This is a genomic window from Mycobacterium sp. P2_H7 (assembly GCF_056403275.1).
Genome location: NZ_JBFUFU010000018.1, coordinates 1 through 55,587 on the forward strand (window position 1 = coordinate 1; position 55,587 = coordinate 55,587).

The 55,587-nt window shown below is 68.3% G+C and carries 53 protein-coding genes (1 of these 53 only partly in view); 28 read left to right on the top strand and 25 right to left on the bottom strand.

What is annotated here, in order from left to right:
• Positions 1 to 406, top strand: a 406-nt coding sequence (locus tag AC1DY7_RS24870; RefSeq protein WP_477496408.1) for an HNH endonuclease signature motif containing protein, incomplete at its 5' end; no start/stop codon positions are given.
• On the opposite strand, the gene AC1DY7_RS24875 is transcribed toward AC1DY7_RS24870, so the two are convergent.
• Both AC1DY7_RS24875 and AC1DY7_RS24880 read right to left on the bottom strand, forming a co-directional pair.
• Positions 407 to 862 carry an SRPBCC family protein gene (locus tag AC1DY7_RS24875; RefSeq protein WP_477496409.1) on the bottom strand — a complete coding sequence of 152 codons (456 nt, stop codon included), beginning with the start codon at positions 860 to 862 and terminating at the stop codon, positions 407 to 409.
• Between the two features lie 9 nt (positions 863 to 871).
• Positions 872 to 1,360, bottom strand: a complete 489-nt coding sequence (locus tag AC1DY7_RS24880; protein WP_477496410.1) for a DNA-deoxyinosine glycosylase — start codon at positions 1,358 to 1,360, stop codon at positions 872 to 874.
• Between the two features lie 44 nt (positions 1,361 to 1,404).
• On the opposite strand from AC1DY7_RS24880, the gene AC1DY7_RS24885 reads away from it, so the two are divergent.
• Complete coding sequence (locus tag AC1DY7_RS24885) at positions 1,405 to 2,514, top strand: adenylate cyclase regulatory domain-containing protein (protein ID WP_477496411.1); 1,110 nt, start codon at positions 1,405 to 1,407, stop codon at positions 2,512 to 2,514.
• Here AC1DY7_RS24885 and AC1DY7_RS24890 read toward each other — a convergent pair.
• Positions 2,500 to 4,686: a heavy metal translocating P-type ATPase gene (locus AC1DY7_RS24890; RefSeq protein WP_477496412.1), complete on the bottom strand. Its 2,187-nt coding sequence runs from the start codon at positions 4,684 to 4,686 to the stop codon at positions 2,500 to 2,502. The genes AC1DY7_RS24885 and AC1DY7_RS24890 overlap by 15 nt on opposite strands.
• Entirely contained in the window at positions 4,683 to 4,877 is a 195-nt protein-coding gene (locus AC1DY7_RS24895; protein WP_477496413.1) for a cation transporter, read from the bottom strand. The genes AC1DY7_RS24890 and AC1DY7_RS24895 overlap by 4 nt, the downstream gene beginning before the upstream one ends.
• Positions 4,878 to 4,946: 69 nt before the next feature.
• Here AC1DY7_RS24895 and AC1DY7_RS24900 point away from each other — a divergent pair, with 69 nt between their 5' ends.
• A complete protein-coding gene (locus tag AC1DY7_RS24900) occupies positions 4,947 to 5,555 on the top strand; it encodes a DUF305 domain-containing protein (RefSeq protein ID WP_477496414.1) in 609 nt (202 codons plus the stop codon).
• Between the two features lies 1 nt (position 5,556).
• Here AC1DY7_RS24900 and AC1DY7_RS24905 read toward each other — a convergent pair whose 3' ends face one another.
• Positions 5,557 to 6,429: an AIM24 family protein gene (locus AC1DY7_RS24905; protein WP_477496415.1), complete on the bottom strand. Its 873-nt coding sequence runs from the start codon at positions 6,427 to 6,429 to the stop codon at positions 5,557 to 5,559.
• Between the two features lie 67 nt (positions 6,430 to 6,496).
• Between AC1DY7_RS24905 and AC1DY7_RS24910 the strand changes: the two genes are divergently transcribed.
• Both AC1DY7_RS24910 and AC1DY7_RS24915 read left to right on the top strand, forming a co-directional pair.
• Positions 6,497 to 6,700, top strand: a complete 204-nt coding sequence (locus AC1DY7_RS24910; protein WP_477496416.1) for a hypothetical protein — start codon at positions 6,497 to 6,499, stop codon at positions 6,698 to 6,700.
• A gap of 71 nt (positions 6,701 to 6,771) precedes the next feature.
• Entirely contained in the window at positions 6,772 to 7,296 is a 525-nt protein-coding gene (locus AC1DY7_RS24915) for a hypothetical protein (RefSeq protein WP_477496417.1), read from the top strand.
• Here the strand turns inward: AC1DY7_RS24915 and AC1DY7_RS24920 are convergent.
• Genes AC1DY7_RS24920 through AC1DY7_RS24930 form a run of 3 tightly spaced genes read right to left on the bottom strand, consistent with a single transcriptional unit; the run spans position 7,293 to position 13,159 of the window.
• The gene (locus AC1DY7_RS24920; RefSeq protein WP_477496418.1) at positions 7,293 to 9,539 is read right to left on the bottom strand and encodes a molybdopterin-containing oxidoreductase family protein; all 2,247 of its coding nucleotides are present in this window, start codon (positions 9,537 to 9,539) and stop codon (positions 7,293 to 7,295) included. The two genes, AC1DY7_RS24915 and AC1DY7_RS24920, sit on opposite strands and share 4 nt — an antisense overlap.
• Before the next feature lie 12 nt (positions 9,540 to 9,551).
• Positions 9,552 to 11,426 carry an ABC transporter ATP-binding protein gene (locus AC1DY7_RS24925; RefSeq protein WP_477496482.1) on the bottom strand — a complete coding sequence of 625 codons (1,875 nt, stop codon included), beginning with the start codon at positions 11,424 to 11,426 and terminating at the stop codon, positions 9,552 to 9,554.
• A gap of 8 nt (positions 11,427 to 11,434) precedes the next feature.
• Complete coding sequence (locus tag AC1DY7_RS24930; protein ID WP_477496419.1) at positions 11,435 to 13,159, bottom strand: ABC transporter ATP-binding protein; 1,725 nt, start codon at positions 13,157 to 13,159, stop codon at positions 11,435 to 11,437.
• Positions 13,160 to 13,264: 105 nt separating this feature from the next.
• Between AC1DY7_RS24930 and AC1DY7_RS24935 the strand changes: the two genes are divergently transcribed.
• Both AC1DY7_RS24935 and AC1DY7_RS24940 read left to right on the top strand, forming a co-directional pair.
• Entirely contained in the window at positions 13,265 to 13,846 is a 582-nt protein-coding gene (locus tag AC1DY7_RS24935) for a DUF3558 domain-containing protein (RefSeq protein WP_477496420.1), read from the top strand.
• The gene (locus tag AC1DY7_RS24940) at positions 13,843 to 14,379 is read left to right on the top strand and encodes a DUF3558 domain-containing protein (RefSeq protein ID WP_477496421.1); all 537 of its coding nucleotides are present in this window, start codon (positions 13,843 to 13,845) and stop codon (positions 14,377 to 14,379) included. Before AC1DY7_RS24935 ends, AC1DY7_RS24940 begins: the two co-directional genes overlap by 4 nt.
• Here the strand turns inward: AC1DY7_RS24940 and AC1DY7_RS24945 are convergent, their stop codons facing one another.
• Positions 14,380 to 14,871, bottom strand: coding sequence for a SixA phosphatase family protein (locus AC1DY7_RS24945; protein WP_477496422.1), 492 nt, complete (start codon positions 14,869 to 14,871; stop codon positions 14,380 to 14,382). It lies immediately after the preceding gene.
• A 78-nt stretch (positions 14,872 to 14,949) separates the two neighbouring features.
• Here AC1DY7_RS24945 and AC1DY7_RS24950 point away from each other — a divergent pair, with 78 nt between their 5' ends.
• Positions 14,950 to 16,107 carry a metallophosphoesterase family protein gene (locus AC1DY7_RS24950; RefSeq protein ID WP_477496423.1) on the top strand — a complete coding sequence of 386 codons (1,158 nt, stop codon included), beginning with the start codon at positions 14,950 to 14,952 and terminating at the stop codon, positions 16,105 to 16,107.
• Positions 16,104 to 18,713 carry an AAA family ATPase gene (locus AC1DY7_RS24955; protein ID WP_477496424.1) on the top strand — a complete coding sequence of 870 codons (2,610 nt, stop codon included), beginning with the start codon at positions 16,104 to 16,106 and terminating at the stop codon, positions 18,711 to 18,713. Before AC1DY7_RS24950 ends, AC1DY7_RS24955 begins: the two co-directional genes overlap by 4 nt.
• Positions 18,714 to 18,715: 2 nt before the next feature.
• Here AC1DY7_RS24955 and AC1DY7_RS24960 read toward each other — a convergent pair whose 3' ends face one another.
• Positions 18,716 to 19,405 (bottom strand): O-methyltransferase, encoded by a 690-nt coding sequence (locus tag AC1DY7_RS24960; protein ID WP_477496425.1) that lies wholly within the window; start codon positions 19,403 to 19,405, stop codon positions 18,716 to 18,718.
• Between the two features lie 67 nt (positions 19,406 to 19,472).
• Between AC1DY7_RS24960 and AC1DY7_RS24965 the strand changes: the two genes are divergently transcribed.
• Entirely contained in the window at positions 19,473 to 20,372 is a 900-nt protein-coding gene (locus tag AC1DY7_RS24965) for a LysR family transcriptional regulator (protein ID WP_477496426.1), read from the top strand.
• On the opposite strand, the gene AC1DY7_RS24970 is transcribed toward AC1DY7_RS24965, so the two are convergent.
• Together AC1DY7_RS24970 and AC1DY7_RS24975 are read right to left on the bottom strand one after the other, a co-directional pair.
• Positions 20,334 to 21,683 carry an LLM class flavin-dependent oxidoreductase gene (locus tag AC1DY7_RS24970; protein ID WP_477496427.1) on the bottom strand — a complete coding sequence of 450 codons (1,350 nt, stop codon included), beginning with the start codon at positions 21,681 to 21,683 and terminating at the stop codon, positions 20,334 to 20,336. The genes AC1DY7_RS24965 and AC1DY7_RS24970 overlap by 39 nt on opposite strands.
• A gap of 74 nt (positions 21,684 to 21,757) precedes the next feature.
• Positions 21,758 to 22,960: an acyl-CoA dehydrogenase family protein gene (locus tag AC1DY7_RS24975; RefSeq protein ID WP_477496428.1), complete on the bottom strand. Its 1,203-nt coding sequence runs from the start codon at positions 22,958 to 22,960 to the stop codon at positions 21,758 to 21,760.
• A gap of 90 nt (positions 22,961 to 23,050) precedes the next feature.
• On the opposite strand from AC1DY7_RS24975, the gene AC1DY7_RS24980 reads away from it, so the two are divergent.
• The gene (locus AC1DY7_RS24980; protein ID WP_477496429.1) at positions 23,051 to 24,292 is read left to right on the top strand and encodes an alpha/beta fold hydrolase; all 1,242 of its coding nucleotides are present in this window, start codon (positions 23,051 to 23,053) and stop codon (positions 24,290 to 24,292) included.
• Here AC1DY7_RS24980 and AC1DY7_RS24985 read toward each other — a convergent pair.
• Genes AC1DY7_RS24985 through AC1DY7_RS25000 form a run of 4 tightly spaced genes read right to left on the bottom strand, consistent with a single transcriptional unit; the run spans position 24,279 to position 29,683 of the window.
• On the bottom strand, positions 24,279 to 25,958 hold the full coding sequence (locus AC1DY7_RS24985) for an ABC transporter family substrate-binding protein (RefSeq protein WP_477496430.1): 1,680 nt from the start codon (positions 25,956 to 25,958) through the stop codon (positions 24,279 to 24,281). The genes AC1DY7_RS24980 and AC1DY7_RS24985 overlap by 14 nt on opposite strands.
• Entirely contained in the window at positions 25,945 to 27,795 is a 1,851-nt protein-coding gene (locus AC1DY7_RS24990) for a dipeptide ABC transporter ATP-binding protein (RefSeq protein ID WP_477496431.1), read from the bottom strand. Before AC1DY7_RS24990 ends, AC1DY7_RS24985 begins: the two co-directional genes overlap by 14 nt.
• A complete protein-coding gene (locus tag AC1DY7_RS24995; RefSeq protein WP_477496432.1) occupies positions 27,792 to 28,709 on the bottom strand; it encodes an ABC transporter permease in 918 nt (305 codons plus the stop codon). Before AC1DY7_RS24995 ends, AC1DY7_RS24990 begins: the two co-directional genes overlap by 4 nt.
• Positions 28,706 to 29,683 carry an ABC transporter permease gene (locus tag AC1DY7_RS25000; protein ID WP_477496433.1) on the bottom strand — a complete coding sequence of 326 codons (978 nt, stop codon included), beginning with the start codon at positions 29,681 to 29,683 and terminating at the stop codon, positions 28,706 to 28,708. Before AC1DY7_RS25000 ends, AC1DY7_RS24995 begins: the two co-directional genes overlap by 4 nt.
• Positions 29,684 to 29,798: 115 nt before the next feature.
• Between AC1DY7_RS25000 and AC1DY7_RS25005 the strand changes: the two genes are divergently transcribed.
• The 3 genes from AC1DY7_RS25005 to AC1DY7_RS25015 all read left to right on the top strand — a co-directional run bounded on the left by AC1DY7_RS25005 (position 29,799) and on the right by AC1DY7_RS25015 (position 30,751).
• Positions 29,799 to 30,020 carry a hypothetical protein gene (locus tag AC1DY7_RS25005; RefSeq protein ID WP_477496434.1) on the top strand — a complete coding sequence of 74 codons (222 nt, stop codon included), beginning with the start codon at positions 29,799 to 29,801 and terminating at the stop codon, positions 30,018 to 30,020.
• Positions 30,021 to 30,220: 200 nt separating this feature from the next.
• Positions 30,221 to 30,454 carry a hypothetical protein gene (locus AC1DY7_RS25010; protein ID WP_477496435.1) on the top strand — a complete coding sequence of 78 codons (234 nt, stop codon included), beginning with the start codon at positions 30,221 to 30,223 and terminating at the stop codon, positions 30,452 to 30,454.
• A gap of 45 nt (positions 30,455 to 30,499) precedes the next feature.
• Positions 30,500 to 30,751 carry a hypothetical protein gene (locus AC1DY7_RS25015; protein ID WP_477496436.1) on the top strand — a complete coding sequence of 84 codons (252 nt, stop codon included), beginning with the start codon at positions 30,500 to 30,502 and terminating at the stop codon, positions 30,749 to 30,751.
• On the opposite strand, the gene AC1DY7_RS25020 is transcribed toward AC1DY7_RS25015, so the two are convergent.
• A complete protein-coding gene (locus AC1DY7_RS25020) occupies positions 30,748 to 31,248 on the bottom strand; it encodes a hypothetical protein (RefSeq protein WP_477496437.1) in 501 nt (166 codons plus the stop codon). The genes AC1DY7_RS25015 and AC1DY7_RS25020 overlap by 4 nt on opposite strands.
• A 241-nt stretch (positions 31,249 to 31,489) precedes the next feature.
• On the opposite strand from AC1DY7_RS25020, the gene AC1DY7_RS25025 reads away from it, so the two are divergent.
• The 6 genes from AC1DY7_RS25025 to AC1DY7_RS25050 all read left to right on the top strand — a co-directional run bounded on the left by AC1DY7_RS25025 (position 31,490) and on the right by AC1DY7_RS25050 (position 39,487).
• Positions 31,490 to 32,194 (top strand): response regulator transcription factor, encoded by a 705-nt coding sequence (locus tag AC1DY7_RS25025; protein WP_477496483.1) that lies wholly within the window; start codon positions 31,490 to 31,492, stop codon positions 32,192 to 32,194.
• Positions 32,195 to 32,237: 43 nt separating this feature from the next.
• Complete coding sequence (locus AC1DY7_RS25030; protein WP_477496438.1) at positions 32,238 to 33,764, top strand: sensor histidine kinase; 1,527 nt, start codon at positions 32,238 to 32,240, stop codon at positions 33,762 to 33,764.
• A 23-nt stretch (positions 33,765 to 33,787) separates the two neighbouring features.
• Positions 33,788 to 35,617: an ArnT family glycosyltransferase gene (locus tag AC1DY7_RS25035; protein ID WP_477496439.1), complete on the top strand. Its 1,830-nt coding sequence runs from the start codon at positions 33,788 to 33,790 to the stop codon at positions 35,615 to 35,617.
• Positions 35,618 to 35,664: 47 nt separating this feature from the next.
• Positions 35,665 to 36,900: a bifunctional glycosyltransferase family 2/GtrA family protein gene (locus tag AC1DY7_RS25040; protein ID WP_477496440.1), complete on the top strand. Its 1,236-nt coding sequence runs from the start codon at positions 35,665 to 35,667 to the stop codon at positions 36,898 to 36,900.
• Positions 36,901 to 36,926: 26 nt separating this feature from the next.
• Positions 36,927 to 38,876: an ArnT family glycosyltransferase gene (locus tag AC1DY7_RS25045; protein ID WP_477496441.1), complete on the top strand. Its 1,950-nt coding sequence runs from the start codon at positions 36,927 to 36,929 to the stop codon at positions 38,874 to 38,876.
• 119 nt (positions 38,877 to 38,995) lie between these two features.
• On the top strand, positions 38,996 to 39,487 hold the full coding sequence (locus AC1DY7_RS25050; RefSeq protein ID WP_477496442.1) for a beta-class carbonic anhydrase: 492 nt from the start codon (positions 38,996 to 38,998) through the stop codon (positions 39,485 to 39,487).
• Positions 39,488 to 39,489: 2 nt separating this feature from the next.
• Here the strand turns inward: AC1DY7_RS25050 and AC1DY7_RS25055 are convergent, their stop codons facing one another.
• From AC1DY7_RS25055 to AC1DY7_RS25080, 6 genes are all read right to left on the bottom strand, one after another.
• On the bottom strand, positions 39,490 to 40,329 hold the full coding sequence (locus tag AC1DY7_RS25055; protein WP_477496443.1) for an ABC transporter permease: 840 nt from the start codon (positions 40,327 to 40,329) through the stop codon (positions 39,490 to 39,492).
• Complete coding sequence (locus AC1DY7_RS25060) at positions 40,322 to 41,146, bottom strand: ABC transporter ATP-binding protein (RefSeq protein WP_477496444.1); 825 nt, start codon at positions 41,144 to 41,146, stop codon at positions 40,322 to 40,324. Before AC1DY7_RS25060 ends, AC1DY7_RS25055 begins: the two co-directional genes overlap by 8 nt.
• On the bottom strand, positions 41,143 to 42,216 hold the full coding sequence (locus tag AC1DY7_RS25065) for an ABC transporter substrate-binding protein (RefSeq protein WP_477496445.1): 1,074 nt from the start codon (positions 42,214 to 42,216) through the stop codon (positions 41,143 to 41,145). The genes AC1DY7_RS25060 and AC1DY7_RS25065 overlap by 4 nt, the downstream gene beginning before the upstream one ends.
• Before the next feature lie 100 nt (positions 42,217 to 42,316).
• Entirely contained in the window at positions 42,317 to 43,261 is a 945-nt protein-coding gene (locus tag AC1DY7_RS25070) for a TauD/TfdA dioxygenase family protein (RefSeq protein ID WP_477496446.1), read from the bottom strand.
• Between the two features lie 63 nt (positions 43,262 to 43,324).
• Positions 43,325 to 44,038, bottom strand: a complete 714-nt coding sequence (locus AC1DY7_RS25075) for an IclR family transcriptional regulator (RefSeq protein ID WP_477496447.1) — start codon at positions 44,036 to 44,038, stop codon at positions 43,325 to 43,327.
• On the bottom strand, positions 44,016 to 45,074 hold the full coding sequence (locus AC1DY7_RS25080; protein ID WP_477496448.1) for an ABC transporter substrate-binding protein: 1,059 nt from the start codon (positions 45,072 to 45,074) through the stop codon (positions 44,016 to 44,018). Before AC1DY7_RS25080 ends, AC1DY7_RS25075 begins: the two co-directional genes overlap by 23 nt.
• Before the next feature lie 144 nt (positions 45,075 to 45,218).
• Here AC1DY7_RS25080 and AC1DY7_RS25085 point away from each other — a divergent pair, with 144 nt between their 5' ends.
• Together AC1DY7_RS25085 and AC1DY7_RS25090 are read left to right on the top strand one after the other, a co-directional pair.
• Positions 45,219 to 46,805: an FAD-binding protein gene (locus AC1DY7_RS25085; RefSeq protein ID WP_477496449.1), complete on the top strand. Its 1,587-nt coding sequence runs from the start codon at positions 45,219 to 45,221 to the stop codon at positions 46,803 to 46,805.
• Positions 46,802 to 47,140, top strand: a complete 339-nt coding sequence (locus AC1DY7_RS25090) for a 4Fe-4S binding protein (protein ID WP_477496450.1) — start codon at positions 46,802 to 46,804, stop codon at positions 47,138 to 47,140. Before AC1DY7_RS25085 ends, AC1DY7_RS25090 begins: the two co-directional genes overlap by 4 nt.
• Positions 47,141 to 47,149: 9 nt before the next feature.
• On the opposite strand, the gene AC1DY7_RS25095 is transcribed toward AC1DY7_RS25090, so the two are convergent.
• Positions 47,150 to 47,704: a TetR/AcrR family transcriptional regulator gene (locus AC1DY7_RS25095; RefSeq protein WP_477496451.1), complete on the bottom strand. Its 555-nt coding sequence runs from the start codon at positions 47,702 to 47,704 to the stop codon at positions 47,150 to 47,152.
• Positions 47,705 to 47,779: 75 nt separating this feature from the next.
• Between AC1DY7_RS25095 and AC1DY7_RS25100 the strand changes: the two genes are divergently transcribed.
• From AC1DY7_RS25100 to AC1DY7_RS25125, 6 genes are all read left to right on the top strand, one after another.
• A complete protein-coding gene (locus AC1DY7_RS25100; protein ID WP_477496452.1) occupies positions 47,780 to 48,910 on the top strand; it encodes an Rv3169 family protein in 1,131 nt (376 codons plus the stop codon).
• A complete protein-coding gene (locus AC1DY7_RS25105) occupies positions 48,904 to 49,920 on the top strand; it encodes a phosphotransferase family protein (RefSeq protein WP_477496453.1) in 1,017 nt (338 codons plus the stop codon). The genes AC1DY7_RS25100 and AC1DY7_RS25105 overlap by 7 nt, the downstream gene beginning before the upstream one ends.
• 54 nt (positions 49,921 to 49,974) lie before the next feature.
• Complete coding sequence (locus AC1DY7_RS25110; protein WP_477496484.1) at positions 49,975 to 51,306, top strand: MFS transporter; 1,332 nt, start codon at positions 49,975 to 49,977, stop codon at positions 51,304 to 51,306.
• Positions 51,307 to 51,397: 91 nt separating this feature from the next.
• A complete protein-coding gene (cysD, locus tag AC1DY7_RS25115; protein WP_477496454.1) occupies positions 51,398 to 52,327 on the top strand; it encodes a sulfate adenylyltransferase subunit CysD in 930 nt (309 codons plus the stop codon).
• On the top strand, positions 52,327 to 54,177 hold the full coding sequence (gene cysN / locus AC1DY7_RS25120) for a sulfate adenylyltransferase subunit CysN (protein ID WP_477496455.1): 1,851 nt from the start codon (positions 52,327 to 52,329) through the stop codon (positions 54,175 to 54,177). The genes cysD and cysN overlap by 1 nt, the downstream gene beginning before the upstream one ends.
• The gene (locus AC1DY7_RS25125; RefSeq protein WP_477496456.1) at positions 54,174 to 54,911 is read left to right on the top strand and encodes a 3'(2'),5'-bisphosphate nucleotidase CysQ; all 738 of its coding nucleotides are present in this window, start codon (positions 54,174 to 54,176) and stop codon (positions 54,909 to 54,911) included. The genes cysN and AC1DY7_RS25125 overlap by 4 nt, the downstream gene beginning before the upstream one ends.
• On the opposite strand, the gene AC1DY7_RS25130 is transcribed toward AC1DY7_RS25125, so the two are convergent.
• On the bottom strand, positions 54,908 to 55,587 hold the 3' portion of the coding sequence (locus AC1DY7_RS25130) for a mycofactocin-coupled SDR family oxidoreductase (RefSeq protein ID WP_477496457.1). 139 nt of this gene lie beyond the right edge of the window; 680 of the gene's 819 nt are visible here — the last part of the coding sequence; the start codon falls outside the window, past its right edge; the stop codon is at positions 54,908 to 54,910. The two genes, AC1DY7_RS25125 and AC1DY7_RS25130, sit on opposite strands and share 4 nt — an antisense overlap.

Below are 55,587 nucleotides of genomic sequence, written 5' to 3' on the forward strand. Positions count from 1 at the left end.
CGACGACGTATCGGGTCAGCCGTTGCATTTTGGGCGGACCCGCCGTTGCGCGAGTCCGGATCAGCGCCTGGTGTTGATCTACAAGCATCGGGGCTGCACGTTTCCGGGGTGCCGGGTTCCGGCGTCGGGGTGTCAGGCACACCATGGGAGAAGCGATTTCGCCCAGGGCGGCAACACCGATATCGAGGAAATGGTGCCCGCCTGTGGCCCGCACAACCGCTACGTCACGGAGAAGGGTTGGAAAACGGTGATCCATGCCGACGGCACCGTGGAATGGATCCCCCCACCACTGCTGGACACCGGCCAAGCCCGCACCAACATCTACCACCACCCCGAACAGGTCATGGGCGACAAGAATCCCGGCAGGACGGCTAGACCGGATGCACCGCCGGGAGCTGCGGCGTGATCAGCTCGCCTCGACCTCAGCCTTGATCCGGTTGAGGGTGGTGGTCATGTCCCGGATATTGCGGCGGGTGCGCAGCTGGCCGCCGAAGATGCCGAAGATGGTGTCGAGCAGGCCGGGCGTCATCCGGAACGACTCGGTGACTTCGGTGCCGCTACCGGAAGGCGCCAGCGCGTAGTGCCAGTTGTTCACCGCCTTGTCCCCGGCGAGCACCTCGAAGCCGAACTCACGACCCGGCTCGCAGGCGGTGACGCGGCACGTCGTCCAGTAGATCGGCCCGATCTCGTTGCGCTTGACGTGCCCACGGAACCGCGCACCCAGGGCGGGCCCGGTCGCGCCGCCCAGCCACTCGGACTCGAACACCTCCGGCGAGTACCTGGGGGTATTGCGGATGTCGGCGATCAGATCCCAGATCTGGTCGGCCGGCGCGTTCATGTGTACCGTCGCTGAACCCTTCATGGCGCGATCCTAATCGGCCAGCTCGCCGCGCCATACGGCCAGCTTGTCGGCGAACCGCATGGTCTGCGCCGGGCTCGTCGACGGCAACCGCGACGCGGGAACCGGGGGCGCTCCCACCAGGCGGCGGTAATTCGTCTCGGCCGCCGCCCCGTTGAACACCACCCGCTCGATCGTGGGATGAGCCGCGAAAAACCCGGCAAAGTCGTTGGGCACCATGCTGTCGCGCTGCACCGCGGAATCCAGGCTGCCCTCGCGAACGCACGACCGCAGCACATCCCACACCGCGACCCCGTGGGTCAGCAGCGCCTCGACCCGCTCGGCGTAAGGCGCGTCCGCGGCGAAGCCGAACACCTCCCCGGCGATCCGCCAGAACGCGTTGCGTGGATTGCCGTAGTACTCGGCCGCGGCCAGGGACAGCACGCTCGGCATGTTGCCGCAGATCAGCAATCGGGCACCGGGGCCGACGAGCGGCGCCAACCCGTGCAGCACGTCCGTCATCCCATGACGATCGCATACGGCCGGCATACGGCTAGGTTGGCGTCGTGGACTCTCCCGACTTTGCCGACCTGCTCGACGGGCTGGACGGTGACGCCCGCGCCGAACGTGCCGAGCTCATCCGGTGGCTGCTCGACGAGGGGATCACCACCGACCAGATCCGCGAGGCGTACTCGCCGCTGCTGCTGGCCTCGCGACGCGTGCTCGGCGACGACGGCACGCTCGTCTCGGCGCGCGAGATCAGCGACAAGACAGGTATCGACCTGGCCCTGCTGCGGCAGATTCAGCGCGCCATCGGGCTACCTCAATCCGACGACCCGGACGCGAAGATCCACCCCGCGATCGATGGCGACATCACCTCGTACGTCGTCAAATTCATGGAGTTGGGGTTCGACGAGGATCGCATCGTCGGGGTTATCCGGGTCATCGCCGACGGCCTGGCCAAAACGGCCGAAGCCATCCGGTACACCGCCCTGTCGGCGATGATGGCCGCCGGATCCACCGAACTCGAGATCGCCAAGGCATCCGAAGCGATGCTGCGCCAAGCTGATCCACTGCTCGGGCCGATGATCCAGGACATGCTGCGGCTGCAGTTGCGCCACACCATGGAAACCGAGGCGGTCACCGCGGGGGAGCGCGCCAAGGGGCTGCCGCTGCCCGGCGCCCGGCCGGTGGCGGTGGGGTTCGCCGACCTGGTCGGCTTCACCCGTCTCGGCGAAGCGGTGCCGCCGGAGGAGTTGGAGGACCTCGCGCGCCGCTTGGTGGACCTGACCCACGGCGTGGTCGACCCGCCAGTGCGCTTCATCAAGTCGATCGGCGATGCCGTCATGCTGGTCAGTCCCGAACCGGCGCCCCTGCTGACGACGATGCTGGCGCTGGTCGACGCGACGGAGGCCGGCGACGACTTCCTGCGGCTGCGCGCCGGGGTGACCACCGGCCTGGCCGTCAGCCGGGGTGGGGACTGGTTTGGCAGCCCGGTGAACCTGGCCAGCCGGATCACCGGCGTCGCGCGGCCGGGCTCGGTGCTGGTCTCCGAGGCCGCCCGCGAGGCGATCGGGGAGGAGGCCGGCTTCGAGTGGTCCTTCGCCGGCGCGCGGCGCCTCAAGGGCATCAAAGACGACACAAAGCTGTTCCGGGCGCGGCTAGCGGACGGGTGAAAACCCGCGCAGCCGAAGGCTGTTCGTCACCACGAACACGGAACTGAACGCCATCGCCGCACCGGCGATCAACGGATTCAGCAGCCCCAGCGCGGCCAACGGCAGCGCGGCGACGTTGTAGGCGAACGCCCAGAACAGATTGCCCTTGATGGTGCGCAGGGTGGCCCGCGACAATCGGATCGCGTCCGCCGCCGCCCGCAGATCCCCGCGCACCAGCGTCAGGTCGGACGCCTCGATCGCGACATCGGTGCCGGTGCCCATCGCCAGGCCCAGGTCGGCCTGCGCCAGCGCGGCGGCGTCGTTCACCCCGTCGCCGACCATCGCCACGACGGCGCCGCCGGCCTGCAGCCGCTTGACCTCGGCAACCTTGTCGGCGGGTAGCACCTCGGCCACCACGCGTTCGATACCCAGTTGCGCCGCAACGGCTTCCGCCGCGCCCCGGTTGTCACCGGTCAACAACACCGGTGTCAGGCCGAGCTCACGGAACTGGGCGATCGCGTCGGCCGCGGTGTCTTTGATGGTGTCGGAGACGATGATGACCGCGCGGATGCGGCCGTCGGCGGCAAACCAGACCGGCGTCCGGCCTTCGGCTTCGGCCAGTTCGGCCGCGGTACGCAATGAGGGGGGCGCATCGAGCGCCAGCCAGGACAGCCGGCCAGCGGCCACGGCGCGGCCGTCGACGACACCGGTCACCCCGAGCCCTCCGTGGTTCTCGAAGTCGGTCACCGCAGGCAATCCGGGACCGGCATGGTCGGCGATGGCGCGGGCGATCGGGTGCTCGGAGGCATGCTCCAAAGCGCCTGCCAGTCGGACAATTTCGGCCTCGGGATCACCGTCGGCCACATGGACCGCGACCACCGACATCTGTCCGGTCGTGACGGTGCCGGTCTTGTCCAGCACCACGGTGTCCACCCGGCGCGTCGACTCCAGCACCTGCGGTCCCTTGATCAGGATGCCCAGTTGGGCGCCCCGGCCGGTGCCGACCAGCAGGGCTGTCGGCGTGGCCAAACCCAGCGCGCAGGGGCAGGCGATGATCAGCACCGCGACGGCGGCGGTGAACGCGGCGGCCACCGAGCTGCCGATCAGCAACCAGCCTGCCAGCGTCAGCAGTGCCAGTCCGATCACGATCGGTACGAAGATCGCCGACACCCGGTCGGCGAGCCGCTGGACGTCGGCCTTGCCGCTCTGCGCTTCGGAGACCAGTCGGGCCATCTGCGCCAGTTGGGTGTCCGACCCGATGTGCGTGGCCCGCACCTCGAGCCGCCCGCCGACGTTGACGGTCGCCCCGACCACGCCGTCACCCGGACCGACCTCGACGGGCACCGGTTCGCCGGTCAGCATCGACGCGTCGACGGCGGACGTGCCCGTGGTGACGGTGCCGTCGGTGGCGATCTTCTCGCCGGGGCGCACGACGAACACGTCGCCGACGGCCAGCTGGGCGATCGGGATGCGTGTTTCGGCGCCGTGGCGCACGACGGCCACGTCCTTGGCGCCCATGTCCAGTAGCGCCCGCAGCGCCGCGCCGGACGTGCGCTTGGCTCGTGCCTCGAAGTATCGGCCGGTGAGCAGGAACGTGGTGACGGCCGCGGCCACCTCCAGGTAGAGGTGCGGGTCGCCGCCGCGGGTCACCCATTCGAAGGGCATCTTCATGCCGGGCATACCGGCGTGGGTGAAGAACAGCGCCCACACCGACCACAGGTAGGCCGCGGAGACGCCGACCGAGATCAGGGTGTCCATGGTGGCGGCGCCGTGCCGCAGGTTGGTCCAGGCCGCCCGGTGAAACGGCCACGCACCCCACACCACCACCGGCGAGGCGAGCGTGAGGGCCAGCCACTGCCAGTTGGTGAACTGCAGCGCCGGGATCATCGACAGCGCCACCACCGGAAGGCTCAGGGCGGCGCTGATCAGCAGCCGCTGCCGCCAGTCGTCGGACTCGTCGCGCACGGGCGCCTCGACAGGGTCCGGTGACGGCAACGTCGCGGTGTAGCCGGTCGCCTCGACCGCGGCGACCAGATCTTGCGCGCTGACGGTGTCGGGGAAGTCGACCCTGGCCTGCTCGGTGGCGAAGTTGACGCTGGCCTGCACACCGTCAATACGGTTGAGCCGCTTCTCGATTCGTGCCGCGCAGGACGCGCAGGTCATCCCGCCGACATCGAGGGTCAGGGAGCTCATGCCGCCTCGTAGCCGCAGTCCTCGATGGCGGCGGTCACGGCTGCGTTGTCGAGGGTGCCGGAGACGGTGACGGTGCCCGCGGCGAGGTCGACGTCGACGCCCGTGACGCCGGGCAACGGCTGCACCGCGGCGGTGATCGCCGAGACGCAGTGGCTGCAGCTCATACCCTCGACGTTGAGAACGATGTTCATGGCCTCATGATATACCGGTAGGGGGTATGGGTAAACGCCTACGTTGGCCCAACAGATGTGAGGAGCGACATGTTGAAGGCAGTAGTGGTGTTCGCGGCAGCGGCCGCCGTGTTGGCGGGCTGTACGAACCAGCCCAGTGGGACCAATCCCGACGGCCACACCGGCCACGAGCACCCCAGCTCGGCATCGGCCGGTGCGGATTCCACGGCGCAGAATGACACCGCGCACAACGACGCGGACGTGATGTTCGCCCAGATGATGATTCCGCACCACACCCAGGCGGTGGAGATGAGCGACATCCTTCTCGCCAAGCAGGACGTCGACCCCGCGGTGGTCCGCCTCGCCACCGAGATCAAGGCTGCCCAGGCCCCCGAGATCGCGCAGATGCAGGGCTGGCTGACGTCATGGGGCAGCCCGACGACGGCACCGATGGACCACGATTCCATGCAGGGAATGGTGTCGGCGCAGGACATCGAGACGCTGCGCAACGCCCCCGGCCCGGCGGCCGCCAAGCTCTATGTCACGCAGATGATCGCCCACCACGAGGGTGCGATCGCGATGGCTCAGGACGAGATCGCCAAGGGCCGGTACGCCCCGGCCATCGAGCTGTCCCACGCGATCGTCGACACCCAACAGCACGAGATCGACACCATGAAGTCGATGCTGGGGACCCTCTAGGTCACTGCACCGGGACGGTGACGCCCTCCGACGGCTGGACGATCACGAAGCCCTGACCGGCGAAGGCCACCTGCAGTGCCTCGCCGGAGCCGCGCCCGATCAGCGCGCCGGCCTTGAAGCTGGTCTTCAGCGTGGTCTGTAGGTTGGCCGACCATGCCACCACCGCGTTGGTGTCGGCGAAGGTCGGCGCCTCGGCGGCGTTCAGCACCACCGGCGGGCCGTCGGTGGTCAGGGCCACCCAGCCGCTGCCGCGCAGCGTGGTGTTGAACAGTCCGCCGGTGGCGATGCTGCCGCCTTTGACCCGCTCGATGTTCCAGTTCAGGTTCGACGAGAAGGCCAGCACGTTCTTGCCGCTGATCGACAGCCCGGAGTTGTTCAGGTGCAGCAGGTGCACGTCGAAGGACTGCTCGGCGAGGAACACGTCGCCCTGACCGGCGACCCGCATCAGCGGCAGACCCTCACCCGTCAGTGCCTTCTTGAGGAACTTCCCGGCGCCGCCGCCCTCATAGTTGAACTCGACGTTGCCCTGATAGGCCACCATCGAACCCTGCCGCGCCAGGAACGGTTCGCCGACCCGCACCCGGAGCAGCTTCTTGTTCTGGTTGGCGACGGCGGCCGCTTCCTTCTCGCTGAACCGCCCGTCGACCAGATCGCCGGTGATGCCGGCGAAGCCGTCACCGGTCGGGGTGACCTGCTGAGGCTGAGGCTGCTGCTGCGCGGGCGGGGCCTGCTCGGGTTGGGCCTGTGCTGGGGGCGCACCCAACGGCATGGCGTGCACCTGACCTTGATGTGAGACCTGGTCGGTCCACTGCTGTCCGTCCCACCAGCGGTATTCGAACCGGCCCTCGGGATCCCTCAGCCACTGACCACTCACCGTATCTCCTCAAAGTCCCCAGAATTCGGTACGTGCTAGAGCCACCTTAGGCTGGCATTCTTTATGCATGGCACGTGACGAGATCGATCGGGTACGGGGAAAGAGCGCGCTGGCGGTCGTCAGGCAGCATCCGGGCATGGTGCTGTTCCTCGCGTCGCCGGCGATCATCGCCCTCGGTGCCGTGTGGTGGCTGGCCGGCGCGGGGTGGGCGGCGCTGTTGCTCGTCGCCCTGGTGCTGGCCGGTGGCGCCGTGGCGTATTTCAAGCGCTGACGGAACAGCCTGCGCGTTCGCCGTCGGTGAACCGCGCCCCTTCGCAGTTGTAACGGTGTAATCATGTAATCATGAAGACACATCATCACGGGCGCCGTGCCACGCACGACGCCGCAGAAGCCGCCGACTGGTTCGCCGGACGGCTGCCGGACGACTGGTTCGCGGGCGACCCGGACGTCGAGGTCGACCGGGAAGAAATCACCGTGATCGGCCGGTTGCCCGACGCCGACGGAGACGAGAGCGCATCACGCGCCTCGGGTCGCGCCGCGAAGTTCCGCGAGGAGACCCGCGGTGAACGGATGCGGATCGCCGACGAGGCCCAGGACCGCTTCGGCCGGAAGGTGTCCTGGGGGGTGGAGAGCGGTGGGGAACGAATCCTGTTCACCCACTTGGCGGTACCGGTGATGACGCGGCTGCGTCAGCCCGAACGTCAGGTGCTCGACACCCTGGTCGACGCAGGCGTGGCCCGGTCCCGCTCCGACGCGCTGGCCTGGTCGGTACGCCTGGTCGGGGAGCACACCGAGGAATGGCTGTCCAAGTTGCGGACGGCGATGACGGCGGTGGACGATCTGCGTGCCGAAGGTCCGCAGGTCTAGACCTGGCGGCGGGCGGGAGCGCAGTGACTGGGGGATTGGATGCGTTCGATTCCGACGTAGCAGTCGCCCAGCGCCGAGGTCTGGGACAGGGGGTCCACCGTTGCCCCGTCGACCAGCAGGTTGCGGTTGACGCCGAACGATTGTGGTTCCGCTCCGCCACGCGGATCGAAAACCCTTGAGCCCCAGCCATGGTCGACCACGACCAGGCCGCGGCGGGGGCGGTCGCTGAGCGCCGCGGCGAGTTCCAGCGCCCCGACGGGGGAGAACACCCGCACGCGGTCGCCTTCGGAGATACCGAGGGCGGCCGCGTCCTCGGCGTTGATGAGGACGTCGTTGGACTTGCCCGACCGGTGCAGGCCGGGCAGCTCGTTGAGCCACGAGTTCATCGAGTGCCGGTTGCGTCGGTTGCCCAACTGGAACGGGTAGCCCTCGGGCGCAACACTGTTCGGCTCGGCGAGCAGCTCGCGTGCGCGAGCGACGAATTCGGGCGGTGCCGCGTGCACCAACCTGTCCTCGGTGCGCAGCGCGCCCTTGAAATGGCCGAACTCGCGCGGGCCCAGCACCATGCCGTGCGGGTGCGCCATCAGCTCACGCCAGGTCAGCCTGCGGCCGTTGAACTTTCGCGACATCCGTACGATCAGCCGGTCCAGCCAGTGCGGCCCGAACGCCAACCCGGGCCGACGGGTGATGGCGGCGAGCCGGCGGCTGGCCTTGATGAAGCCGTTGAAGCCGCGGGCCCCGAACAGCGGCCGGCCCATCGCGATCGCGAGATCGACGAAGACCTGCCACTCCGGGCGGGTATCCGCCGGCGGTTCAATCACTTTCGTGCCGTACTGGACGAACGGCTCGTCGTGCATGTTGCTGGTGAAGGCCAACAGGTCGGCGCGCTCCAGCCAGTGCTGCGCGGGCAGCAGCCAATGCGCGTGCCGGTGGCTCTCGCGCTGCACCAGATCGAGCACCACCAGCAGGTCCAATTGCTCCAGGGCGTGGTCGAGTTTGGCGCCGTCCGGGCCGGACACCACCGGATTGCCGCAGTTGATCAGCATCGCACGGATCTGGCCGGGCCCCGGGGTCAGGATCTCGTCCGGCAATTCGGCCAGGCCGTGCGCACCGGCCACCATCTCGCGGCCGGCCACCCTGCTGATGTGGGGTTTCGTCTTGGCCAGTTCGGCGAGGCGCAGCGCGTCGAAGTAACCGGGCTCGAACCGGCGCCCACCCGGCCGGTCCATGCGTCCGGTGATGACGTTGAGCACCTGGCCCAGCCATTCGCCGACGGTGCCCGCCGCATGCAGCGAGATGCCGGTGCGGGTCACCACCATGGCACGGTCGGCACCGGCGAAATCGCGCGCCGTCCGTTCGATCACGGCGCGGTCGATGCCGCACCGTGCGGCCAGGTCGTCCAGCTCGGCCTCCGCCGTCAGGCTGCGCAGTGCATCGACACCGGAGGCGAGATCGCGGCAGTCACCGGCGTGCTCGAGGCCCTCGGCGAGGATCACCTTCACCATTGCCAACAGCAGCGCCCAATCCTGTCCCGGCCGGACCGCCAGGTGCACGTCGGCCTTCTCCGCCGACTCGGTGCGCAGCGGGTCGACGACGACGATGGTGGCGCCGTCGGCCTGCCGGGTCAGTGCCCGGCGCCAACCGCCCGGCACCGTCTCCAGCCAGTTCCATGCGCTCACTGCGGGATTGGTGCCCATCAGCAGGAAGTAGTCGCAATTGTCGACGTCGGAGACGGGCACCATCAGCGCGGAGCCGAACATCGCCTCGGCCACCACATGCAGCGCGTTCTGGTCGACCGAGCCGACGGCAAATCGGCTGTGGGTACCGACGGCATCCATCCAGGCGTTCATGAACATCACGTTGGAGGCGGAGTGCCCGGACGGGTTGCCGTAATACGCGCCGACGGCGTCGGGCCCGTCGGCGTCGATCAGGGCGTTCATCCGGTCGGCGATGTCGCGGATCGCCTCGTCCCAGGTGGACTCGACGTACTCGCTGCCGACGCGGCGCATCGGCGCCAGGATGCGCCGCGGATGTTCGACGAGTTGATTGGCGGTGCGGCCCTTGGCGCAGAAGTCGTGCCAGCTGTGCGGGTTCTCCTTGTCGGGCGAGATCTTCGTGACGCGGTTGTCCTGGACCGTGACCTCCAGGCCGCACGACGCCATGCAGTATCGGCAGAACGTGTGCACGGTGCCCATGGGTGTCATGGTGCCCGACGCGGCCGGTGCCGCGCGGCTGAATGCCATTGAGCGAAGTGCTCAGGCGCGAGTCATCGCCCAGTACTCGCCCTGCCGGTCGAGCAGCTCGGCATGCGTACCCTGCTCGACGATGCGGCCGGCCTCCAACACCACGATCCGGTCGGCGTCACGGATGGTGGACAACCGGTGCGCGATGATGAAACTGGTCCGATCCCTGCGCAACTCGGCCATCGCCTGCTGGATCAGCAGCTCGGTCCGGGTGTCCACGGAACTCGTGGCCTCATCGAGGATCAGCAACTGCGGACGGGCCAGCACGGCCCGCGCGATGGTGATCAGCTGTTTCTCGCCGGCGCTGAGCCGGTCGCCCGCGTCCCCGACCTTGGTGTCGTAACCGTCGGGCAGGGTGGTGACGAACCGATCGACAAAGGCGGCGCGAGCGGCCTCATGTACCTCGTCCGGTCCGGCGTCGGGACGGCCATAGGCGATGTTGTCGTAGATACTGCCGCCGAACAACCACGTGTCCTGCAACACCATGCCGATCCGGGAGCGCAGCGCCTCGCGCGTCATGGTGGTGATATCGGTGCCGTCCAACAGGATCCGTCCCGAGTCCACGTCGTAGAACCGCATCAGCAGGTTCACCAGGGTGGTCTTGCCCGCACCGGTCGGGCCGACGATCGCGACCGTCATCCCGGGCTCGGCGACCAGCGAGAGGTCCTGCAGCACCGGTTTGCCGGGCCGGTACCCGAAGCTGACGCCGTCGAACTCCACCCGCCCGCGCGCCGGCGGCAGGACCGAGGGCGGGGGGTCCGGGGTCTCTTCGGGGGCGTCCAGCACATCGAAGATCCGTTCCGCGCTGGCGATCCCGGACTGCAGGGTGTTGTACATCGCGGCCACCTGGGTCAGTGGCTGGTTGAACTGCCGCACGTACTGGATGAAGGCCTGGATGCCGCCCAGGGTGATCTGGCCCGTCGCCACCTGCACCCCACCGACGACCGCGACGGCCACGTAGCTGAGGTTGCCGATGAACGTGGTGGCCGGACCGACCAGGCCGGACAGGAACTGCGCGCCGGTGCTCGACCGGTAGACGTCGTCGTTGAATTCGGCGAACTGCGCGGTGGCGTGCTCGCGGTGGCCGTAGGTCTTGACGATGGTGAAGCCGCTGTAGGTCTCCTCGATGTGCGCGTTGAGCCGCCCGGTGTTGGTCCATTGCGCGACGAACAGTTTCTGGGACCGCTTGGTGATGGCCCTGGTCGCGAGCAGTGAGAGCGGCACCGTCAGCACGGTCAGCAATGCCAGCAGCGGTGAGATGGTCAGCATCGCCACCAGCACCGCCAGCACGGTCAGCACCGCGGTGAGCAGCTGGCTGATCGACATCGCCAGGGAGGACTGCACATTGTCGACGTCGTTGGTCACCCGGCTGAGCAGTTCACCGCGCTGGCGGGCGTCCACATAGGACAGTGGCAGCCGGTGCACCTTGGCCTCGATGTCTGAGCGCAGGGTCGCGATGGTGCGCTGCACGACGACGTTGAGGATCCTGGCCTGGATCCAGACCACGAGCGCGGCAATGAGATACAGCCCCAGCGCGAGCAGCAGGGTGCGTGCCACCGCGCCGAAGTCGACGCCGTTGCCGGGCACCACGTTCATCCCGGAAAGCAGGTCGGCGAAGGTGTTGTCGCCGCGGGCTCTGGCCGCCTCGACGGCCTGGTCCCTGCTGATGCCCGCCGGGAGTCCACGCCCGACCACCCCGTTGAACAGCAGGTCGGTGGCGTGGCCCAGAATTCGCGGTCCGATCACGCCGATGGCGATCCCGCAGATACCCAGGGCGATCACCGCGGCCGTCAGACCCCGTTGCGGGGTCAGCCTTTTCACCAGCCGGATCGCGGAACCCGTGAAGTCCCGGGACCGGGCGGCCGGCGGTTGCGGCATGCCGCGCATCGGTCTGGTCACGCTGTCACCGACTGCGAGTCGACGAACTCCGCATAGGTCGGGCAATCCCGCAGCAACGACTCGTGGGTGCCTGCGCCCACCACCCTGCCGGCGTCGACGACGATGATCTGGTCGGCACCGGTCACCGTCGAGATGCGCTGCGACACGATGATGACCGTTGCGTCCGCCGATGTTTCGCGCAAGGCCGCCCGCACCCGCGCGTCGGTGCGCACATCGAGTGCGGAGAACGCGTCGTCGAACAGGTACACCGCGGGCCGGCGGATCACGGCGCGGGCGATGGCCAGGCGCTGGCGCTGGCCGCCGGAGAAATTGATCCCGCCCTGGGCGACCCGCATCTGCAGCCCGTCGGCATCGGCCCGCACGAAATCCTCGGCAGCCGCCACTCGTAGGGCCGCCCACATGTCGTCCTCGGTGGCCTCGGCCCTTCCGTAGCGCAGGTTGTCTGCAATCGTCCCGGTGAACAGATAACCGCGCTGGGGTACCAACCCGATTGCCGACCACAATGTTTCGGTGCCGTAGTCGCGGATGTCGTGACCGTCGACCAGTACCGCGCCTGCCGTGACGTCGTACTGCCGCGAGATCAGCGACACCAGCGTCGACTTGCCCGAGCCGGTGCTCCCGACCACGGCGGTGACGGTGCCGGGCCGGGCCGTCAGTGAAACATCTTGCACGACAGGGCGGTCAGCCCCCGGATAGCTGAAGGTGGCACCGCGCAAGGTGATCTCGCCGCGCAGTCGCGGCGTCGCGACGGGATCAGCGGGGTCGGCGATCTGCGGCTCGGTGTGCAGTACCTCGGTGATGCGTTCCGCACACGCCGACGCGCGGGGCAGCAGCACCAGCAGCAGGGTGGCCAGTAGCACCGCCATCAGGATCTGCATGAAATAGGCCAGGAACGCGATCAGCGAACCGACCTGCATCTGGCCGGCGTCGATCCGGTGCCCGCCGAACCAGATCAGCGCCACGCTGGAGATGTTGATCACCAGCGTGGTCACCGGCAACATGATCGCCTGCCACCGCCCGGCGGTGATGGCGGTGTCGGTGAGCGCCCGGTTGGCTTCGTCGAACCTGCTGCGCTCCAGCGATTCCCGCGCGAAGGCCCGCACCACCCGGATGCCGGCCAACTGCTCGCGCATCACCCGGTTGATCCCGTCGATCAGGCGTTGCATCGAACGAAAGATCGGCAGCAGGTGCCTGATCACCCAGTAATTGGCCAGCGCCAGCACCGGCACGCTGATCAACAAAAGCCAGGACAGCCCGGCGTCCTGGTGCACGGCCATCGCGATACCGCCGACGCCCATGATCGGCGCGGTGATGAGCATCGTCGAGGTCATCTGCACCAGCAGCTGGATCTGCTGGACGTCATTGGTGGTGCGGGTCAGCAACGTCGGGGCGCCGAAGCGGGCCGTCTCGGTCGCGGAGAAGCCGAGCACGTGGCCGAAGATCGACGCCCGCAGATCGCGGCCGAAGCCCACGCTGGCCCGGGAGCCGAAGAACACCGCACCCACCGCGCACAGCACCTGCAGAGCCGTCACGGCAAGCATCACGCCGCCGAGGTGCACGATGGCGTCGGTGTCGCCCTTGGCCACGCCTTCGTCGATGATGTCGGCGTTGATCGTCGGGAGATACAGCGAAGCCAGGGTGCTGATCACCTGCAGGACTGCCACCACGGTGAGCAGCCCGCGATAGGGCCGCACGTACCGTCGCAGCAACGCCCAGAGCATCTGGCTACTGTCGCACACCGCGCTGTGCCCGCCGGTTATTGGCACAGGACACGAAAGAGCAGGTCAATACCCATGTCAGCGGTTCCGAGTCAGGCTGCCGCTACAGTGCATGTCGTGACCCCCAGACGAGGCCACCGCCGATTCAGCGGTACTGCGAAGACACTGTGCGTTGCGGTCGCCGCGCTCCCGCTGATTGCCGCCTGCTCGAATTCGGACAACCCGAGTTCCCCGGACGTGCCGTCCAGCACGGCTGCGGCGCCCGCGGCCAAGCACGGCCCGATCTTCACCGAGTGCGGCGGTATCAGCGACCAGACCATTGCGCAGCTGACCAAGGTGACCGGCCTGGTCAACACGGCGCGCAACTCGGTGGGCTGCCAGTGGCTGGCCGGCGGCGGCATCGTCGGCCCGCACTTCTCGTTCACCACCTTCCGCGGCAGCCCGATCGGCCGGGAACGCAAGACCGAGGAACTGTCCCGCGCCAGCGTCGACGACATCACCATCGAGGGCAAGAACGGATTCCTGGCGGTCGGCGAGGATCCGGTGCTGGGCAAGAGCCTGTGTGAGATCGGCATCCAGTTCGACGACGACTTCATCGAGTGGTCCATCAGCTTCGCCGAGAAGCCGTACCCCGATCCGTGCGATATCGCCAAGGAACTGACCCGTCAATCGATTGTGAACGCCAAATGAGTCGTCGTGCGCTCGCCGTCCTGGCCGCAGCCGCCGCGCTGCTGGCCGGTTGCTCGTCGACGGTCGACGGCACCGCCGTGAAGGCCGGCGCCGGCGACGTGCCGCGTAACAACGATTCGCAGAAGACCTACCCGAACCTGCTCAAGGAGTGCGAGGTCCTCACCGAGGACATCCTGGCCAAGACGGTCGGGGCCGATCCGCTGGACATCCAGAGCACCTTCGTCGGCGCCGTGTGCCGCTGGCAGGCCGCGAACCCGGCCGGTCTGATCGATATCACCCGGTTCTGGTTCGAGCAGGGCAGCCTGGACAACGAGAAGCAGGTCGCCGACAAGCTGAAGTACCAGGTCGAGAGCCGCGCGGTGGCGGGTGTCCCGTCCATCGTCATGAAGAACCCGGCCGCCAACGGCGCATGCGGGGTGGCCAGCGACGCCAGCGGCGTGGTCGGCTGGTGGGTCAATCCGCAGACCCCGGGTATCGACGCCTGCGCCATGGCCCTCAAGCTGATGGAGCTGACGCTCGCGACGAGCTCCTGATCAGCGCGGCACGTGGAAGGTGACCAGCTGGGCGCCGCCCAGTTCCAGGTCGCTCCATGACTTTTCGGTGCGCAGCACCGCCAGCGACGAGGTCGGGTACTTCTGCTCGACGGCCTCGACCGCGTCCGCGGAACTGCCGGCGCCGGCCAGCCCCAACGCCAGCGACGACATGACCGGCTCGTGCCCGATGAGCAGCAGCGTCGCGACGTCGTCCGTTGCTTTGTTGATCTCGGCCAGGGCGATTCCCGGCGTCGCGTCATACAGTCGGTCGACGAACTGCACCGGGGCGTCGATGTCGGTGCGGGCCAGCGTCTGCCGGGTCCGGGTGGCGGTGGAGCACAGCACCGCGTCGATGGCGGGAGCGTGCGCGCGCACCCAGTCCCCGGCCAGCGCGCCCTCCCGGATACCGCGCGGGGCCAGCGGACGGTCGTGATCGGGCACCCCGGTCGGGTAGTCCGACTTGGCGTGCCGCAGCAGGATGAGAGTGCGCATACGGTCACAGTACGTTTTCGGACGGCGGGCCGATGCGCGTCCCGGGACTTGTCAGGGGTCGAACTTAGACTGCCCGTCATGCGTTTCATCCACACCGCCGACTGGCAGCTCGGTATGACCCGGCACTTCCTCAGTGCCGCGGGCGCCGACGCCCAGCACCGCTATTCGGCGGCCCGCCGGGAGGCCGTGGCGGGGCTGGGCGCACTGGCCGCCGAGACCGGGGCCGAATTCGTGGTGGTGGCCGGCGACGTGTTCGAGCACAACCAGCTCGCCCCTGCCGAGATCAGCAAATCGCTGGAGGCCATGCGCGCCATCGGAGTTCCGGTCTACCTGCTGCCGGGCAACCACGATCCCCTTGATGCCGGGTCGGTGTACACCAGCGCGCTGTTCCTCGCCGAGCGCCCGGACAATGTCACCGTCCTCGACCGCGACGGTGTCTTCGAGGTTCGGCCCGGGCTGGAGATCGTCGCGGCCCCTTGGCGTTCCAAGGCGCCGACCACCGATCTGGCCGCAGCGGTGCTGCAGGCGCTGCCCGCCGACGGCACGGTGCGCGTACTGGTCGCGCACGGCGGGGTCGACGCGCTGGACCCGGACCCCACCAAGCCGTCGCTGATCCGGCTGGCCGCCCTGAACGACGCCCTGGCCCGTGGTGCCGTGCACTATGTCGCGTTGGGGGACAAGCACTCCCGCACCCAGATCGGCGACACGGGTCGCATCTGGTACTCCGGGTCTCCGGAGGTCACCAACTATGACGACGTGGAATCCGATCCGGGACACGTGCTCGTCGTCGATCTCGATGCGACCGAGGTTCAGGTCACCGCCCGGCACGTCGGCCGGTGGCGGTTCATCACCTTGCGTCATGAGGTGGACGACGACCGCGACATCGCCGGTCTGGACATCAATCTGGACCAGCTGCCGGATAAGGACCGCACCGTCGTGCGGATGGTGCTCACCGGATCGGTGACGGTCACCGACAAGGCCAAGCTGGACGCGTGCCTGGACCGGTACGCGCGGCTGTTCGCCTCGCTGCGGCTGTGGGAACGGCACACCGACATCGCGGTCATCCCCGCCGACGGTGAGTTCGACGACCTGTCCATCGGTGGTTTCGCCGCGGGCGCGGTACAAGAGTTGATGACCACCGCGCGCACCGACGGCACCGACGCCGACGACGCCCGGTCCGCGCTCGCGTTGCTTCTGCGCCTGGCCGGCCCGACGGTGCAGGGCAACGTCGCATGAAACTGCACCGGCTGACACTGACCAATTACCGCGGGGTGACCCACCGCGAGATCGAGTTCCCCGACCGCGGTGTGGTGGTGATCAGCGGCGCCAACGAAATCGGCAAGTCCTCGATGATCGAGGCGCTCGATCTGTTGCTGATGTCCAAGGACCGGTCCACCAAGAAGGAAGTCAAGGCGGTCAAGCCCACCCACGCGGACGTGGGTTCCGAAGTCGTCGCCGAAATCTCCACAGGCTCTTACCGTTTCGTCTACCGCAAGCGGTTTCACAAGCGCGCGGAGACGGAGCTGACCGTGCTGTCGCCGCGCCGTGAGCAGCTCACCGGAGACGAGGCGCACGAACGCGTGCTGGCCATGCTCGACGAGACGGTGGACACTGCGCTGTGGCAGGCGCAGCGCGTGCTGCAGGCGACCGCGACCGCGCCGGTGGACCTGTCCGGCTGCGACGCGCTGTCCCGGGCGCTGGACGTGGCCGCCGGATCCGCGCAGGACGCCGGCGATGCCGATCCGCTACTGATCGACCGCATCGACAGCGAATACCTCACCTACTTCACCCAGACCGGCCGTCCGACGGGCGTCTGGTTGGCGGCCACCCAGCGACTGCGGGAGGCCGACGCGGACGTGGCCGCGCGGGCCGCCGCGGTGGCGGAGGTCGACGACGCGGTGAACCGCCACGCCGTGCTCACCGCCACTGTCGCCGAACTCGCCGCTGCGGTCGAGGCCGCCGAGGTGCGGTCGGTGGCCGCGCGGGAAGCGGCGGCTGCGGTGGAACGGCTGACCGCGGAACGGGACAAGGCGGCCCTGGTTGCCGCCGCGGCGGACGCCAGGCGCGACGGGTCGGCGGCCGCCGTCACCGAACGAGCCCGGCTGCGTCGTGACATCGATGAAAGATCGATGGCGGCAGCGGATTTGATCTCGGTGGCGGCCGAGTCGGCGCGCGCGCAGGCGACGGCGCGTGACGAGCATGCCGCCGCCGAACAGGCAGCGATCACGGGGGAGGCGGCCGCCGAGACGGGGCGCGCCCACGTGGAGGCCGCGCGCGGTGTGGTGGCCGCGCTGGCCGCCCGCGACGAGGCGGCCCGGCTGGCCGGCCGGCTGACACGTATCGACGAGGCGACCGGTGAACTGGCGCGCGTCGGCACCGAATTGGCGTCCATCACCATTACCGACGCCGTGTTGCGGGAGGTGGAGACAGCCGAGCGGGCCGTGGAACGCGCGGCCGATCGGGCCGAACTCGCCTCGGCCCATGTGGAACTCGTCGCGCAGGCGGACGTCGAGGTGCGCTTCGGACAGCAGATGATGGTGCTCGTCGCGGGGCAGCAGTGGTCCGCCGGGATCGCGGCACCGACGGACATCGAGGTTGCCGGTGTGCTGTCGGCGCGGGTGGTGCCCGGCGCCGACGCGGTGGACACTGCCGCGGTGCTCGAGGCGGCCCGTCAGCATCTGGCCGAGGTGCTGCACCGGTGCGGTGCCGCTGACGCGGCCACCGCGCGTGCGCTGCACGCCCGGCGCGCCGAACTCATCGCTGTGCGGGAGCGGTTGTGCGCCACGGTCGATGCGCTCACCGGTGATGAGACGGCAGACCAGTTACGCATCCGGCATGGCGCCCTCAGCGAGGGTGCTCCGCATCCCAACGGGGATCTGGAGACCGCGCGGGCCGAACTCGACGCCGTGGTGCAGGCGGCCCGTCAGGCGGGCCGTGACGCCGCGGACCAGCGCGCGGTGGCCACGGGGCTGGCGACCCTGCTCAACGAGGCGACGGTCGCGGCGAGCGTGCTGCGCGAAAAGCTCGGCACCGCGCAGGCCGAGCTCAGCGCGGCCACCGAACGACTGGCCGGTGAGCGCGTCGTCGCCCCCGACGACGTGTTGCGGCGGCGAGCCGAAGCCGACGCCGAACTGGCGCGCACCGCGGCGGCCGCGGTGGCAACCCTGGACGCGGAACTCGCCGCCGCGCACCCCGACGCGGTGACCGCCGCGCTGGCCGAAGCTCTCGCCGCCAACCAGGCGGCGCAGCGCGACCGGAGTGCCGCCACCACCGCGCTGGCCGAGATCGCGACCGCCCTGCGGCTGTACGGCTCGGAGGGCCGTAAGGGTGCCCTCGATGCGGCCGAATCCGAACGCGAGAATGCCCGTTCGGAATTCGAGCGCATCGAGCGCCGCGCCCGCGCGGCAGAGCTGCTGCGGTCGGTGATGACCCGGCACCGCGAGTCGGCGCGGCTACGGTACATCGAGCCGTTCCGCGGTGAGATCGAGCGGCTGGGCCGGATGGTGTTCGGCGCCGATTTCGAGGTCGACATCGACAGCTCGCTGCGTATCTGCAGCCGCACCGTGGGCGGGCGCACCGTCGGCTACGAATCCCTGTCCGGCGGCGCCAAGGAGCAGATCGGCATCGTGGCCAGGCTGGCCTGCGCCTCGCTGGTCGCCAAGGAGGACACCGTGCCCGTGGTCATCGACGACGCGCTGGGCTTCAGCGACCCGGACCGGCTGACCAAGATGGCCGCGGTGTTCGATTCCGTGGCCGGCGACGGTCAGGTCATCGTGCTGACCTGCGATCCGGACCGTTACGCCGGGATCGCCGACTCGCGGGTCATCGAACTGACGGCGTAGCGCTACGGGGTGTGCACGGCTGCGCGGATCCCGTCGCCGACCGGCAGGGTGAGCGACACATAGCGACCCGACTCGTCCAGATGGTTCAGCAGCGGGCCGTGCACGTCACTGCCCCAGTCCATCTCGACATCGTCGACCAGGACCAGGGCGCCGGGACGCAGTCGTGGTTCCACGAGCGCAAGCACATCCAGGGCGAGGTCGGGCCAGCCGTCCAGGAGTAGCAGATCGACGTCGAAGGGCAGCGTGGTCAGCGTCTGCCGGGCATCGCCGGTGCGCAACTCGATCACGTCGTCGAGCCCGGCTTCGGTGAAGTTGCGTTGCGCTGCTGCGGCTTTGGCACGTTGCATCTCGGTGGCGATGACGGTGCCACCGCCGTTGTCGCGGACGGCGCCGGCGAGGTACAGGGTGGACACCCCGAACGACGTGCCGTATTCCACGATGTGGCGGGCGCCGGTGGCGCGGGCCAGCAGATACAGCAGTTGCCCGCCGGCGTCGGACACCGACATGTAGACGTCGCGGAACAGTTCGGCACGTTGCGCCGCGTCGAGGTCCAGCGGGAAGGCCGGGGCGGAAGAACCGACGGGAGATTGCGCCGCCACCTCGGCGAACTGCGCCGGGTCGTGTGCCTGTTCGGCGCTGAGCAGTCGGTGCAGCACGGCGGCGACGGAGGGGGAGTTCAGTGATGTGGTCATGGGCATGACGCTAGGGTCGAATCATGATTGACTCCAGTGCATCTTTGGTCATGGATAGTTATCCAGAATGGAATTGAATCTGGACATGAACCTGGTGGTCGCGCTGGATGCGCTGCTGCAGGAGCGCAGCGTCGGCGGTGCGGCGCAACGCATGCACACCTCGGCCCCGGCGATGAGCCGCACCCTGGCCAGGCTGCGCCGCCTCCTCGACGACCCGGTGCTGGTGCGAGCCGGCCGAGTCATGGTGCCGACACCCCGAGCGCTGGCCCTGCAGGCGCCGGTGCATGTTCTGGTCACCCAGGCTCGGACGATCTTCACCCCACCCGATGCGCCGGACCCGGCCACCTTGTCGCGGGTGTTCGCGATCCAGTCCGGCGACGGCCTGTTCAGTCAGATCGGTGCCCGGCTACTGACTACCATCCGCCGCGAAGCACCAAGTGTCACACTGCGGTTCGTCGGTGAGAGCCATGAGGACACGCATTCGCTGCGCGACGGGACGGTCGATATCGAGATCGGCCAGGTGCGCCCGACCGAACCCGAGATCGTCGTCGAGCATCTGCTCGACGACCGTTTCGTCGGTGTGGTGCGGTCCGGGCATCCGCTGACCCGCGGACGGGTCACCCCGCGCCGGTTCGCCGCCGCCGAGCACGTGGTGTTCTCGCGCCGCGGCCGACTGCACGGACCGGTCGACGACCTGCTCGCCGAACACGGCCTGGCCCGCAGGGTGGTGGCGAGCGCGCCGAGCCCCGCCGGTGGACTGGTGCTGATCCAGCGCACCGATCTGGTCGGCATGCTGCCCGAACGAGTCGGGGCTGACGCCCTCGACACGTTCGGGCTGGTGAGCTTCTCGATCCCGCTGGCGTTACCGCCGCTGTCGTTGGCGATGGCGTGGCATCCCCGCAACGACGCCGACGGCGGACACCGCTGGTTACGCGACCGCGTGCGCGACGCGGTCGGCGGTAATTGAGTTGAGCCCGAGGTGATCCCGCAGGGTGTCGCCTTCGTACTCGGTGCGGAACAGCCCGCGCCGCTGCAGCTCCGGGACCACGTAGTCGACGAAATCGTTCAAGGTGCCCGGGCTCTGGGCCGCGGACACCATGAATCCGTCGGCCTCGCCCGAGGTGAACGACTCCTCGATCTGATCGGCCACCTGCGAAGCGGTCCCGACGTACTGCGGTAGCAGCACCCCCTGGGCGTACCACTTGCCGATATCGCGCAAGGTCAGGTTGTCGCGGTTGGCCACCCGCCGCGCGGTGTCGAACAGGCCCTGGGTCCCGGTCACCTGCACGTCCTCCACCGGCGCGTCCAGGTCGTACTGGGAGAAGTCGTGGTCGGTGTGCACGCTCAGGGTGATCAGCCCGGAGATCGGGTCGGCCAACTCGTTGTGGAACGCCTGCTTCTCGCGGGCGATCGACTCGGTCTCGCCGATGAACGGGATGAACGCCGGGAAGATCAGCACACCGTCCGGGTTGCGGCCGAAATTGCTTGCCCGCGACTTGATGTCGTCGTAGTAGGCCCGCCGGCCCTCCGGCGTCGGGTCGATCTCGAAGATCGCCTCGGCCCACCGTGCGGCGAAATCGCGGCCGGTGTTCGACGACCCGGCCTGGATCAGCACCGGCCGGCCCTGCGGTGAACGTGGCACGTTGAGCGGACCGCGAGACTTGAAGAACCGGCCGTCGTGCTCCACCCGGCGGATCTTCTCGGGGTCGGCGAACACCCCGGTCTCCTTGTCCAGAACCAGCGCATCGTGATCCCAGCTGGACCAGAGTTCGACGGCGGTCCGCACGAACTCCTCGGCCCGCTCATACCGGAACTCGTGGTCCAGGTGAGCGTCGTGGCCGAAGTTCTGGGCCTCGCTCTGGGTCAGTGAGGTGACGATGTTCCATGCCACCCGACCGCGGGTGATGTGGTCCAGGCTGGCGAAGATGCGCGCCAGCTCATAGGGGTGGAAGAAGGTGGCGGACTTGGTGATCGCCACGCCGAGCTTGGAGGTCACCGCACCGATGCTGGCCGCGACGATGGACGGGTCCAGGGTCGCGGTGGCCTGGGTTCCGCGGCGCAGTGGCTCGGTGATGTCGCGGCCGTACTGGGCCGGGGCGGCCAGCAGGTCGGCGAAGAACACGAAGTCGAACTTGCCGCGCTCCAGGATGCGCCCGATCCGGTGGTAGTACTCCGGGGCGGTGAAGTCGGTGTCGCTGCCGGGGTGACGCCACGCGGCATGGCTGTGGGTGACCTGCGAGGCGATCTGGAAGCCACCGAGGTGAAGTTGCTTGGGCATGTGTACCTTTCACCGCGATTTGTGCACGTTTTGTCACGCACTGCGTGACAAAACGTGCACAAATCGCAGATGACTCAGAAGTAGGCGTTGGCGGGGACGGGTGTGCCGTGCAGCAGGTTCTGCCCGATGGCGCGGGCCTTCAGGCCGACGGGGTTGTGCAGGGTGATGGTGCGGATGTTGCGCCAGTGCCGGTCGAGGTTGCGGGCCCGGCTGGCCGCGCTGGCCCCGCCCAGTTCCAGCAGTCGGGACGCGGCCAGCGGGGCCACGTCGTCGAGGTGCACCTTGACCTTGGCCGCCGTGAGCTGAGCCTGCGCCGCCAGGTCGGCATCGGGGACCCCGTCGACCTCGGAGTCGGTGGCCGCGGCGATGGCGGCGGCCGCGTCCAGCACCGCGGTCCGCGCGATGTAGGCGGTGCTGGCCAGCTCACCGAGCTGACGCTGCAGCAGCGGGTCCTCGGTGGGCTTCTCGGCCAGGGCATGGCTGAAGCTGCGGTCCCGGGACCGCAGCAGCGCGATGCCGTCGTCCACGACGGCGGCCAGGATGCCCGCGACGATGGCGTGGATGTAGAGCTGTAGCGACGCGTACTGCACGGTGGGTGCGGCCTCGGCGTCGTACGGGGTGTCGGCGAGCACCTCGTCGGCGGCCACGACGACACCGCTGAAGGTGGTGGTGCCGGTGCCGGTGCGGCGCTGCCCGAAGCCGTCCCAGTCGTCGACCAGCTTGACCCCGGCCCGGTCGGCGGGCACCACCAGCGTGGCCACCGAATCATGATCGGTGGTTGCGGTCGTGGTCAGGAAGTCAGAGAACAACGTGCCCGTGCTGTAGTACTTCTCCCCGTCCAGGCGGAAGCCACCGTCCGCGGCGGGCAGCAGCCGGGTGTTGAAGACCAGGCTGCCCACGGCCAGCGTGCCCTTCTCGCTGAAGGCGTTGCCGAACGTCTTGCCTGCGGCGACCTTGTCCAGCCACCGGTGATCGGCGGAGCGCAGTCGTTCCTCGACGAACCAGAAGTGCGCCCGGAAGATATGGGCGACAATCGGATCGGCGCGCGCGACATCGATGACGGCGGAGAACAGTTGCGGGACAGTCAATCCCGCCCCACCCAGCTCTGAGGGCAGGCGAAGGGTGCCGAAACCGGCCCGCTTGAGAGCGGCGACCTGATCAAAAGGGTTCTCGTCGTTCAGGTCTCGATCCTTGGCGCCCGACCCGATGCGGTTGAGCAGCTCGGTCCATTCGGGCGATCCGGGCAGGATCCGGGAGGTGTTTTCCACGGTGGTCATGCCGATCAGTAGTACCGAGCCAGCCCACCGGTGCGCACGGGTTGTGCTCACCGAGAACCTGAGAACGGCGGCAGGGCAGAATGAGGGGCGATGACCATGACCGCCAAGCGCCGTCGAGCCCACGGCAAGCTCGCCGCGCTGCCCGGAGTGCGCCCGATACGGCGCCCGATCGTGCCCGGACGACCCGGCGAATTCGACCTGTACTACGTGCGCAGCGGACTGAAGTCGGCACATCCGCTGGTCATCATCCCCGGGGGACCGGGAATGGCCTCGGTGGCGGCCTACCGGGGACTGCGCAGGCACGCCGCCGCCGCCGGGTTGGACGTGATCATGGTCGAGCACCGCGGGGTGGGCCTGTCGCGCCATGACGACGCCGGTGCGGACCTACCGCCGGAGGCCATCACCGTCGAGGCGGTGGTCGACGATATCGCCGCCGTGCTCGACGACGCCGGCGTCGGGTCGGCCATCATCTACGGCACCTCCTATGGCACCTACCTCGCCGCCGGTTTCGGGGCGCGTCATCCGCACCGGGTGGCGCAGTTGGTGCTCGACTCACCGCTGTTGTCGGCGGGGGACATCGACTACATGCGGGCCGCGATCCGGGGCCTGCTGCTGGACGGGGCCGATCCGCAGGCCGCCGATCTGGCGCCCAAGGTGCGCAAGCTGTTCGACGACGGTGTGTTCACCGACTCCGCGGGCCAACTCGCGGGTGCGCTGTACGGGTACGGGGGCACCTCGCTGCTGGGCAGGCAGATCGACCTGTTGTCCAGCGGCCGGACCTGGGTCTGGTCGGCGCTGCACCTGCTGCGGCGCGTCCCGCGCCACGCCGCGCCGTTCCGGCACGAGGAGGATCTGGTGAATCGGATCGCCTTCCGGGAACTGAACTTCGCCGGCGTGCCCGACGGCCTGCCCCTGGATCCGTCGATCGGTATCGCCGAACAGAACCCGGACCGGCAGCCGTTCGAGCATGAGCCGTTCGACCTGACCGCCGAGATGCCGCGGTTCACCTGGCCGACCGTCGTCGTCTCCGGTGGCCACGACCTCGTCACCCCGCCCGCGGTGGCACGCCGGGTGGCGGATCTGATTCCCGGCGCGGTCCTCGTCGAGCTGCCCAATGCCGGGCACAGCCTGCTCGACACCCGGGAGCAGGCCGCCCTGGCGATCGTGGCCGCGGTCCGCGCCGGTGCGGCGGACATCCTGCCTGACCGCGTCGCCGAGCTGGACGCATTGCCCACCAAAATTGCTCTGCGCCTTGCCATGTCGGCACTCACCGCGGCGACCATGGCCGAGTCGGCGGTACCGCGCCGGGGCGGGGGCGTCAGGACTTCATGAACCCGATGGCCGTGTAGTTCACATCGCCCAGTCCGGCCGCGCCGAAGTTGGCGAGAGTTTTGCGGACGGCGACGTTGCCGGGTGCCTGGAACAGCGGCAAGCTGAAGCCCTCGGCCCAGATCAGTTTGTCGGCCTCGTTGGCCAGGTCGCGGGCCTTGGTCGCGTCCAGCTCGTCGAGGACCTGATTCACCTTGGCGTCGATCTCGGGGCTGCTGATCTTGCCGAAGTTGCTCTCGGCGTTGGTCGTGTAGATCTGGCTGAGGCAGCACAGCGTGAAGGCTTCTCCCATCCACGCGAATTGGGCGACGTCGAAGTTACCCACGGTGATGTAGTCGGTGAAGAACCGGTCGCCCGACTTGGCCTCAAGGAGCAGGTTGACCCCGATCTGGGCCAGGCTGTTCTGGGCGATCTGCGCGATCTGCCGGGTGGTCTTGGCGTCGTAGAACACGTCGCGGATCGCCAGTTGGCGGCCGTCCTTCTCGCGGAACTGACCGTTGAGCTTCCAGCCCAGTGCATCCAGTTCGGCCTTGGCCTTCTCCGGGTCGAAGGCGGCCACGGCGCTGTTGTCCTGGTAACCCTGCTGGCCGGCCAGGAAGATGTGGTTGTTCAGCGGCGTCGGATTGTCCACCAGGCCGCGCTGCGTGATGTTGGCGATGGCCTGCCGGTCGATGCCCTTGGCCACCGCAACGCGCAGTGCCGGGTCGGCCAGGATGGATCCCGGCGCGCCGTTGAAGGTGAAGTGATACCAGCTCGGGGACGGCGCACGCCGGATCGCGATGCCCGGGGTGTTGCGCACGATCTGCAACTCGTCCAGCGAGCTGATCCCGGTGGCATCGATGGTGTTGTTCTGCAGGGCGGGCACCAGCGCCGCATCATCGAGCACCAGGTAGGTGATGTTGTCCAGCCGGGGCGTGGCGCCCCACCACTTCGGGTTGCGGACCAGCGTGATGCGCTGGGCGGTGCGGTCGACGCTGGAGATCATGAACGGTCCCGCCGACGGGCCGGGCTTGTCGATCTGACCCTTGTTGAACACATCCGGGTTCTCGGTCATCTTCTTGGGCTGCAGCGTGGTGTTGCCCGCGAACATGCCCTTCCAGTCGGTGAAGTGCGCACCGAAGGTGACGACGGCCTGCCGATCGTCGACGCCGCGGGTCACCGAGGCCACCCGGTCCTGGCCGGCCGAGCTGGAGATCAGGTAGCGCTTGTCCTTGCCGTTGGTGGCCTGGATCTGCGAGGCGATGTCCTCCCAGGTGATCGGTGTCCCGTCGGTCCACACCGCCTTCGGATTGATGGTGTAGGTGACCACCTGCGGGTTCTCGCTGGTGAGTTCGATGCTGGTGAAGTAGTCCGGATTCACCGTCGTCGAACCGTCGGGCGCGACGGTGTAGGCGCGCGGCAGGGTGGCGCGCAGCATGGCCGCACCGGTGCCCTCGCTGTCGATGCTCAGCGGGTTGAAGTTGGCGGGCATCGCGCCCAACGCCAGCCGCAGATTGCCGCCCTGCTGCAGGGTGTTGGGGTCCTGCGGATTCAGGTCGTTGGTGGTGCCCACCGTGGCGTCACCGCCGATCCCGGGGATGCTCTGGTCGCTGCTGGAGCAGCCGGACACGACGAGGGCCGAGGCGAAAGCTAGGGAAGCCAGCCCATAAGTCAGGCTACGGATCTTCATGGCGACCGACTTTATCCTCCGGTTGCGGCACCGCGGCCAGTAACCGCCGCGTGTACGCGTGTTGCGGTGCGGTGAGCACCCTTTCGGCGGGGCCTTGTTCGACGACGACACCGCGGTGCATGACGACCACATCGTGGGCAAGATGTTTGACCACCGACAGGTCGTGCGAGACGAACAGATACGACAGGCCGAACTGCTGTTGCAGGTCCAGCAGCAGGTTGATGATGCCGGCCTGGATGGATACGTCCAACGCGGACACCGGCTCGTCGAGCGCCAGGATCTTGGGTTGCAGCGCCAACGCGCGGGCGATGCCGATGCGCTGTTTCTGCCCGCCGGAGAACTCCGCCGGATAGCGACCGGCGTCCTCGGCCCGCAGCCCGACGGTGGTGAGTAGTTCGACCGTCCGGGCGGCGATGGACTTCTTGTCGAAACCATTGGCGGACAATGGTTCAGCCAGCACATCGGACACCGGGAGGCGTGGATCCAGGGAGGCCACCGGATCCTGGAACACCACCTGCAGGTCGGTGCGCAGCCGGCGCCGGGTGCCGCGGTCGAGCGTCGCGACGTCGTTGCCGAGCACCTCGATGGAACCCGACTGCGGCGCCGTCAGCTCCAGGATCTGGTGCAGGGTGGTCGATTTGCCCGACCCCGATTCGCCGACGATGCCGAGCGTACGGCCCTCACGCAGGTCGAAGCTGATGCCGTCGACGGCGCGCACCTCACCCACCTGGCGGCGCAGGATCCCACCTTTGGTCAACGGATACGTCTTGACCAGAGCCTGTACCCGCAGCACCACGGGCGGCTCGTCGGAGACCGCGGTGTCCTCGGGTTCGGTACGGACGCCGTAGATCTCGGCTGCGGTGCGCCCGATGACCTGGTCGGTGTGGATACAAGCGGCCCGATGACCGGGACCGACGTCGAGCAGTGCGGGTTCGGCGTCCCGGCAGTCGTCGGCGGCCAGGGGGCAGCGCGCCGCGAACGGGCACCCCGGCGGCAGTGCGGCCATCGAGGGCGGTGCGCCGGGGATCGGTACCAGCCGCTGACCGCGCGGCGCGTCCAGTCGTGGCACCGAGCCGAGCAGGCCCGCGGTGTAGGGCATCGCCCGGTTCTCGTAAAACTCTGTCACCGAGGCACTTTCGACCACCGCGCCGGCATACATGACCAGGGCGCGGTCGGCGAACTCGGCGACAACGCCCAGGTCATGGGTGATGATCAGCACGCCCGCACCGGTGACATCGCGGGCGGTGCGCAACAGGTCCAGGATCTGGGCCTGCACCGTGACATCCAGTGCGGTGGTGGGCTCGTCACAGATGATGAGGTCGGGGTCGTTGGCGATTGCGATGGCGATCACCACGCGCTGACGTTCGCCGCCGGACAGCTCATGCGGGAACGCGCGGGCGCGCTGGCCGGGATTCGCGATGCCGACCAGTTCGAGGAGTTCGACCGCCCGGGCCCGGGCCTTCCCGCGATCGATGCCGGGCTGATGGATCCGCAGCGCCTCGGCGATCTGGTCGCCGACGGTGTAGACGGGGGTCAGTGCCGACATCGGATCCTGGAAGACCGTCCCGATGGACCGGCCGCGGATCTTCGACATGTGGTCGTCGTCCAGGGTCAGCAGCTCGTCGCCGTGCAGGCGCACCGAGCCTGCGACTTCGGCGTATTCGGGCAGCAGGCCGACGACGGCCATCGCACTGGCCGACTTGCCCGCACCCGATTCCCCGACCAGTGCCACGACTTCGCGTGGCGCGATGTCGAAGGACACGCCGCGCACGGCGGGCACCCATTCGGTGTCGGTGGGGAAGGCGACGGTCAGGTCGCGCACTTCGAGCAGACTCATTTGGCTCGCCTCCGCAGCCGGCGCGAGCCGGGGTCCACCGCGTCTCGCAACGCGTCCCCGGCGAGGTTGGCGCACATGACGATCAGGATCAGCACCCCCGCCGGGAACAGGAACACCCACGGGAAGGTGGTGGCCGACGCGGTGCCGTCGGCGATCAGGGTGCCCAGGGAGACGTCGGGCGCCCGCACACCGAAGCCGAGGAAGCTCAACCCGGTTTCGGCGAGGATCGCGACGCCGACGTTGAGGGTGGTGTCGATGATGAGGATCGACGCCACGTTGGGCAGCACGTGCCGGGCGATGATGCGGGTATTGCTGACGCCCATATACCTTGCCGCCGTGACGAACTCGCGTTCGCGCAGGCTCATGGTGAGCCCACGCACCATCCGTGAGCTGATCATCCAGGAGAACACCGCCAGCAGCACGATCAGCGCGAACAGCGCCCCCGAGCCGTTGGTGTTCCTGGTGGCGATCGCGATCAGCAGGAAGCTCGGCACCACCAGCAGCAGGTCCACGACCCACATCAGCGCCCGGTCTCGCCAGCCGCCGAAATATCCCGCCACCGATCCGACGACGGCGGCGATGAACGTCGAGATCAGCGCCACGCACAAGCCGATCAGCATCGACTTCTGCATGCCCCGCAACGTGAGCGCCAGCAGGTCCTGGCCCAGGGCGTTGGTGCCGAACCAATGGGAGGGACTGGGTGGGGTCTGCAGCGCGTAGTAGTCCAGTTCGGTGTAGCTGTGCGGCAGCAGCGGGGGCAGCGCGTAGCAGCCCACGAAGAGGAAGCAGAGCAGCACGAGCGCCGCCACGGCGGGCCGGTTGCGGACGAAGCGGCGCCACACCAGGGTGCGACGGGAGGCGAAGGCCTGCACATCCAGCCCGGATTTGGCGGTGGTCGACGTCGGATCGGTCATGCGACACGCACCCTGGGATCGAGGCCGGCCAGGATGACGTCGGACAGCACGCCGGCCAGCAGCACCGTCGCGCCCGAGAAGACCGTCATCGCGACGATGATGTTGGTGTCCTGGGCGGCCAGGCCCTGGATGAACCATTCACCCATACCGTGCCAGCCGAAGATCTTCTCGACGAACACCGCGCCGGTGACCAGACCGCCGACGCCGTAGGCGAACAGGGTGGCCATCGGGATCAGCGCGGTCCGCAGCCCGTGCTTGACCAGTGCTTGGCGCCGGGTCAGGCCCTTGGCCCGCGCAGTGCGGATGAAGTCCTGCCCGAGCACGTCGAGCATCGCGTTGCGCTGATAGCGGCTGAACCCCGCGATCGACCCCAGCGCCAGGGTCAGCGTCGGCAGCACGAGGTGCTGGATCCGGTCGACGAAGATGTTCCAGCCGCCGCCGATCGCGTCGGGCGACGTCTCGCCGGTGTACTCGAACAGTTGCACTCCCAGCACCGAATTGACCCGCAGCGCAACCAGAATCAGCAGGCTGGCGATGACGAAGGTGGGCGTGCTGATGATCAGCAGCGACAGTGCGGTGATCACCCGGTCCGACAGCCGGTACTGGCGGATCGCCCCCCAGGCGCCGATCACCACCCCGAGGACGGCGCCGACGACCGAGCCGATGACCACCAGTCGCAGGCTGACCCCGACCCGGCGCCCCAGTTCGTCACTCACCGGCTGGCCGGTGACGGTCTTGCCGAAGTCGCCGTGCACGGTGCCCGCGAGCCAGGTGGCATACCGCTGCGGGATCGGCTGGTCGAGGTGCAACTCGGTGGCCTTGGCGTCGATCACCGCCTGCGGGGGCCGGGGGTTGCGCTGCTGCAGGCTCTCCAGCGGGCTGAACGTCAGCGACGCCAGCGTGAACGCCAGGAACGACGCCAGCAGAAGCAACACGATGTAGTTGACCAATCGTCGCGCGAGGAACCGCGTCATCGAACCTCCTGCATGAGGCACAGGGTAGGAGATGACCGAGTCACAAGCCCGTTACCGGCGAATTGACATGCGCGCGTCAGCCTTCTCACAGCGTGTTCGGTTTCACTCTCACAGCATGGACTCATCGGCTTCAAGGAAACTTCAAATGTTCGGCGCCGCTCTCGGTGCGGGCGCCGTCGTGGCGATCGGCGTATTGAGTGCGCTGTTCTCTCACCACGGCGCGCCTATGGCGTCCCCCGCGATGCAGATCGGCGCCACCACGACCCTGGAGTCGAGCCCGCCGACCGCGCCGGGCGTGGCCCGGGCGGTGCCGGCTATCAGGGGGCCCGCCAAGTAAGGGCACCTGGGGCGAGCGCAGCGACGGGGAAAGATCCTGGGGCGAGCGCAGCGACGGGGAAAGATCCTGGGGCGAGCGCAGCGACGGGGAAATATCCTGGGGCGAGCGCAGCGACGGGGAAATACACAGCGGGCACATATCGAGGTACCTCATAAGCTCTAAGCAGCCCGTTTCCAGCGCGGCGGCGTTCCCTTGGACGTATGAGACTGACATTCACACTGATCGGTTGTATTGCTGCCGCCGCGCTGTTCGTGTGCGGGATCATCGCGGCCTCGGTTGCGCCGGAGGCTACCGCCGCCGGCTCGGCGAGCGGGCCCGCGACCACCACCTCGGCCGTCCCGACCGTCGAGGCGACCACCATGGCGGTCCCGGCGATCCGGGGCAAGGTCCCGCTGTATCCGGGGGAGGCGCCCAACTCCGACCCGCAGGGTTAGCCGTTCCCAGGTTTCGCAAAGCGGCTTCTCGGCTACCCCGCAGGCATGGATATCACCAGGATCAAGCTGTTGTCCGCGGGCGCCGGTGCCGGCGCAGTCCTCGCGATGGGAGTGCTGTCCATCGCCGGCAGCGAGGTGAGCCGGGCTGACCCGGCGCCGCCCGGACCTGTCACAACCACGCCGGTCACCATCGGGGAGACGGTCACCGAGACCACCGCGGTTCAATCGCCCGAGCCGACCGTGTACTCGCCGCCGGTCACCTTCACCACGCCCTCGGGCTTCGCCGTTCCGCACTAGTGGTCCGGTGCTCCGATCGTGGTGATCGTCTGCGTGCCGCCCGACCGGTTCGCGCGGATGTCCACCTTCGCGTTCACGCCGAACGGCGCGCCGCTGTCGGCCGCGGTGGGCGGGATGACATAAGTGCTGGTGAACCCGTCATCGCTGCGGGCCGTGATCGACGTCGCCGACACAGCGGTGACAGTTCCGACCTGGACGATGTCGGTCTGGAAACCGCCGTTGCCGTCGGGGACCACGAACTCGCCGTGCAGCGCCGCCGGGTCCGGGCTGACATGACCTGTGCCGGAACGGCCCGGGCCACCGCCGCCGAATGGTCCCGCGCCGGAAGGGGGCCCGCCGGGGAATCCGCCACCGTGGCCGCCGCTTTCGGTCGCCGCGTAGACGGCCCCGCCGCCCAGGACGCCGATCACGACGGCCACCCCGATCGCGGCGATGGTCTCGCGCCTGCCCCAGGAACTGTCCTGAGGTTGGCCCCACGTCTGTTGGTCATCGCTCATGACCAACACTGTGGCCGCTTCCGCTATGCGCAGGCTGTGAGGCGCGACGTGGTGGGCAGAACCCGACGGATTCATAGGTTGCGCATAGGAACGCCACAGTGCCTGCCTACTACTTGTTTGAATAATGAACGACGTGACTACGGTGACCAATGGGCTGGCGAATGGGCAGGCAAACGGGATGTCTCACGGATCGGCGCCTAACAACAGGGCAGCGGCGGACGCAGATCCGTCGCGCGTGGTGATGCGGCGCGCGGACGGCAAACCCATCAACGTGCTCGTCGTCGACGACGAGCCGGTGCTCGCCGAGCTGGTGTCCATGGCGCTGCGCTATGAGGGCTGGGATATCGAGACCGCCGGCGACGGTGCGAGCGCCATCGAACTCGCCAAGGAGAACCCGCCGGACGTCGTCGTGCTCGACGTCATGCTGCCGGACATGAGCGGCCTGGATGTGCTGCGCAAGCTGCGCGATCAGCAGCCCGGCCTGCCCCTGCTGCTGCTGACGGCCAAGGATTCGGTCGAGGACCGGATCGCCGGCCTCACCGCCGGCGGCGACGACTACGTGACCAAACCGTTCAGCCTGGAAGAAGTCGTGCTGCGGCTGCGCGCGCTGCTGCGCCGCACTGGAGTGGCCAACGAGGCCGGAGGCGCCCAGATCGTGGTCGGCGACCTGGTGCTCGACGAGGACAGCCACGAGGTCACCCGGGCCGGGGACCCCATCTCGCTGACGGCGACGGAGTTCGAGCTGCTGCGGTTCATGATGCGCAACGCCAAGCGGGTGCTGAGCAAGGCACAGATCCTGGACCGCGTGTGGAGCTACGACTTCGGTGGCCGGTCCAATATCGTCGAGCTGTATGTGTCCTACCTCCGCAAGAAGATCGACAATGGCCGCGAGCCGATGATCCACACCCTGCGCGGCGCCGGGTACGTGCTGCGTCCCCCGCGCTGAGGTGAGAAGCCGCGTTCTGGCACCACGGACCTGGTCGCTGCGCATGCGGCTGCTGGTCACCCAGGTCACGTTGTTGGCCTTGCTCTGCGTCGGCATCGGCGTGGCCACCGAGTTCGCGCTGCAGCGTTTTCTCATGCATCAACTCGACACCCAACTCTTGGAAGCCGGCCGGCGTTCCGCGGGCATCGTCGATCTGCCGCCGCCCCCGTTCGGGCCTGGTCTGCCGATGGATGGCCCGCAGCATCGCGGCGGGCCGCCGTCGTTCCGGTTCGACCCTGAGGCCGGTCCCGGTCCCGGGTTTCTGAATGCACCCGGCCAGGCCATCCGCACCGTCGGCATGGTGATCGGTCACGACGGGTCGCTCGACGCCGGGGTGATCACCTCCGAAGGCGCCACCGCCGACATCAGCTCGACCGCGGCCGCACAGTTGGCCGCCGTGCCGCCGACCCGCACACCGGTCGCGGTGCACCTGGACGGACTGGGCTCGTATCGGGTGCTCGCGCTGCACGCGCACCGTAGCGGTCGGGTGATCGTCGTTGGCCTGCCCACCACCGTCGTCGACGACACGCTGCTGTGGGTGCTGGCGATGTTCTGCGTCGTTGCCGCCATCGCGCTGGCCGGCGCGATCATCGCCTGCATCTGGATCATCCGGCGCCAATTGGCTCCGCTGTCAAGGCTTTCCGCGGCAGCCCGCGATGTGGCCGACCTGGAGCTGGACCGCGGAGAGGTCAACCTGCCCACCGCGATCGTGGCCGTCGACCCTGCCACCGTGCACACCGAGGTGGGCCAGCTCGGGACGGCGCTCAACCGGATGCTGGACCGGATTGCCGGGGCGCTGTCGGCCCGGCATGCCAGCGAGACCCGGGTGCGCCAATTCGTCTCGGACGCCAGCCATGAGCTGCGCACGCCACTGGCAGCGATCAGGGGATATACCGAACTCGCGCAGCGCAAGCACGACGACCTGCCCGACGACGTCGCCCACGCGGTGAGCCGGGTGGAGTCCGAAGCCCAACGGATGACCACCCTGGTGGAGGACATGCTGCTGTTGGCCCGTCTGGACGAGGGCCGCCCCCTGGAGCGCGCCCAGGTCGATGTGTCGCAGCTGGTGGTCGATGCCGTCAGCGACGCGCATGCCACCGGCCCGGACCACGAATGGTCACTCGACCTGCCCGACGAGCCGGTGCTGACCGTCGGCGACCATGCCCGGCTGCACCAGGTGCTGGCCAATCTGCTGGCCAACGCCCGTACACACACGCCGGCGGGTACGTCGGTGGTCACCTCACTCGGTGTGACGCCCGCCGGGGAGGTGCGGCTGACCGTCGCCGACGACGGCCCGGGCATCCCGGCCCGGCTGCAGCCCGAAGTCTTCGAACGGTTCGCGCGCGGGGATTCGTCCCGGTCGCGCCGGATGGGCAGTACCGGGTTGGGCCTGGCGATCGTGGCGGCGGTGATCCGCGCGCATGGTGGGCGCATCGAATTGGACAGCGTGCCGGGGGCCACCAAGTTCGTCGTCACCTTGCCCCGAGGAGAGTCACAGTCAACGCACAGCGGCGACAAAACCGCCACGTAGCGGGGCTTGCCAGGATCGACTGGGTGACTGCCGTACTGCCTGAGGTATCAGTGCCCGTGCCGACCGCCCGCCGGATCGTGGTGGGGGAGCGGGCCGCGTTGGCCGTGCTGCTCGCGGGGACCGCCGTGCTCTACCTGTGGAACCTGTCGATCAGCGGCTGGGCCAACAGTTTCTACTCGGCCGCCGTGCAAGCCGGTGCCAGCGACTGGACCGCCATGCTGTTCGGGTCCAGCGATGCCGCCAACGCCATCACCGTCGACAAGACGCCCGCCGCGCTGTGGCTGATGGATATCTCGGTGCGACTCTTCGGGTTACATCCGTGGAGCGTAATGCTGCCGCAGGCCCTGGAGGGAATAGCGGCGGTGGGCGTCCTGTACGCGGTGGTACGCAGGGCGAGCGGGCCGGGTGCGGCGCTGCTGGCCGGCACGGTGCTGGCACTGACCCCGGCGGCGGCGCTGATCTTCCGGTTCAACAATCCCGACGCGCTGCTGGTGTTGCTGCTGGTGGCCGGCGCCTACGGTGTCACACGGGCATGCCAGCCCGGCAGCAGCCGCTGGTGGATGGTCGCGGTCGGCGCGGCGGTCGGATTCGCCTTCCTGGCCAAGATGTTGCAGGCCTTCCTGGTGCTGCCCGCCTTCGCCGCGGCGTACCTGATCTGTGCGGCGGCTCCGCTGCGCACCCGGCTCGTGCGCCTGGGCGCGGGGGCGCTGGCGATGGTGGTGGCCGGCGGCTGGTATCTGCTGCTGGTCGAGCTGTGGCCGGCCTCGGCGCGACCGTATATCGGTGGCTCCCAGCACAACAGCATCATCGAACTGGCGCTCGGCTACAACGGCCTGGGGCGGCTGACCGGCGACGAGGTCGGCGGGCTGGGCAACCTGAACCACGACGTCGGCTGGGACCGGCTGCTGGGTTCCGGGATGGGCACCCACATCGCGTGGCTGCTGCCTGCGGCGGTGATCTGCCTGGCCGCCGGGCTGATACTGACCCGCCGCGCCCCCCGCACCGACGCCACCCGCGCCGCCCTGATCCTGTGGGGCGGTTGGCTGCTGGTGACGGCCGTGGTGTTCAGCTACGCCAACGGCATCCTGCACCCGTACTACACGGTGGCGCTGGCTCCGGCCATCGCCGCCTGCGTCGGGATCGGGGCGAACCTGTTGTGGCGCAGGCGGTCCGATCTGCGGTGCGCGACGGCCCTGGCCGGCACGGTGATCGTCACCGTGGTGCTGGCCGCGGTGCTGCTGGGCAGGCAGGCCGAGTTGATGCCGTGGCTGCGTGCGGCAGTGGCAGTGGTGGGGATCGCAGCGGCCGTGCTCATCCTGGTGGCCGGCCGGCTGCCCCGGACGGTCGCCGGTGTCGCCGCGGCGCTGGCGGTCGTGGCCTGTCTGGCCGGGCCGGGCGCCTACTCGATCGCCACCGCGGCAAGCCCGCACAGCGGCGCGATCCCGTCGGTGGGGCCGGCGCGAGGCTGGAGCGGCGGCCCGTTCGACTCACCCACCCCGAAACCGGCCCTGACGGCGTTACTGAGCGCCAACGCCGGTGACTACACGTGGGTGGCGGCCACCGTCGGCTCCACCAACGCCGCCGGTTATCAGCTGGCCACCGGATCGCCCGTGCTCGCGGTCGGCGGATTCAACGGCACCGACCCCGCGCCGACCGTGCAGGAATTCCAGCAATTGTTGGCGGACAAGAAGATTCACTACTTCATCCACGGCGTGATGATGGGCAATTGGCGCGGCCAGAACAGCGGCAGCCGGGACGCCACGGACATCGCATCCTGGGTGCAGAGCCACTACACCGCGGTGCCGGTGGCCGGGGTGACGGTCTACGACCTGACCGCGCCCGTGCATTCATAGCTTTCGCATAGCCTGCGCCAACGGCCGACACACTCCCCGAGCCAAATATGGACGTCATGACAGACATCGCCTTCGCCGCACGGCCCAACGCCGTACAGGTCGCCCGTTCGCTTGCCGTTCCGGTGGTCGACGTGGCGGTGCCGGTGTACAACGAACAGGCCGCGCTGGCCAACTCGGTGCGCCGGCTGCACCGGCACCTGCAGGAGAACTTCCCGTTCCCCGTGCGGATCACCATCGCCGACAACGCCAGCGTCGACGACACCCCGCTGATCGCCGCCGAGCTGGCCGCAGAACTCGACGATGTGCGGGTGGTGCGCCTCGAGCAGAAGGGCCGCGGCCGCGCGCTGCACCATGTGTGGTCGCGCTCGGATTCGCCGGTGCTGGCCTACATGGACGTCGACCTGTCCACCGACCTGGCGGCGCTGGCCCCTCTGGTGGCCCCGCTGATCTCCGGACATTCCGATCTCGCGATCGGCACCCGGCTGTCGCGCAACGCCCGGGTGGTGCGCGGCCCCAAGCGCGAGATCATCTCCCGCTGCTACAACCTGATCCTGAAATCCACCCTGGCGGCCGGCTTCTCCGACGCGCAGTGCGGATTCAAGGCGATCCGTGCCGACGTGGCCCGCGAGCTGCTGCCCTACGTCGAGGACACCGGCTGGTTCTTCGACACCGAGCTGCTGGTGCTGGCCGAGCGGACCGGCCTGCGCATCCATGAGGTTCCGGTGGACTGGGTCGACGACCCCGACAGCCGGGTGGACATCCTCGCCACCGCGACCGCTGACCTGAAGGGGGTGGGCCGGTTGCTTCGCGGCTTCGCCAACGGTGCCATCCCGATCAACACCATTGCCGCCCAACTGGGTTCACGCCGTGCGGCGGCGCCGCGCTCGCTGCTGCGCCAGGTGGTCCGCTTCGGCACCATCGGCGTCGCGTCCACCATCGCCTACCTGCTGCTGTTCATGGCGCTGCACGGCTCCATCGGCGCCCAGGCCGCGAACCTGGTGGCACTGCTGGTCACCGCGGTCGCCAATACCGCCGCCAATCGCCGCTTCACCTTCGGGGTACGCGGGGGTGCGGGTGCGGCCAAGCATCAGTTCGAGGGGCTGATCGTGTTCGGTATCGCGCTGGCCATCACCAGCGGGTCGCTGGCCGGACTGCACGCCTTCGTCGAACAACCGCACAAGCTGGTCGAACTGACCGTCCTGGTGCTGGCCAACCTGGTGTCCACCGCCGTCCGCTTCGTACTGCTGCGCGGCTGGGTCTTCCACCCCCGCCGCGCCGCCTAGAACCCCTGCTACGCAGAAGGATTGAGATGACTGTGACAGATTCCCGGCAGGCCCGACCTGCCACTGCCGCCCCGGCTGCGGCCGGTCGCGGCCGGGCCGCCCGGTGGGTGCTCGGCGACGAGACGCAGGCGCGCTGGGAGCGGCCGGGCCTGCTGGCCCTGCTGACCGCCACCGCCGCGCTCTACCTGTGGGGCCTGGGTTCCAACGGCTGGGCCAACAGCTACTACGCCGCCGCGGCCCAGGCCGGCACCCAATCGTGGAAAGCACTGTTCTTCGGGTCCTTTGACGCGGGCAATGCCATCACGGTCGACAAGCCGCCCGCGGCGATGTGGGTGATGGGCCTGTCCGGCCGGCTGTTCGGCTTCAACGAGTTCACCATGCTGCTGCCGCAGGCGCTGATGGGCGTGGCCGCCGTGGCCGTGCTCTATGCCACCGTCCGCCGGTGCAGCGGCCCGGGTGCGGGCCTGATCGCCGGCGCCGCGCTGGCGCTGACCCCGGTGGCCGCGTCGATGTTCCGCTACAACAACCCCGATTCGCTGCTGGTGCTGCTGTTGGTCATCGCCGCGTACTGCACGGTACGGGCGATCGGCACCACGTCGGCAAGCGCCATGACGAAGTGGATGGCGTTGACGGGCTGCGCCGTCGGGTTCGCGTTCCTGACGAAGATGCTGCAGGCGTTTCTGGTGCTGCCCGGCCTGGGCATCGCTTTCCTGATCGCCGGTGGGGCGACCCTCGGAAAGCGCGCGGGGGCCGTGGCCGTCGGTGTGGTGTCGATGGTGTTCTCGGCAGGCTGGTACATCGCACTGGTCAGCCTGTGGCCGGCCGACGCGCGGCCCTACATCGCCGGCTCCACCGACAACAGCCTGCTGCAGCTTGCGTTCGGCTACAACGGAATCCAGCGGATCACCGGTAACAACCAGCCCGGCGGCGGTGGCGGTCACGCCCCCGGCGGCATGGGTGGGGAAGGTGGCCGCAATGTGTTCTTCGGCGGCGAGCCCGGAATCGGCAGGCTGTTCAACGACTTCATGGGTACCGAGGTGTCCTGGCTGCTGCCTGCCGCGCTGATCGGTCTGGCCGCCGGTCTGTGGTTCACCCGGCGTAGTCCGCGCACCGGGAAGGTGCGCGCCAGCCTCATCCTGTGGGCCGGTTGGCTGTTCGTCACCGGCGCGGTGTTCAGCTACATGGACGGCACCGTGCATCCGTACTACGCGGTGGCACTGGCCCCCGCGGTGGCCGCGCTGCTGGGTATCTCGGTGGCCGAGCTGTGGCAGGGGCGTCAGTTCCTGGTGCCGCGGGTGGTGCTGGCCGTCATGCTGGCGGGCACCGGGGCGTGGACGTTCATCCTGCTCAACCGCACGCCGGAATGGTGGCCCGCGCTGCGCTGGATCATCCTCGTCGGCGCGGTCCTGCTGGCCGCGGTCCTCGCGGTGGGCGCGTACAAGCTGGGCAAGGCCACCCTCGTGGTGGCCGCGGCGGCACTGCTCTTCGGGTTCGCGGGCAGCGCGGCGTACGCGATCTCGACGGTCGCCAACGGGCACTCCGGTGGTCCGATGCCGAGCTCGGGTCCGGCCCGCGCCGGTGGTGGGGGCTTCGGTCCGCCCGGTGGCTGGGACAAGCAGGGTGACGACGGAGCGCTGGCAACACTGATCACCGGGCTCGATAACCGTTGGGCCGCAGCGACGATCGGCTCCATGGGGGCGAGCAACCTGGAGTTGAAGACCGGAGCCTCGATCATGTCCATCGGCGGATTCGCCGGCGGCGACGACTCGCCGACGCTGGTGCAGTTCCAGCACTACGTGGCCGACGGCCAGGTGCGGTACTTCTACGCCAACGATCGCGGACCGGGCGGGCATGGTGGCCCGGGTTCGGACAAGGACAGCTCGGGCGCACAGATCACGGCGTGGGTCCAGCAGCACTACACCAAGATGGATGTGGGTGGCACGACGGTCTACGACCTGAGCAAACCCCTCACCTAGACACACGTGCGATTTGTGGAGCGGCAACCGTACTCATTACGGCTGCCGCTCCATAAGTCGCAGATTCACCGTGATTTCGACCGATGCGCGCCGCGCCGTCACTTGTTAGCGTCCGGCACATGTCTGTCACCGATGAGTTGCTGGCCAACAACGAGGAATACGCCAAGACCTTCACTGGGCCGCTCCCGCTACCGCCGAGCAAGCATGTCGCCGTGCTCGCCTGCATGGACGCTCGTCTGGACGTCTACCGCATCCTCGGATTGGGCGACGGCGAGGCGCACGTCATCCGCAATGCCGGCGGTGTGGTCACCGATGACGAGATCCGGTCACTGGCCATCAGCCAGCGCCTGCTCGGCACCACCGAGATCATCCTGATCCACCACACCGACTGCGGCATGCTGACCTTCACCGATGACGACTTCAAGCGCGGCATCCAGGACGAGGTCGGCATCAAGCCGGAGTGGGCGGCCGAAGCATTCTCCGATCTGGCCGAGGACGTGCGGCAGTCCCTGCGCCGGATCGAGGCCAGCCCGTTCGTCACCAAACACGAATCGCTGCGCGGGTTCATCTTCGACGTGGCCACGGGCCGGCTCGATGAGGTCACGCTCTAGGTTCAGGCCCGCCAGCGCGACAGCCGGCGCTCGATCGCCACGAGCACACCGTTGAACGCCAGGCCCACCAAGGCGATGGTGACGATTCCCGCATACATGTTGGGTATCTGGAAGTTCAACTGAGCGGCCGTGATGAGGTAGCCCAGACCAGCCTTCGCGCCGACCATCTCGGCGGCGATGAGCACCAGGATCGACGACGCGGCCGCCATCCGCAGACCGGTGAAGATGGTGGGCACCGATGCCGGCAGGATCACTTTCTGGAACAGCCGGATCGGTGACAGGCCCAGAGAACGTGCCGACCGGATCAGTAGCGGATCGACGGTGCGCACGCCCGAAATGGTGTTCAGCAGTATGGGAAACGCCGAGGCGTACACCACCAAGGCGATCTTGGACGTCTCACCGATGCCGAGGATCAGGATGAACACCGGCAGCAGCGCCAGCGCGGCGGTGTTGCGGAACAGCTCCAGGATCGGGTTCAGGAAATCGGCGACCGGCTTGTACCAGGCGATGGCCACACCCAACGGGATCGACACCACGACAGCGATGGCGAAACCGACGAGTGCCCGCGACAGGCTGGCCGATACATGCTCGGCGAGCTGGCCGTTGCCGACCAATTCGACGAATGTCTGCGCGACTTCGCTGAAGGGGGGCAGGAACACCTTGTCCACCAGACCGATTCGCGGCGCGGTCTCCCATACGGCGAGAAACGCCAGGATGGCCACCGCGGGTTTGGCGATGGCCCATGCCAGGGATGTCAGTCGTCGGCGAGTCGGGGGTGCCGAGACGGGGGCCGGGACGGCGAGCGTCGCCTGCGGTGCCGGGGTGGTCAGGGCGCTAGACATGTTGTACCTCGGTGGATGTGGTGGCGAGCTCCAACGAGCGGGCCCGCTCGACCTCGTCGTGCAGCAGCGACCACACGTGATGCCGCAGGGCCCGGAACCCTTCGTCTGACCTGACGTCCTCGACATGGCGGTCGATGTCGATGTCGACGATGTTCTTGATCCGGCCCGGCCGCGACGTCAGCACCGCGACGCGCTGCCCGAGGTAGATGGCCTCGTCGATGCCGTGGGTGATGAACAGAATGGTCTTGCCGGTGGTCCTCCAGATCCGCAGCAGTTCATCCTGCAGCGATTCCCGGGTCTGGGCGTCGAGTGCGGCGAACGGTTCGTCCATGAGCAGCACTTCGGGGTCGAAAGCCAGGCTGCGGGCGATCGCGACCCGCTGCTTCATCCCGCCCGAGAGTTCGTGGGGGTAGCGGTCCCCGAAGCTGCCGAGGCCCACGAGCTCCAGATAATGCTCCGCCCGTGCGCGGCGCTCCGCGGATCGCAGTCCCTTTGCCTCCAGGCCGAACTCGATGTTCTTGCGGGCGGTGCGCCACGGCAGCAGCGCGTACTGTTGGAAGACGATGCCGCGATCCAGGCCAGGGCCGGTGATCGGGGTGCCGTCGAGCAGGATGTCACCCGAGGTCGGTGTGGTCAGCCCGCCGAGCAGATCCAGCAGCGTGGACTTGCCGCAGCCGCTGGGGCCGACCAGTACCAGGAACTCACCGGCGGCCAGGTCGATTGTGATGTCCTCGATCGCGGTGAACGGGGTGTGCTGGCCACGGATGGGGAACTGTTTGGTGACGTGCTGAAGGCTCAACTTCGGTTGCTCGGTCATTTCTGTGCCAGCGCCTGTCCGTCGGGTCCGCTGCTCTGGGCGTAGGTGCCGTTGGCGTACGGATTGAATTCGTTGGTGTACAGGTTCTTTGCCTCGAGCTTGCCCGGCTGCAATTCGCCGTTGCGGACCAGCCAGTCGATCCAGGTCTGGAGTTCGCGTTCGGCGACGACCCCGCCGGGTACCGGGACGCCGAAGCTACGGAAGTACTCGATGGACTTGGTGTCCTCGTTGCGGTGCCGATTGTCGATGATGTCCCGGAATCTCGCCAGTACGACGTCACGCGGAGTCACCTGGGCCCACCGGATGGCCCGCGCCGTGCCCTGCACGAAATCCCGCGTGGCATCCGGATTCTCGGCGATGAAGTCCTTGCGCAGCACGTAGGTGCCGTAGCTGAACGCGCCGAACAGCGATTTATCGGTGAACAGTGGCCGGATACCACCCCGCTTGAGCGCGGTCTCGCGGTAGATGCCGTTGAGTGCGGCCACCTCGACCTGCCCGTCGCGCAGTGCCTGTTCGGTGTTGACCGGCGGCACCACCGTCAGGGCGACCGTCTTGATCTCGTCGTTGGAGAGACCTTCCTTGGCCAGCCATTCCCGGGTCAGGAATTCATGATGAGCGCCAAGGGTGTTCATCGCGACCTTCTTGTCGATGAGGTCGCGGGCACTGCGGATCGGGCTGTTCTCCAGCACGTAATACCCGGTGTATTCACCCTCGTCGGCGCCATAGGAGCTCAGTACCGAGGTGATGTTGGCGCCGGCGGCATCCAATTTGACCACGGCGCCGTTGAATGCCGAGCCGAACTCGACATCGCCCGTGGCTGCGGACTGGATATCCTGAGGTCCGCTCGTGGTGTCGCCGACCCACTCCAACTTCACCTTGCTGTAGTAACCGAGGTTCTCGGCCAACTCAGGCAGGGTGACCTCGCCGGTCGAACCCTGGTACCGCAGTACGGTCTTGCCGTCCTCGGTTCGGGCCGCATCACCTGACGACCCGCACGCGGACAGCACGGTCAAGACGACGGCAGCGACGGCCCCCCAGGCCGCCGCTGCCGCTCCACGTTCATGCTTCACTTCGTCAGCCCCCTGGCGATCGCCTGTCGATACCCTGATCGTGGCATCACGCGGCGGGCCGCCGGAACCTTTACCATCTTCCGGAATACAAAGTCACGGATTACTTCTCGCCGTGAAATGCGCTGCCTGCCAGCGATAGCGATTCCAGACCGTCCGGACCGACCGGGATGTCGCCTTCCAACGTGGTGCGGTACAGCACGCGGGTGGTCTCGATGTCGTCCAGATCTGTCGGGGCCAGATGCGCGGTGGCTCGGTTGTCCCAGAACGCGATGGTGCCCGGACGCCAGCGCAGCCGGACCGTGTAGGCCGGGTTGGTCACCTGATCGAAGAACAGATCGAGCAGTCGGTCGCTGTGTGAGGGCGACAGCCCGACGATGCGCGCGGTGAACCCCGGAGTGACGAACAGTGCACGCTCACCGGTGACGGGATGCACCCGCACCACCGGATGCTCGGTGACGATCGGATTGGACCGGGTCTTCTCGCCGTAGCTGCTGTCCGAGGACCACTGCGGATGGCGGCCACCGAATCGGTGTTCGGCGCGCAACTCGTCGGCAAGCCGCTGGAGCGGATCGGGTAGGCCTTCGTACGCCGCAACGAGATTCGTCCAGTGGGTATCCCCGCCCTGCTCCGGAACGATCTCGGCGCGCAGGACTGTCGCGGCGGGCGGGTTGACCAGTGCGGTCACATCGGTGTGCCACTTGTTGTCATAGCTGTAGCGGGCCCGGCCGAACTTCCGCGCGTACTTGCGGCTGTCCACCGCCAGGATCTGCGGGAAACCTTCCGGCGCTTCGTCGTCGTAGGGATGCGACGGGGTGACCGCGCCGAAGTGCGCGCTGAACGCGATCTGCTCGGCGTGCCCGATCTGCTGGTCGTGGAAGAACAGCACTTTGAACCGGTGCAGCGCGGCCCGCACGGCGCCCACCTGTTCGGCGCTCAGGCCGGTCTGCAGGTCGAGCCCGCTCACCTCGGCGCCGATGTGGCCGGCCACCGGGGTGAAGGTCACGGTTTGTGCTGCTGGAGTGTGCTTTTCGATAGCGATGGTCATGGTTGTCCATGGTGGCGCGCCACGGCGAGCCCGGGAAGGCGGCTTTCACCATGCGAAAGAGACTCAGGATGAGGTTATGTCCCGGCTCGTGCCGATGCGCTGCGCATGGCGCTGCATGACAGGCAGGATCTCGCGGATCAGGTCGTCGGTGAGTCTGCGCCGCAACGCCTGCACGCCGACCGCACCCCAGGCCCGCCCGTTGCCGTCGAACACCGGTACCGCGATGGCGCGTACATGATGGCCCTGACTGCCGGTCGCGTCGGCATACCCGCGCCGGCGCACCTGCTCCAGTACCGACCAGCCCTGTCCGCGGGTGAAAGCCCCGACCGCCATGCCCATCGCGCTGTGCGCCAGCGGTTGTCGGGCTCCCGGGAGCTGGTTCGTGCAGAATCGGCGCGCCGGTCGCGCCGTGCACATGGTCACGATGTCGTCGGTCTCGGCCAGGCCGAAGCTCGCGGTGATCTCGATGTCCCCGGCCAGCGCGTACAGGTGCGGGGTCAGGGCCGCTACGTTGAGCCGGTGTGCGGCCGGGGCGGCCAGCGCGACGAGTGCGGACCCGACGCGGTAGTGCTCGTCGTCGCCCGCGCGTTCCAGCAGTCCGTCGTGCAGCAGCGCCTGCGCGAGTCGATAGGCGGTGCTCAGGGGCAACCCGGTTCTGGCGGCCAGCGAGGTGAGCGAGATGCCGGGCTCGGCGTCCCCGACCGCGGTCAGGATGGCGATGGCGCGGTGCAGGACCTGGGGGCCCGGCGGCCGGTCAGCGGACGACGGCCTGGCCATCGGGACCTGCCGCGGCGGGATAGGTGCCGTTGGAGTACGGGTTGAACTTGTTGGTGTACAAGTCTTTCGCCTGCAACTTGCCTTGCTGAAGCTCACCGTTTCGGACCAGCCAGTCGATCCAGAGCTGCAGCGATTGTTCGGTGATCACGCCGCCGGGTTCGGCGACGCCGGTGCTCTTCCAGTAGTCGGCGTTGTCGGCACTCTCGTTGCGGCCCCGAGCGCCGATGATCTGCTTGAACTTGGCGATCACCTGATCGCGCGTGCTGACCTGCGCCCAGCGGATGGCGCGGGCGGTGCCCTGGGTGAGGTCGGCGACGGCGTCGGCGTTGGCAGCCAGGAAGTCGTTGCGTACGACATATGTGCCGTAGGTGAAATCGCCGAACAGGGACCCGTCGGTGAACAACGGGCGCAGCCCACCGCGTGCCAGCGCACGGTCGCGCCAGATGTCGTTGAGTGCGACTGCGTCGATATTGCCCTGTCGCAGCGCCTGTTCGGCGTTCACCGGTGGGACGACCGTCAGCTCTACGTTCTTGATGTCGTCGTTGGACAGGCCCTGGCGGGCCAGCCATTCGCGCATGACAAACTCCTGGTGCGCGCCCAGGGTGTTCATCCCGAACTTCTTTCCGAGCAGATCGCGCGCAGTGCGGATGGGACTGTCATCCCGCACGTAGTACCCGGTGAAGTTCTCCTTGTCCGATCCGTAGTAGCCGATGATCGAGGTGATGGGGGAGCCGGCGGCGGCCAGCTTGACCACCGCGCCGTTGAAGGCACCGCCGAAATCGGTGTCCCCGGTCGCGGCGGACTGGATGTCCTGCGGGCCGCTGGTGGTGTTGCCGACCCACTTCAGCTTGATCTTCTGGAAATAACCCAGATTCTCGGCCAGTTCGGGATAGGTGACCTGGCTGGCCCAGCCCTGGTAGCGGATGATGCTCTTACCGTCCTCGACCACCGCTTTCTGCGATGACGACCCGCATCCCGACACCAGGGCCACCACCGCCAGGACCGAGATCAACAGGGCTGACAGACGTGGCCTCATTCCTGTGATGTTGCCCAGCAGACGGCTCCGCAACAACAGTTCGGCACCCGCGCGATTATTACTCGGCGCGATCGCAGCCGTGGTGGATTTGCTTCCGGCGTGGTTACCGTAGACCGAACATGGCTGCGCTCAGGGGGTTTCGACGTGGATGAGATCGACGAGGTGACCGCCGACGTATTCGTCGCGGGAGGTGGCCCCGCCGCCTGTTGGGCCGCCTTGCGGGCGGCTGCCGGTGGCGCGGATGTCGTCCTGGCGGACAAGGGCTATTGCGGCACCAGCGGTGCGACCGCATCGGCGGGCACCGGTGTCTGGTACGTCCCGCCGGACGCTTCGGCCCGTGCGGACGCGATCGCCAGCCGCGACGCCCTGGGCGGCTACCTCGCCGACCACCGGKGGGCGGCGAGGGTACTCGACGAGACCTACCACCGCATCAACGAATTCGCCGATGCGGCCCGGTTTCCGTTCCCGGTGGGTGCTGACGGTGTGCAGTTGCGCGGCGGCCTGCAGGGGCCCGAGTACATGCGCCGGATGCGGATCCTGTTGCGCCGCGCCGGGGTCCGGATCCTGGACCACAGTCCCGTCACGGAACTGCTGGTGGCTGCCGACGGTGCGGCGGCCGGTGCGGCGGGCTACCGGCGTCAGGTCCAGCGGGCGTACCGGGTGCGGGCCGGCGCGGTGGTGCTGGCCACCGGCGGCTGCGCGTTCCAATCCAAAGCGCTTGGCTGCGATGTGAATACGGGCGACGGCACGCTGTTCGCGGTGGAGGCCGGCGCCGAACTCTCGGGGATGGAATTCTCCAATGCCTACGGAATCGCCCCGGCGGGCACGTCGGTCACCAAGACGGCCTTCTACCACTTTGCCACCTTCTACCGGGAAGACGGTTCGGTGCTGGAAGGTGCCAGCGGGCGCCAGCGTTCGCCGATCGCTGCGGAGCTGTTGCGCGGTAAGGTTTTCTGCCAACTGGACAAGGCCGACATCCCGAGCCAACAGGCAATGCGGCGCGCGCAGCCGAACTTCTTCCTCACGTTCGACCGGATGGGTATCGACCCCTTCACCCAGAAGTTCGCCGTGACACTCCTCGGCGAGGGCACGGTGCGCGGTACCGGCGGAATCCGCATCGTCGGCGACGACTGCGCCACCACGGTGCCCGGGCTGTACGCCGCAGGGGATGCGGCCACCCGCGAGTTGATCTGCGGCGGCTTCAGTGGCGGCGGCAGTCACAATGCCGCATGGGCGATCTCGTCGGGCAACTGGGCGGGGCAGGGTGCGGCGCGGTTCGCACGTGCGCTCGGCGCGGGGGCGTCGGCCCGCCGGGTGACCGGCATCGGCGGTGCAGGCATCCGGCCGCGCACCGCCCACGTGTCCGGGGACCACGCGGGGGTGGTCGCCGCAGTGCAGGCCGAGGTGCTGCCCTATGACAAGAACTACCTGCGCCGCGGACCGGTGCTGGCCACCGCGCTGGACGTGCTCGACGCTGTCTGGGCCGACGTGACCGCGTCGTTGGCCGGGTCCGGCGAGCAGCTGGTGCGCAACAGGCAGGCGGCGGCGATGACCGCGCACGCCCGGTGGATGTACCGGACGGCATTGGCGCGCAACGAGACCCGAGGCATGGCGAAGCGTCTGGACTTCCCGGACCAGGATCCCGGCCAGCACCATCGGCTCCTCACCGGAGGGCTGGACGACATCTGGGTGCGGCCCGAAACGACCCGGGCGCTCGAGGTGGCATCGTGATCGAACTGGTGTCGGCGCAACGGTGCATCGCGTGCGACAAGTGCATCGAGGTGTGCCCGACGAATGTCTTCGATCGCGGGCCGGGCGGTGTGCCGCTGATCGGCCGGCACAGTGATTGCCAGACATGCTTCCAGTGCGAGGCCAACTGCCCCGTCGACGCCTTGTTCGTCTCTCCGCTCGTCACCCCCGCCGAGGTGGAGGAGGAGGCCTTGGTGACTGCGGGGCTGCTCGGCAGCTATCGGGAGCGGATCGGCTGGGGCAAGGGCCGCGCGCCGGGCGCGCGGAACGCGATCGGCCCTGCGCTGGAAGCCGGCGCCGAGCCGCTGATCTCCTGACCCAGGGGATCATCCGGCGCGGGCCAGCGCGGTGAGCGCGGCGGCCGTGCGGTCGCAGAAGGCCTCGTGGTCGGTGAGGCCGCGGGTCATCGCCCGGACGACGGTGGTGGCGACCAGGAAGTCGAACAGGGTGTCCGCGCGCTCGGCGTCGCCGATCAGGTCGGTCATCAGCACGCGCACATCGGACTCGGCGCGCAACACCAGTCGCTCGTAGATCGAGTCGTCGCGGTGGTAGGCCGTGAGCAGACCCGGCAGTGCCGCGCGCGGCACCGGATCGGCCAGCCAGCCCAGGAACATCGCGACCCAGCCGCGCAGATCGGTGTACAGGTCACCGGTGGTGGTGGGCACCGGGACCGGGTCGGTGTGGCCGAACGCGGCGTCCTCCACCAACGCCTCTTTCGTCGGCCAGCGCCGGTACAACGTCGGTGCGCCGACCCCGGCCCGTTTGGCGATGGCCACCATGGTGGTGCCCTGATACCCCTCCTCGACCAGGAGCTCGCGCGTCGCCTGCAGCACGGCCACGTCCTTGGCCGGGTCGCGCGGGCGGCCCGCTGCGCTTGTCATGCCCAAAACCTAGCCCTTTCCGGAACAGCCTGTTACGTTACGCGGTATAACGTAATTACCCGGGAAGGCTTGGCGATGCTCACTCCGCACGATGAACTGCTCTGTCATCAACTGCCCACCACGTTCGATCACGTCGCGCAGTCGGACCTGCGCTGGACGGAACGCATCGTCATGTACGGGTTCGATCGCTCGGGAGACATCAACGTGATGACGGGCCTGGCGCGCTACCCGAACCGCAACGTCACCGATGCCTACGCGATGATCACCCGGCGCGGCGGCGAGGCCAGGGTGGTGCGGATGTCGACCGAACTGAACCCGCAAACCGGTTCTCTCGGAACCTATTCCGTCGGGCCGTTCACCTACTCGATCGAAGAGCCACTGCGCACGGTGCGAGCCCAACTGGCGCCCAACGACCAAGGCGTCAGCCTGGATCTGCGGCTGCGCGGCCAGTTCCCCGCCTACGAACAGACAGCGGCGTTTCATCGCAGCCGTGGCCGGGTCAGCGAGGACGCGCGCCGGTTCTACCAGAACGGTGAACTGGAGGGCTGGATCGAGATCGACGGCGAACGCATCGAGATCGACCCGCAGCGGTGGTGGTTCGGGCGGGACCATTCCTGGGGTGTGCGTAACGGGCCGGGCGGTGGCAGCCTGACCGAGGGCGCGAATCTGCAACCCCCGGAAATTCCGGACGGCACCTTGTATTACATGGGCATCTTCGAATTCGAGGACGAGCTGGTGCATTTCGCGCAGCGCGAGACCAGCACGGGGGAGCGCTGGCAGTTCGAGGGCGAGATCCTCTATCCCATCGAGTCGCAGCGTCCGGCGGCCGCCATCATCGACGTCGAGCACGAACTGACGTTCCGCGATGATCTGCGGGTGATCAGCGGCGGCACCTTCACCGTGCACCGCGGCGACCGCACCACCAGCCTCATCGAGGTCAGCCCGATCACCGACTTCTGGCCCGGTCTGGCCGGCTACATGGAGGTGAACAGCTATGCGTCCGGGCATTGGCGCGGAACGGATTTCCTGGACGGGTTCGCCGCCGACACGACGAATCTGGATGTCATCAGGCCCGTCAGCTTCCTGTCCGAGACGCTGTGTCAGGTGCGGATGACCGAGGCGGGTGAGCCGCTCAAGACCGGATACGGACTGGTGGAGATGGTATTCGTCGGTGCCTACCCCCGGTACGGATACACGGGATGGTGAGGGCGCTGGTCGAGGACCTACCCGCCACACTGGAAGCGCTTGTGCGGCAGCACATCCCCGGTGCGGCCGATGCGAGAGTGCTCAATTGGGCACCGAGCCCGGGCGGATTCTCCACCGAGACCTACCTTTTCGACGTCACTGGTCTCGACGACGGCTCGACGCTGGGCCTGGTGTTCCGCCGCCCACCTGAATTCCAGATCCTCCCGGACTACGACCTGCGGCGGCAGTACCTGGTGATGCAGCGGCTGGCAAGTTCTGCGGTTCCGGTGCCCACGGTGCGCTGGATAGACCCGTCCGGCGACGCCGTGGGGACCCCGTATCTGGTGATGGACCGCATCGATGACGTGGTCGGCGTCAGCGATGTGCCGCCCTATCACGGGGCAGGCATCTTCGCCGACACCGATGACGCCGGCCGCGCGACCTTGTGGAACGGCTGCGTCGACATGATCGCCGCCGTGCACCGCGTCGACGTCCATGCCCGCCGGCTGGGCTTCCTGGGCGTGTCCGGACCCGCATCGCTCACCGGCTTCCTGCGCTACGCATTGGGGTGGGCCTACGCCGACAAACCGTTGCACCCGACCTTCACCCGCGCGCTGGACTGGCTGGACGCTCATACCTACGCGCCGGAACGGGTGGGCCTGTGCTGGGGCGACGCCCGGATGTCGAACGTGCTGTACCGGCCCGACCTCACGCCCAAGGCGGCGCTCGACTGGGAGATCGCCTACCTCGGCGACCAGTCCGCCGACATCAGTTGGCTGCTGATGACGGACTGGGTCAGCAGCCCGCTGCCGGGCAATGCCGCCGCGCCGGGCACGCCGACTCGCGAGGAGACCGTCGACCGCTACGAACGAGCCGTCGGGCACCGGGTCGGCAACCTCGCCTTCACCGACGTCACCGCTCCGCTGCTGCTGGCCGTGGCCCTGGTGCGGCTGAACCGTCGATTCGACATTCCCGGTGTGGACCTCGCCGACATCTGCGCGCGCAGGATCGACTTTGTCCTAAACAGCTGAACTCACTACATTTGCAGTGTGGGCGCTCCTGACAATCCGCCGTTCCCCAGGAAGATGGCCCTGCTGGTCGCCGGTGCCTTCTTCATGGAGATCCTGGACGCCAGCATCCTGACCCCGGCGATCCCCGTGATGGCCGCCCAGTTCGGCGTCGCACCCGTCGACGTCAACGTCGCGATCACCGCCTACCTCGTCACCGTCGCCGTGCTGATCCCGGCCAGCGGGTGGATGGCTGACCGCTTCGGCATCAGGCGGGTGTTCCTCGCCGCCATCGCGGTGTTCACCCTGGCCTCGGTGGGCTGCGCGCTCAGCGTGTCGCTGCCCATGCTGGTCGGGATGCGCATCGCCCAGGGGATCGGCGGCGCCATGATGGTGCCGGTCGGGCGGCTGGCGGTGCTGCGGTTCAGCGGCAAGGCCGACCTGGTGCGGGCGATCGCGCTCCTGACCTGGCCGGCGCTCGCGGCACCGGTGCTGGCGCCGGTGCTCGGCGGAGCCATCGCCACGGTCGGCAGTTGGCGCTGGATCTTCCTGGTCAACATCCCGCTGGGCATCGTCGGATTCCTGCTGGCGCTCAAGCTCATTCGCGGTGCCCCCGCACCGGAGCGCACCCCGTTGGACTGGCGGGGCATCGTGGCGCTGGGCGGTGGGATCGCCGCGACGCTGATCGCCCTGGAACACATCCGGGTCAGCGGCACCGATTGGCTGCTGGTCGGTGCGTGCGGTGTGGCCGCGCTGGTGCTGATGGTGGCGGCCGTGTGGCATCTGCTGCGCACCTCGGCGCCGTTGGTGGCATTGCGCGTGCTGAAGGTGCGCACCCTGCGGATCACCGTGTCGGCCGGATCGCTGTACCGGATGGTGATCACGGCGGTGCCGTTCCTGTTGCCGCTGCAGTTTCAGCTGGAGTTCGGGTGGACGCCGTTCGCGGCGGGCCTGATGGTGGCCGCCCTGTTCGCGGGCAACCTCACCATCAAACCGGCGACCACCCCGCTGATGCGCCGGTTCGGCATCCGCACGGTGCTGGTGGTCAACGGGATCGCCTCGGTCGGCTGTTTCGGTCTGCTGGCAGCCTTCCGGCCCGGCATGCCGGTGCTGCTCATCGCGGCGGTGCTCTACCTCAGCGGCGCGCTGCGGTCGGTCGGGTTCACGGCGTACAACAGTCTGGCGTTCTCCGACGTCGACGGCGACGACCTCACCCACGCCAACACGCTCAACGCCGCGGTCCAGGAACTGGCGGCCGGCCTCGGCATCGCGTTGGCGGCGCTGTTGCTGAGCCAGCTGGCGTCCTATTCGCTGACGTTCCTGGTGTTCGGCGCCGTGATGGCGGTGACGCTTGTGGAGTCGCTGCGGCTGCCGGGCAACGCCGGGTCGCACGTCAGCGGCGCCCGCTAGAGACCGGACGTTGACACCACCGGGTGGCCCCGGTTTAATACCGGGTTATGTCTGCAATCTTGGTCATCTCTACCAACTTTATGGAGATGCGATGAATGCCCCCGCTGAGCTGGACCCCGCCGCCGCCCGCTACGAGCTGAGCCACCTGCGCGCGCTGGAGGCCGAGGCAATCCACATCATCCGCGAGGTCGCCGCCGAGTTCGAGAAGCCGGTGCTGCTGTTCTCCGGTGGCAAGGACTCCATCGTCATGCTGCATCTGGCCGTCAAGGCGTTCGCGCCCGGCCGGCTGCCGTTCCCGGTCATGCACGTCGACACCGGGCACAACTTCGACGAGGTGCTCCAGGTCCGCGACGAACTGGTCGCCCAGAGTGGGGTGCGGCTCGTCGTCGCCAAGGTGCAGGACGATATCGACGCCGGCCGCGTCGTCGAGACGATCCCGTCGCGCAATCCGATGCAGACCTTCACGCTTCTGCGGGCCATCCGGGAGAACAAGTTCGACGCCGCCTTCGGCGGTGCGCGTCGCGACGAGGAGAAGGCCCGCGCCAAGGAGCGGGTGTTCAGTTTCCGCGACGAATTCGGCCAGTGGGACCCGAAGGCGCAGCGGCCCGAGCTGTGGAACCTGTACAACGGTCGCCACAACAAGGGCGAGCACATCCGCGCCTTCCCCATCTCGAACTGGACCGAATTCGACATCTGGTCCTACATCGGGGCCGAGAAGATCAAGCTGCCGTCCATCTACTACGCGCATCAGCGTCAGGTGTTCGAGCGCGACGGCATGCTGCTGGCGGTGCACAAGTATCTGCAGCCCCGCAAGGACGAGCCGATCATCGAGAAGACCGTGCGGTTCCGCACCGTCGGCGACGTCACCTGCACCGGCTGCGTCGAATCGTTGGCGGGCACCGTATCTGAGGTGATCGCCGAGACCGCGGTGTCCCGGCTGACCGAGCGCGGCGCGMCCCGCGCCGACGACCGGATTTCAGAAGCAGGTATGGAAGACCGCAAGCGCGAGGGGTATTTCTGATGGCTACTTTGTTGCGCATCGCGACCGCAGGCTCTGTCGACGACGGCAAGTCGACACTGATCGGCCGGCTGCTGTTCGACTCCAAGGCCGTCATGGAGGACCAGCTGGCCGCCGTCGAGCGGACGTCCAAGGAACGCGGAAACGACTACACCGACCTGGCTTTGGTGACCGACGGGCTGCGCGCCGAGCGTGAGCAGGGCATCACCATCGACGTCGCCTACCGGTACTTCGCCACGGCCAAGCGCAAATTCATCATCGCCGACACCCCCGGGCACGTGCAGTACACCCGCAACATGGTCACCGGTGCGTCGACGGCGCAGTTGGTGATCGTGCTGGTCGACGCCCGGCACGGGCTGCTGGAGCAGTCCCGTCGGCACGCCTTCCTGGCATCGCTGCTCGGCATCCAGCACATCGTGCTGGCCGTCAACAAGATGGACCTGGTGGACTGGGATGAGGAGCGGTTCAACAAGATCCGCGACGACTTCCACGAGTTCGCCGCGCGGCTGGACATCCACGACGTGACCACCATCCCGCTGTCGGCGCTCAACGGCGACAACGTGGTCACAAAATCCGATGTGGCGCCCTGGTATGAGGGCCCGGCGCTGCTGAACCACCTCGAAGAGGTGTACGTCGCCGGTGACCGCAACCTGGTCGACGTCCGTTTCCCGGTGCAGTACGTCATCCGCCCGCAGACCCGCGAGCACGCGGATCACCGCAGTTACGCGGGCACCGTCGCCGGCGGCGTGATGCGCACCGGCGATGAGGTGATCGTGCTGCCTGCCGGAAAGACCAGCCGTATCACCGCGATTGACGGCCCGTCCGGTCCGGTGGACGAGGCGTTCGCCTCGATGGCGGTGGCGATCAGCCTCGCCGACGATATCGACATCTCGCGCGGCGACATGATCGCCCGGCCCAACAATCAGCCAGACGTCACCCAGGAATTCGACGCCACCGTGTGCTGGATGGCCGACGGCGCGGCGCTGGAACCCGGGCGCGACTACGTCATCAAGCACACCACCCGTACCACTCGGGCCAGGGTGTCCGCGCTCGACTACCGGCTCGACGTCAACACGCTGCACCGGGACAAGAGCGCAACGGCGTTGAAGCTCAACGAACTCGGCCGCGTCACGCTGCGGACTCAGGTTCCGCTGCTGCTCGACGAATACTCGCGCAACCCGGCCACCGGGTCGTTCATCCTGATCGACCCGGACAACAACGGCACCGTCGCCGCGGGCATGGTGCGCGACACCGAACCCGCCGCCAACCGTGCCGCCAGCCCGAATGCGGTGCGCCACCAGAATCTGGTGAGTGCATCCGACCGGTTGTCCAAGGGCTCGACGGTGTGGTTCACCGGCCTGTCCGGATCCGGAAAGTCCTCGGTGGCAATGCTTGTCGAGCAGAAGCTGCTGGCCGCAGGCCGGCCCGCCTACGTGCTCGACGGGGACAACCTGCGGCACGGACTGAACGCCGACCTGGGTTTCTCGATGGACGACCGCGCCGAGAACCTGCGCCGGCTGGCCCACATCGCGACGCTGCTCGCCGACTCGGGACAGATCGTCCTGGTCCCGGCGATCAGCCCGCTGGAGGCGCACCGGGAACTGGCTCGCAGGGTGCACGCCGAGCGAGGCTTCGACTTCTACGAGGTGTTCTGCGATACGCCGCTGGAAGACTGCGAACGCCGCGATCCCAAGGGTCTCTACGCTAAAGCTCGCCGTGGAGAAATCACCCACTTCACCGGCATCGACAGCCCCTACCAGCGGCCGAAGACCCCTGATCTGCGGTTGACGCCGGACCAGAGCGCTGACGAACTGGCGCAACAGGTGATCGACCTGTTAGGTACCAGAGAATGACGGATCACGAACTCGCGGGCCGGCTCGCCACCGAGGCCGGCGAACTGCTGCTGAAGGTGCGCGCCGAACTCGCCGACGCGGATGCCGCGGATCGGAAGGCCGCGGGGGACAAGCGCTCCCACGACTTTCTGATGGCCGCGCTGGCCGAGTACCGGCCCGCCGATGCGGTGTTGTCCGAAGAAGGCGCCGACGACAAGGCCCGCCTCACCGCGGAGCGGGTGTGGATCGTCGACCCCCTGGACGGCACCCGCGAGTTCTCCGAACTCGGCCGCGAGGACTGGGCGGTGCACGTCGCACTGTGGCAGGCCGGCGAGTTGGTGGCCGGAGCGGTGGCCCTGCCTGCCCAAGGCGTCACGCTGGCCACCCCGACGGTGGCCGCGCCGGCTGCCGCGCCCGGCGCACCGCGCGTCGTGGTCTCGCGCACCCGGCCACCGGCAGTGGCGATTGCCGTGAAAGATGCGCTCGGCGGCGTCCTGGTCGAAATGGGTTCGGCCGGAGCCAAAGTCGCGTCCGTCGTGCAGGGCATCTCGGATGTGTACGTGCACGCCGGCGGGCAGTACGAGTGGGATTCGGCGGCCCCGGTCGCGGTGGCCCGCGCCGCCGGTCTGTTCACCTCGCGGATCGACGGTTCGCCGCTGATCTACAACCAGGACGATGTGTCGCTGCCCGATCTCGTGGTCTGCCGTCCCGAGCTCGCCGACGCGGTGCTGGCCGTCACGGCGGCACGGTCCTAGTCCATCCCGTTGGCCAGCGTGATCGATTCTCCGGAGCGCACCCGCACCTGCCCGGACACCATGCTCAGCACGGCGTTCGCGACGTCCTGCGGATCCAGCAGACCCGGGCGCGGCCGGCCTTGCGCGAACACCTCTTCCGCGTCGGCACGCCCCGGATTGTCGAGGTCGGGCCGGATCATCCGGTAGATCTCGTCGTGCTGGATCATCTGCGAGTCCACCCCTGCCGGTAGCACGGCGTTCACGACGATGCGGTGCTCGGCCACCTCGTACGCCAGCGACTTCACCAGCGCCACCACCCCGGCCTTTGCGGCGGCGTAGTGGCCGGAGTTGCGTGCTCCCGTCATCGCGACGATCGAGGACGTCGCCACCAGATGCCCCCCACCCCGCTCGATCAGATGCCCCACTGTCGCCCGGAAGGTGTTGAACACGCCCGTCAGATTGACGTCGATCATGGTGCGCCAGCGCTGCTCGGACATGGTCGCGATCGCATCTCCGGTCGCGATGCCCGCATTCGCGATGACGATGTCGAGCCCGCCGAACGTCTCGACCGCCTGATCGGCCAGCTTCTGCAGCCCGGCGAGGTCGCGTACGTCGACGGTCGCCGCCAGACAACGACGGCCGAGGCTCTCGACACTTTCCTGCGTCTGCGTCAATTCCGCTGCGGTGGCAGGCGGAT

Excerpts from the sequence above, each read along its gene's own strand:
- AC1DY7_RS24995 (WP_477496432.1), bottom strand. The coding sequence starts at position 28,709 with ATGACCGATCCGACGTCGACCACCGCCAAATCCGGGCTGGATGTGCAG.
- AC1DY7_RS24960 (WP_477496425.1), bottom strand. The coding sequence starts at position 19,405 with ATGACCACATCACTGAACTCCCCCTCCGTCGCCGCCGTGCTGCACCGA.
- AC1DY7_RS25045 (WP_477496441.1), top strand. The coding sequence starts at position 36,927 with ATGACTGTGACAGATTCCCGGCAGGCCCGACCTGCCACTGCCGCCCCG.
- AC1DY7_RS24880 (WP_477496410.1), bottom strand. The coding sequence starts at position 1,360 with ATGACGGACGTGCTGCACGGGTTGGCGCCGCTCGTCGGCCCCGGTGCC.
- AC1DY7_RS24875 (WP_477496409.1), bottom strand. The coding sequence starts at position 862 with ATGAAGGGTTCAGCGACGGTACACATGAACGCGCCGGCCGACCAGATC.
- AC1DY7_RS25095 (WP_477496451.1), bottom strand. The coding sequence starts at position 47,704 with ATGACAAGCGCAGCGGGCCGCCCGCGCGACCCGGCCAAGGACGTGGCC.
- AC1DY7_RS24890 (WP_477496412.1), bottom strand. The coding sequence starts at position 4,686 with ATGAGCTCCCTGACCCTCGATGTCGGCGGGATGACCTGCGCGTCCTGC.
- AC1DY7_RS25070 (WP_477496446.1), bottom strand. The coding sequence starts at position 43,261 with ATGACCATCGCTATCGAAAAGCACACTCCAGCAGCACAAACCGTGACC.
- AC1DY7_RS24920 (WP_477496418.1), bottom strand. The coding sequence starts at position 9,539 with ATGGCATTCAGCCGCGCGGCACCGGCCGCGTCGGGCACCATGACACCC.
- AC1DY7_RS24990 (WP_477496431.1), bottom strand. The coding sequence starts at position 27,795 with ATGAGTCTGCTCGAAGTGCGCGACCTGACCGTCGCCTTCCCCACCGAC.
- AC1DY7_RS24980 (WP_477496429.1), top strand. The coding sequence starts at position 23,051 with ATGACCATGACCGCCAAGCGCCGTCGAGCCCACGGCAAGCTCGCCGCG.
- AC1DY7_RS24895 (WP_477496413.1), bottom strand. The coding sequence starts at position 4,877 with ATGAACATCGTTCTCAACGTCGAGGGTATGAGCTGCAGCCACTGCGTC.
- AC1DY7_RS25080 (WP_477496448.1), bottom strand. The coding sequence starts at position 45,074 with ATGAGGCCACGTCTGTCAGCCCTGTTGATCTCGGTCCTGGCGGTGGTG.
- AC1DY7_RS24975 (WP_477496428.1), bottom strand. The coding sequence starts at position 22,960 with ATGACCACCGTGGAAAACACCTCCCGGATCCTGCCCGGATCGCCCGAA.
- AC1DY7_RS24925 (WP_477496482.1), bottom strand. The coding sequence starts at position 11,426 with ATGCGCGGCATGCCGCAACCGCCGGCCGCCCGGTCCCGGGACTTCACG.
- AC1DY7_RS24970 (WP_477496427.1), bottom strand. The coding sequence starts at position 21,683 with ATGCCCAAGCAACTTCACCTCGGTGGCTTCCAGATCGCCTCGCAGGTC.
- AC1DY7_RS24985 (WP_477496430.1), bottom strand. The coding sequence starts at position 25,958 with ATGAAGATCCGTAGCCTGACTTATGGGCTGGCTTCCCTAGCTTTCGCC.
- AC1DY7_RS24950 (WP_477496423.1), top strand. The coding sequence starts at position 14,950 with ATGCGTTTCATCCACACCGCCGACTGGCAGCTCGGTATGACCCGGCAC.
- AC1DY7_RS25060 (WP_477496444.1), bottom strand. The coding sequence starts at position 41,146 with ATGACCGAGCAACCGAAGTTGAGCCTTCAGCACGTCACCAAACAGTTC.
- AC1DY7_RS24930 (WP_477496419.1), bottom strand. The coding sequence starts at position 13,159 with ATGCTCTGGGCGTTGCTGCGACGGTACGTGCGGCCCTATCGCGGGCTG.
- AC1DY7_RS25020 (WP_477496437.1), bottom strand. The coding sequence starts at position 31,248 with ATGAGCGATGACCAACAGACGTGGGGCCAACCTCAGGACAGTTCCTGG.
- AC1DY7_RS25125 (WP_477496456.1), top strand. The coding sequence starts at position 54,174 with ATGACGGATCACGAACTCGCGGGCCGGCTCGCCACCGAGGCCGGCGAA.
- AC1DY7_RS25010 (WP_477496435.1), top strand. The coding sequence starts at position 30,221 with ATGAGACTGACATTCACACTGATCGGTTGTATTGCTGCCGCCGCGCTG.
- AC1DY7_RS24915 (WP_477496417.1), top strand. The coding sequence starts at position 6,772 with ATGAAGACACATCATCACGGGCGCCGTGCCACGCACGACGCCGCAGAA.
- AC1DY7_RS25105 (WP_477496453.1), top strand. The coding sequence starts at position 48,904 with ATGGTGAGGGCGCTGGTCGAGGACCTACCCGCCACACTGGAAGCGCTT.
- AC1DY7_RS25025 (WP_477496483.1), top strand. The coding sequence starts at position 31,490 with ATGCGGCGCGCGGACGGCAAACCCATCAACGTGCTCGTCGTCGACGAC.
- AC1DY7_RS25075 (WP_477496447.1), bottom strand. The coding sequence starts at position 44,038 with ATGGCCAGGCCGTCGTCCGCTGACCGGCCGCCGGGCCCCCAGGTCCTG.
- AC1DY7_RS25040 (WP_477496440.1), top strand. The coding sequence starts at position 35,665 with ATGGACGTCATGACAGACATCGCCTTCGCCGCACGGCCCAACGCCGTA.
- AC1DY7_RS24940 (WP_477496421.1), top strand. The coding sequence starts at position 13,843 with ATGAGTCGTCGTGCGCTCGCCGTCCTGGCCGCAGCCGCCGCGCTGCTG.
- AC1DY7_RS25000 (WP_477496433.1), bottom strand. The coding sequence starts at position 29,683 with ATGACGCGGTTCCTCGCGCGACGATTGGTCAACTACATCGTGTTGCTT.
- AC1DY7_RS25100 (WP_477496452.1), top strand. The coding sequence starts at position 47,780 with ATGCTCACTCCGCACGATGAACTGCTCTGTCATCAACTGCCCACCACG.
- AC1DY7_RS25030 (WP_477496438.1), top strand. The coding sequence starts at position 32,238 with ATGCGGCTGCTGGTCACCCAGGTCACGTTGTTGGCCTTGCTCTGCGTC.
- AC1DY7_RS24945 (WP_477496422.1), bottom strand. The coding sequence starts at position 14,871 with ATGCGCACTCTCATCCTGCTGCGGCACGCCAAGTCGGACTACCCGACC.
- AC1DY7_RS24900 (WP_477496414.1), top strand. The coding sequence starts at position 4,947 with ATGTTGAAGGCAGTAGTGGTGTTCGCGGCAGCGGCCGCCGTGTTGGCG.
- AC1DY7_RS24955 (WP_477496424.1), top strand. The coding sequence starts at position 16,104 with ATGAAACTGCACCGGCTGACACTGACCAATTACCGCGGGGTGACCCAC.
- cysN (WP_477496455.1), top strand. The coding sequence starts at position 52,327 with ATGGCTACTTTGTTGCGCATCGCGACCGCAGGCTCTGTCGACGACGGC.
- AC1DY7_RS25050 (WP_477496442.1), top strand. The coding sequence starts at position 38,996 with ATGTCTGTCACCGATGAGTTGCTGGCCAACAACGAGGAATACGCCAAG.
- AC1DY7_RS25015 (WP_477496436.1), top strand. The coding sequence starts at position 30,500 with ATGGATATCACCAGGATCAAGCTGTTGTCCGCGGGCGCCGGTGCCGGC.
- AC1DY7_RS24965 (WP_477496426.1), top strand. The coding sequence starts at position 19,473 with ATGGAATTGAATCTGGACATGAACCTGGTGGTCGCGCTGGATGCGCTG.
- AC1DY7_RS24910 (WP_477496416.1), top strand. The coding sequence starts at position 6,497 with ATGGCACGTGACGAGATCGATCGGGTACGGGGAAAGAGCGCGCTGGCG.
- AC1DY7_RS25055 (WP_477496443.1), bottom strand. The coding sequence starts at position 40,329 with ATGTCTAGCGCCCTGACCACCCCGGCACCGCAGGCGACGCTCGCCGTC.
- AC1DY7_RS25005 (WP_477496434.1), top strand. The coding sequence starts at position 29,799 with ATGGACTCATCGGCTTCAAGGAAACTTCAAATGTTCGGCGCCGCTCTC.
- AC1DY7_RS25110 (WP_477496484.1), top strand. The coding sequence starts at position 49,975 with ATGGCCCTGCTGGTCGCCGGTGCCTTCTTCATGGAGATCCTGGACGCC.